Raw genomic sequence first — 49,098 nt, 5'->3', positions numbered from 1 at the left:
GTCGGTGGGGGGGCCTTGGGGGGGGCGGCTTTCAATGGGGGGGCCGCCGGGGCGCGGACTTCCCGCCGCCCCGTAAGGGCCGCGGCGCGGCGGCCCGGACGCCTCCGGGCCGGCCCGGAGGCGTCCGGGCCGCGGCCTGAGGTCAGATCTCGCCCAGGGTGACCTGCGCCGTCTTCTGCGCCCCGTTGCGCAGATACGTCACGGTGACCTTCTGGCCCGGCTTGTCCGAGGCCAGTGCCTCCGACAGGGAGGTGATCGTCGTGACCGGAAGATCACCGAGCTTGGTGATGATGTCGCCGGCCCGCAGCCCCGCCTTGTCCGCGGCGCCGTCCGTCGTCACGCTGACCAGTGCCACTCCGGCCGGCTGGTAGTTCGTGTCGACGACCGTGCGACCGACGACGTTCAGCGCCGCCCGGCCCGAGTCGGTGACCCTGCCGCTCTTGATGATCTGGTCGGCGACCGTCTTCACCATCGACACGGGGATCGCGAACCCGATTCCCGGTGCCGCGGTGTCGCCCATCTGCGGGTCGATCGCCCCCAGGGTCGGGATGCCGATCACCTCGCTGTCGAGGTTGACCAGCGCGCCACCGCTGTTCCCCGGGTTGATCGCCGCCGAGGTCTGCACCATGTTCGCGATCGTCGCGCCCGTGCCGCCGCCCGCGCGGCTTTCGCTGACGGTCCGGCCGAGCGCCGAGACGATGCCCTGGGTGACGCTGGAGGACAGCCCGAGCGGCGAGCCCATCGCCAGCACGATCTGCCCCACCTCGACCTTGTCCGAGTCACCGAACTTCGCGGGTTTCAGCCCCTTCGGCACGGTGTCCAGCTTGATGACGGCCAGATCCTGTTCCGGATAGGAGGCGACCAGCGTGGCGCCCTCCACCTTCTCGCCGGTGGCGACGGTGACCTTGAACGTCTTCTCGTTGCCGACCACATGGGCGTTGGTGACGATGTGGCCCTTGGAGTCGTAGACGATGCCGGAGCCCAGGCTGTTGCCGGCTTCGATCTGCACGACCGACGGCAGCACATTTTTGATCACGGCCTGGTAGTCGCTCTGCAGATCACTGGCGGACTGGGTGGCGGAGGCCGACTTGGTGGGATCGGCGCTCGGTGTATCGGAGCTCGCGTCCGAGCACCCGCTCACCAGGGCGAGCGCACAGACACCCGCGGTCAGAGGCAGCAGCAGACGACGTACACGGCTGCGGGAGTGGGAAGCATCCATGTTCGGATTGTCGCTTTTGGTCTCTTTGGTGGCCTCTTGGGGGCGGCCGACCGGGCACACCGCCGGGGCGGGCGAGCCCGGCACGATCCGCACGAGAGGCCCTGAGGGTTGTCCCGTGCGTAATCCCTGGCGGGCGCGCGACGACAGCTACGGCACTTCGCCGCGTTGTCGGAACTGGCTACGGCACCTCGCCGCGTTGTCGGAACGTCCGAATACTTCCCGTATGCGGATGCTCCCCCGCCTTGCGATGCACCGCATCCGACGCCGCGCGCTGATCCACCACGGACTACGGGACGGCCCTCAGCCCCGCACCCCGCACAGATGCAGCAGCGCGGCCACCCGGCGGTACGGGTCCGTCCGCCCGGCCCGGTCCTCCGCGGCCAGCGCCTGCTCCAGTTCGGCGGCGGCCGGCAGTTCCACGTCGTTGCTGACGTCGTCCGTGAAGACGCGGACCCCGTACCAGGCGTGCAGGGGCGCGGCGATCCCGGCGAGCGTGGCCGTCAGGGCGTCCAGCCGGTCGGCCCGGACCGCGATGCCCAGCCGGTTGGTGTACGTATCCGTGTCGAAGGCGGTCAGCGCGGCGTCCCAGTCCCCGGCGGTGCCGGGTCGCATCGCCAGCGCGTCGGCGTTCCGCACGAGCAGCGAGAGCAGTCCGCCGGGGGCCAGCATCCGCGCCAGTCCGGCCAGCATCGCGTCCGGCTCCCGGACGTACATCAGCACGCCATGGCAGAGCACCACGTCGAAGCTGCCGGGCAGGAAGTGCACCCCGGTGTCCAGGCCGTCGCCCTCGATCAGCCGGACCCGCTCACGGATGCCCGCGGGTTCGCTGCCGAGCGCCTCACGGGCCACCCGCAGCATCTCCGCTTCGGACTCCAGGCCCGTGACGGTGTGACCGGCCCTGGCCAGGCGCAGCGCCTGGGTGCCCTGGCCCATGCCGACGTCCAGGACGCGCAGCCGCTGCCCGACCGGGAAGCGGGCGGCTATCTGCTCGTCGAGCTGCCGCGCGACGAGCTCCTGGCGGACGGTGTTGCGTAGTCCGCCGAGCCCCTTCAACCACCCCGGGGCAGCCCCCGAGAACCCGGTGACCAGGGCGGGGGCGGCGCCGTCCGGCGAGCCGGCGGCAGGACCGCCGACCGAGCCGGAGATGTCCGTGCTCAGGGTCGCTCTCCGCGCTTGACCTGCGGCTTCGGCAGTCGGAGCCGACGCATCTGAAGCGTACGCATCAGCCCGTAGGCAACCGCGCCGCGCTTCGGCGTATTGGGGAAGCGCGCGTTCAGCTGCTTCTTCAGGCGGAACGCGAGACCGATCGAGTCGACGACGATCAGCACGATCACGATGAGCCAGAGCAGCAGGGAGATGTTCTGGATGTTCTGCACCTGGATCACGCTGAGGATCAGAATGATCACGGCGAGCGGCAGGAAGAACTCCGCGATGCAGAAACGTGAGTCCACGTAGTCGCGGACGAAGCGCCGCACCGGGCCCTTGTCGCGAACCGGCAGATAGCGCTCGTCGCCACTGGCGAGCGCCTCACGCTGCTTGGCCAGGTCCACACGGCGCGCTTCGCGCTGCCGCTTCGTGGCCTCCTTGCGGTCGAGCGGCGCACCACTGGAGGCGCGACGGCGCTGCGACTGGGCATCGCTGCGCTTGGGGGTGGGGCGACCTTTGGGGGCCTGCGGGTCGCGGGGCTGCTTGGAGAGGTCCGCCGTCACCTTGCCGGTGGGCGCCTTCTCTTCCTTCGAACGGCTACGGAACACAAGGCCCAAGGGTACGGGTTCGATCGCCGGGACCCCAGGCCGGTCGGGAACGATCCGGCAACGGCCTGCGTCCTCGCCGGTGTCCCCAAGGGTTCCGCACGGACGTCGTCACCGGTTTCCCCGACCATCACCTACTCCCTGGGCCGGAGCGGTGACCGGGCGCAGTCGTCCTTGGGGAGGAGCACATCTGTGCTCGAACAGTGCGGTAATAGAGACAGGGCCCGTACTGTGGGTTCTGTTGGAGTGCTGGAGCTCAGTCCGTCAGAAGGGGGCGCGCGAAGCCCATGAGCGGTGTCATGAAGCGTATGGGGATGATCTTCCGCGCGAAGGCAAACAAGGCCCTTGACCGGGCCGAGGATCCGCGCGAGACCCTCGATTACTCGTACCAGAAGCAGCTGGAGCTGCTTCAGAAGGTGCGCCGCGGGGTCGCCGACGTGGCGACTTCGCGCAAGCGGCTGGAGTTGCAGCTGAATCAGCTGCAGGGGCAGTCGTCCAAGCTGGAGGACCAGGGCCGCAAGGCGCTCGCGCTCGGCCGCGAGGACCTGGCCCGCGAGGCGCTGTCCCGGCGCGCCGCACTCCAGCAGCAGGTCACCGACCTGGAGACGCAGCACAGCACGCTGCAGGGTGAGGAGGAGAAGCTCACTCTCGCGGCCCAGCGGCTTCAGGCCAAGGTCGATGCCTTCCGGACCAAGAAGGAGACCATCAAGGCCACCTACACCGCTGCCCAGGCGCAGACCCGGATCGGCGAGGCATTCTCCGGGATCTCCGAGGAGATGGGCGATGTCGGCCTGGCGATCCAGCGGGCCGAGGACAAGACCCAGCAGCTGCAGGCACGGGCGGGCGCGATCGACGAGCTGCTCGCCTCCGGAGCCCTGGACGACCCGACCGGGACGGCGAAGGACGACATCGCCGCCGAGCTGGACCGGATCTCCGGTGGTACGGATGTGGAGCTGGAGCTGCAGCGCATGAAGGCCGAGCTGGCCGGCGGCTCCACCCAGCAGCAGGCGATCGAGGGCGGCCCGCAGGATGCCGCGCAGCAGCAGTCGTCGCAGTCCCCGCACAGGTTCGACAAGAGTTGAGGCGGCGTCATGATCGTACGGATCATGGGGGAGGGCCAGGTCGCACTGGCCGACAGCCATCTCGCCGAGCTCGATGAGCTCGACGACGAACTGCTCGCCGAGGTGGAGCGCGGCGACGGCCCCGGCTTTCGCTCCACCCTCCACGCGCTCCTCGCCAGGGTGCGCGAACTCGGCACACCCTTGCCGGACGACTCCCTGGAGCCGTCCGGGCTGATCCTGCCGTCGCCCGAGGCGACCCTCGAAGAGGTGCGCGCCATGCTCCGCGACGACGGTCTGATCCCCGGCTGACGCCGGGCGTTCTCCAGCTCCCGCACGAGTCGGTGCCCCGTGTCCGGTCCGCCGGACACGGGGCACGGCTGTGTCCGGTCCGGTGGACCCGGCCGGCGGGACCGCGCTCCGGACACGGGGCGCGGGGCGCGGGTGTGCAGGCCGGACCGCGCTCCGGATGTCCGGGGCATTCCGGGTGTCGCGCACTCCAGGTGCTCCGCCGATCCACGTGCTCCGTGCCGATGCCTCCGTACGACCCGGACGATTCCCGCGCGACACGCCGTAACGTAGCTTGACGTGACCACCCTCGGAACCGGGGTTCAGCGCGTCCGGCACTGGCTGCGCGACCATCCCCTCGCGCTGGACGCGACACTCGCCCTGGCCGTGCTCGTGGCCATGATCATCGGATCGTTCGTCGAGCCGAGCGGACCCGGCGGACCCACCTTCGGCACCCGTACGCCCGAGGCGACCAGTGTGTTCCTGATGGTGCTCGGTGCCGTCGCGCTCATCTGGCGGCGGCGGAGCCCCATGCCGGTGCTCGCGGCCACCGCCGCGCTGACCGTCGTCGAGCTGGTGCGCTTCGACCCGCCGGCCCCGGTGGTGATGAGCACCGTGATCGCGCTGTACACCGTCGCCTCCCGCACCGACCGGCCCACCACCTGGCGGGTGGGCCTGCTGACGATGGCCGCGCTGACGGCCGCCGCGATGCTCTTCGGCACGCCGCCCTGGTACAGCCAGGAGAACTTCGGCGTCTTCGCCTGGACCGGTATGGCCGGGGCCGCGGGGGACGCCGTCCGCTCCAGGCGGGCCTTCGTCGACGCGATCCGGGAGCGTGCCGAACGGGCCGAGCGCACCCGCGACGAGGAGGCCCGGCGCCGGGTCGCCGAGGAGCGGCTGCGGATCGCCCGCGATCTGCACGATGTCGTCGCCCACCACATCGCCCTGGTCAACGTCCAGGCCGGCGTCGCCGCCCACGTCATGGACAAGCGCCCCGACCAGGCCAAGGAGGCGCTGGCCCACGTCCGGGAGGCGAGCCGCTCCGCGCTCAACGAACTGCGGGCCACCGTCGGGCTGTTGCGTCAGTCCGGCGACCCGGAGGCGCCGACCGAACCGGCCCCGGGCCTCGCGGTCCTCGACGAGCTGGTGGACACCGTCCGGCGGGCCGGGCTCCCGGTCGAGGTGGCCTGCACCGACCGGCGGCCCCCGCTGCCCGCGGCCGTCGACCTGGCCGCGTACCGGGTGATCCAGGAGGCGCTGACCAATGTGCGCAAGCACGCGGGCCCCGGGGCGAGGGCCGAGGTGAGTGTCGTACGGGTCGGGGCCACGGCCGAGGTGACCGTGATCGACAACGGTTCGGGCGGGGGCGGACGCAACGGGGACGGCGGCGGTCACGGCCTCCTCGGCATGCGCGAACGCGTCACCGCGCTCGGCGGTTCCCTCACCGCCGGGCCCCGTTACGGCGGTGGGTTCCGGGTCCATGCGATCCTGCCCGTCAAGGCCCGCACGGCAGAGCCGGATGAGCCGGGCGCGGCGGGCCGGACGGGGGAGAACACATGACGCCGCCCATCAAGGTGCTGCTCGTCGACGACCAGGCGCTGCTGCGCAGCGCGTTCCGGGTGCTGGTCGACTCGGAGGCCGACATGGAGGTGGTCGGCGAGGCGGCGGACGGCGCGCAGGCCGTGGCGCTCGCCCGCTCGACCCGGGCCGATGTGGTGCTGATGGACATCCGGATGCCGGGCACGGACGGACTCGCCGCGACCCGCATGATCAGCGCCGATCCGGAACTGGCGGACGTACGGGTCGTCATGCTCACCACCTTCGAGGTGGACGAGTACGTGGTGCAGTCGCTGCGGGCCGGGGCCTCCGGCTTCCTGGGCAAAGGGGCGGAACCGGAGGAACTGCTCAACGCCATCCGTGTCGCCGCGGGCGGCGAGGCGCTGCTCTCGCCCGCCGCGACCAAGGGGCTGATCGCCACCTTCCTCGCCCAGGGCGGCAGTTCGGACGGTGACGGACCGAGCGCCGCGGAGTACTCCGACCGGCTCGCCGCGCTCACCGGCCGCGAACGCGAAGTGCTGGTCCTGGTCGCGGGCGGGCACTCCAACGACGAGATCGCCGAGCGGCTCGTGGTCAGCCCGCTCACCGTGAAGACCCATGTGAACAGGGCGATGGCGAAGCTGGGCGCCCGGGACCGGGCTCAATTGGTGGTAATCGCCTACGAATCGGGCCTGGTGCGCCCTCGGGTGGAGTGACGGGTGGAGATACGGCGTACTCCACCTGCGGTATGCGCGGCATAAGAAAGCGACCCTGGGCCGACGCTTTCGGACCCGTCGGCGGGTGATCGTATAGGTGGGTCGGGTCTGTCCTTCAGCCGCCCGCCCATCTGCCGCGTAAGCCACAGAAGAGAGACCCACCCATGTCCTGGCTGTCCAGATTCAGCCTCGCGCAACGGGCCCTGATCGGACTGATCTCGATCGTCGCGCTCGTATTCGGAGCGATCGCGATCCCGCAGCTCAAGCAGCAGCTGCTGCCCACCATCGAACTCCCGATGGTGTCGGTGCTCGCCCCCTATCAGGGCGCGTCCCCCGATGTGGTCGAGAAGCAGGTCGTCGAACCGCTTGAGAATTCCATCAAGGCCGTCGACGGCGTCACCGGCACCACCTCGACCGCCAGCGAGGGCAACGCCGTCATCATGGCGACCTTCGACTTCGGCAGCGAGGGCACCAAGCAGCTCGTCGCCGACATCCAGCAGGCGGTGAACCGCGCCCGCGTCCAGCTTCCGGACTCCGTGGACCCGCAGGTCGTCGCCGGTTCGACGGACGACATCCCGACCGTCGTCCTCGCCGTCACCTCCGACAAGGACCAGCAGGCCCTCGCCGACCAGCTGGACCGCACGGTCGTACCCGCCCTGGAGAACATCAGCGGCGTCGGCCAGGTCTCCGTCGACGGTGTGCGGGACCTCCAGGTCTCCATCACCCCCGACGACAAGAAGCTCAGCTCCGCCGGTCTGAACGCCGCGACGCTCTCCCAGGCGCTCCAGGCGGGCGGCGCGACCGTCCCCGCCGGCTCCTTCTCCGAGTCGGGCAAGAGCCGTACCGTCCAGGTCGGCGGCGCCTTCACCTCCCTGAAGCAGATCGAGGACCTGCGGGTCACCGGCAAGGACCCGGCGACCGGCGAGCCCGGCAAGCCGGTCCGCGTGGGTGACGTCGCCACGGTGAAGCAGGAGCCGTCCAGCGCGGTCTCCATCACCCGCACCAACGGCAAGCCGAGCCTCGCCGTGATGGCCACGATGGACAAGGACGGCAGCGCCGTCGCCATCTCGGACGCGGTCAAGGAGAAGCTCCCCGACCTCCGCAAGGACCTCGGCACCGGCGCCGAACTGACGGTCGTCTCCGACCAGGGCCCCGCCGTCTCCAAGGCGATCTCCGGTCTGACCACCGAGGGCGCGCTCGGCCTGCTCTTCGCGGTCATCGTGATCCTGGTCTTCCTCGCGTCGCTGCGTTCGACCCTGGTCACCGCGGTCTCCATCCCGCTCTCCGTGGTCCTCGCGCTGATCGTGCTCTGGACCCGTGACCTGTCGCTCAACATGCTCACGCTCGGCGCGCTGACCATCGCGATCGGCCGTGTCGTCGACGACTCGATCGTGGTCCTGGAGAACATCAAGCGCCACCTCGGCTACGGCGAGGAGCGCCAGTCGGCGATCATCACCGCGGTGAAGGAAGTGGCCGGTGCGGTCACCTCCTCGACCCTCACCACGGTCGCCGTCTTCCTGCCGATCGGTCTCGTCGGCGGCATGGTCGGCGAACTGTTCGGCTCGTTCTCGCTGACCGTCACCGCGGCCCTGCTGGCCTCCCTGCTGGTCTCGCTGACCGTCGTCCCCGTCCTGTCGTACTGGTTCCTGCGCGCCCCCGAGGGCAGCACGGAGAACCCGGACGAGGCCCGTCGCAAGGCCGAGGAGAAGGAAGCCCGCAGCCGGCTCCAGCGGCTGTACGTCCCGGTGCTGCGCTTCGCGACCCGGCGCCGTGTCACCAGCATCGTCATCGCCATCGTGGTGCTGTTCGGCACCTTCGGCATGGCCCCGCTGCTGAAGACCAACTTCTTCGACCAGGGCGAGCAGGAGGTCCTCTCCATCAAGCAGGAGCTGGCCCCCGGCACCAGCCTGGCGGCGGCCGACGCGGCGGCCAAGAAGGTCGAGAAGGTCCTCACCGGCGACAAGGGCGTCAAGGACTACCAGGTCACCGTCGGCTCCTCCGGCTTCATGGCGGCCTTCGGCGGCGGTACGGGCTCCAACCAGGCCTCGTACCAGATCACGCTGAAGGACGCGGGCGACTCCGAGGCCGTGCAGAAGCGTCTGGACACGGAGCTCCGCAAGCTCGACGGCATCGGTGACACCACCGTCTCCGCGGGTGGCAGCTTCGGCAGCCAGGACCTCAGCGTCGTGGTCAAGGCCGCCGACGCGGACGTCCTGAAGAAGGCCTCCGAAGAGGTACGGGCCGAGGTGGCCGGGCTCAAGGACGTCACCGACGTCCAGAGCGACCTGGCGCAGAGCGTCCCGCGGATCTCGGTCAAGGCCAACGCCAAGGCCGCGGAGGCCGGTTTCGACCAGACCACGCTCGGCGCGGCCGTCGCCGGAGCGGTGCGCGGCACCCCGTCGGGCAAGGCGATCATGGACGACACCGAGCGCGACGTCGTCATCAAGTCCGCCCACCCGGCGACCACGATGGCCGAGCTGAAGAACCTCTCGCTCGGCCCGGTCAAGCTCGGTCGGATCGCCGATGTCGAACTGGTCCCCGGACCGGTCTCGATGACCCGGATCGACGGCCAGCGCGCCGCGACCATCACCGCCAGGCCCGTCGGTGACAACACCGGCGCGGTCGGCGCCTCGCTTCAGACGAAGATCAACGCTCTGAAGCTCCCGGACGGCGCCACGGCCACCATCGGCGGTGTCTCCGAGGACCAGAGCGACGCGTTCATCAAGCTCGGCCTGGCCATGCTGGCCGCGATCGCGATCGTCTTCATGCTGCTCGTGGCGACCTTCCGGTCGCTGGTCCAGCCGCTGATCCTGCTGGTCTCCATCCCGTTCGCGGCGACCGGAGCGATCGGCCTGCTCGTGGTCACCGGCACCCCGATGGGCGTACCGGCGATGATCGGCATGCTGATGCTGATCGGCATCGTGGTCACCAACGCGATCGTGCTGATCGACCTGATCAACCAGTACCGGACGCAGGGCATGGGCGTCGTCGAGTCGGTCATGGAGGGTGGCCGTCACCGGCTCCGTCCGATCCTGATGACGGCACTCGCGACGATCTTCGCCCTGCTTCCGATGGCGCTCGGCGTCACCGGCGAGGGCGGCTTCATCTCGCAGCCGCTCGCCGTTGTGGTGATCGGCGGCCTGGTCACGTCGACGCTGCTGACCCTGCTGCTCGTGCCGACGCTCTACGCGATGGTGGAGCTCCGCAAGGAGCGCCGCGCGAAGAAGAAGGCGCTCAAGCGCGCCAAGAAGGCCGGCGTGCCGGCCCCGGCCGAGCCGGAGGAGACCTCCTCCGAGGAGCCGGAGCCCGCGACGGCCTGACCCGCCCGGCATGACAAGGGGCCTGTCCCACACGAGTGTGTGGGACAGGCCCCTTCGGGTTCCGCTTGATGTTCGAGCGCTGCTGCTACTTGAGCGAGGAGACGAACGCGCCCCAGGCCGCGGCCTGGACGACGAGCGCGGGTCCGGCGGGGTTCTTGCTGTCGCGTACGGGGACGACGCCGGGGAAGTCGTCGCTGATCTCGACGCATTCGCCCCCGTTCGTGTTGCTGTAGCTGCTGCGGCGCCAGTGGGCGGTGCTCAGCTCGGGGGAGTGGGTCATGGTCGGTAGCCCTCCATCGCGGTCCGGATCAGTTCCGCCGACTCGGCCAGGGGGAGGGAGTTGGCGCGCAGTACCTCGTACTGCCGCCGCCACTTCTTCACCGCGGCCGGATCCTCGTAGAGGTGACCGGCCTGAATGCCCTCCTCGTACGCCACCGAAGTGCCGTCGGGCAGGTTCAGCAGAGTCAGCGCGCCACCCAGCAGCGAGTGTGGACCCGCACCGAACGGCATCACCTGAACCTTACTGTTCGGCGTGTCCGCCTGCTCCAGCAGCGAAGCCAGTTGCTCACCCATGCAGGCAGGGCTGCCCACCTGCCGCCGTAGCACGGCCTCATCGATGATCGCCCACCGGAACGGCGGCTTGTCCGAACGCTGCCGCTCCTGGCGGGACATGCGTGCGGTGACGCGTTCCTCGACCTGTTCGTGGCTCAGGTCCTCCTGGCAGCGGAGCAACCCCCGCGCGTACTCCTCGGTCTGTAACAGCCCCGGCAGCGCCTGCGCGCCGTACTGCTCTATCACCTCGGACCGGAACTCGAAGTCCATGTACCGCTGGTACTGGTCGGGGTGGATCTCGCGCCGGGCGAGCTCGTAGAGCCCATGGAAGTGATCATCCGTCCCGAAGGCCATGTCCAGCCGGCTGGGAATGTCCGGCGGCGGCATCAGGTCGGCCGTCTCGATCCGGGCCAGCGTGCTCTTGCTGGAGTTCACGATGCCCGCGAGCTGCACGAGCGACAGGCCCGCCCGCTCGCGGTGGCGGCGCTGCTCGGAGCCGAAGTAGTGGCGGGCGGACAGATAAGGGGTGAGCGGCTGGGGCTTGAACGTCACGGTGCGTGCCTTTCGGGTGTCCCGTTCCCAAGGCCGGGACAGTGGAGCCCTGTTGGGGCGGAGTTCCCCAGGGCGACGATGGCGGCACACACCGTAACCACCCTCTCGTGCGGAGCACCAGAGGGCCTGCTCCGGAGGTAGCGACCGACATGATGTTCGACGGACAGGGCCGGGCCCTGCGACTGCTCCCGTGGACCAACGAGCGCGGCGGCCCGTGCTGGCTGAGCGCGGCGAACCCGGACAGCCGCCTCTCCCGGATGGCCGACGAGCTGGAAGACGACATGATCGCTTCGGCCGAATACGTACTGGCCGAGGCCCGGGAGCTGTTGGCGGAGACCGTGGTGGGGGAGCAGGAGCTACGGTTCGCGGGCACCCGGCTCGCCGAGTCGCTGGGGGACACCCTGCGGATCGCGGAGAGCCGGGGCGGGCGGCTGGAGAGCGGCGGGAACGCGGGCTGACAGCGGGGCGGTGAGCGTCAGGCGGCCCCGCTGAGAGCCTGGACGATCCGGAGCCATGTCTCGCCGTGCGGGTGGGCGTGCCGGACGCTGAGCGCGAGGATCTCCCTCAGCAGCCGGGCACGGGTCTCCTCGTGTGCGCGGGGGAGGAGCGTGGCCAGCTCGTCCGGTTCGATGCCCTCGACGACCCCCGAGAGCACCATGCCCGCCTGGGCGTGGGTGAGGGAGGACAGCCCGTCGTCGAAGACCTGCCCCTCGATGGCCGCCGCGTGCAGCAGCGCGTTGCCGTCTCCGGCTGCCAACGCCCTTTCCACGTACGCCTGGAGGGCGTCGCGGTCCTCGACGAGGCGGTACGCGGCGTCCAGTCCTTCGGTGCGGGCGACATCGAGGACGGCGGCGTGCGCGAGCGGGGTGGCCTCGGACGGCTGGGCCTGGAGGATGCGGGGGTGGTCCTGGAGGAAGACCCGTGACTCCGCCCAGGTGGCGCAGTCCACCCACTCCGCCAGCTGTTCCGCGAGGATCAGCGGATCGTAGGCGGCGGTCACGCCGTGGACGAGGACGGCCTCGCGGAGCGCGGCGTGCTGCTGTGCGGTGCGGGGGTCCAGGAGTGCCAGCTCTTCGAGGGCCGTCGCTGTCTCCTCGTTGCTCAGCGCTTGGGCGTTCTGGGACCAGAAGTCGCGTGACTGGGGCCAGTTGGCCGCGAACATCCACGAACTGACGAGGTCCAGCGTCTCCGGTGACAGAGCGAGCCAGGCCGGTGCGGGGGCGGAGGTTGCTTCTTCTTCCCACGCGGTGCGTACGGACTCGGTGTCCCTGAAGGCGCGAAGCGCCCGCCGGGCCCGTACGGTCACGACGCCCGCGCCGCCGCTGTCCGGCGCGGAGTCCTCATCGAGGAAGGCCACGAGCGCGCGTACGCCGATCGAGGCCTGAGGATCGGGACAGTCCAGCAGGAAGACACTCCGCTCGACACCGAGGCGGCGGGCGGTTGCGGGGTGGGCGGAGGTGAACTCCTCCACGGCCACGTCGAATTCCCGGATCGCCGAGACACGGTCGTCGGTCCGGACGAGTGCCCGTGCCAGGTTGGCGAGAGCGGAGACCAGGTCGGTTTCGAAGGCGCCGGGGTTCTCCAGCGCCAGGGTCCGGTAGGCGGCAACCGCTTCCTGCGCCGCGCTCACGGCTCCTGTGGCGTCCTGGTTCATCCCCAGGTGCTTGCTGAGATTCTGCAGGGCAAGAGCCAGATCAGGAAGGAAGGCGCTGCTCAGTTCATCGACGAGACCACGCAGGATACGGACGCTCTCCCGGGCCGGCGCCAGGGCTTCCTTCCGGCTGCCGGTGTCGGCGAGGTTCTGTGCCAGGGTGCCGAGTGAGCCCGCGAGAGCGGAGCGGACGGCGGGCTGTCGCTCGGCGAGGTCACGGAGGAGATCGACAGCCTCCTCCGCCGCTCGCAGTCCCGCCGCCGGATCTCCGGCCCTGTTCAGGTGAGCGGCGACGTTGGCGAGTGCCGTGGCCAGGTCCTGCCGGAAGACGGCGGGCTGTTGTGCGGCGAGTGCGCGGCGGATGGAGACGGCTTCCCGACCCGGCGCGAGCGCCCCGGAAACATCGCCCAAGGCGGCGCGATGGTTGCCGAGGTTGTTGAGCGCTGTTGCGAACTCCGGGAGAAAGGCGCTCGCATCCTCGGCGGCCAGGCGTTGGTAGATGCCGGTCCCCTCCTCGGCGTGGACCAGGGCCGTCGCAGGCTCACCTGCGGAGACGAGGTGCATCGCGAGGTTGTTGAGCATCGCGGCGAGGCCCGGGAGGGACGCTGTCGGTCGGCTTTCAGCCAGTTCGCGCTGGATGCGTACGGCCTCGCGCGCGAACAGCACCGCTGCCGCCCGGTCTCCAGCGGCGGCCGTCTTGTTGGCCAAGGAGGTCAGGGACCGGGCGAGATCCGGCTGGAAGACGTCCGGGTGCTGCGAAGCGAGCTTGGCGTACATGCGCGCCGCCTCTCGCGCCGGAGCGAGCGCGCCCTCGCGATCCCCGGTGGCGGAGAACCTGTCCGCCAGGTTGTGGAGGGCGCCTGCCAGCTCCGGCTGAAAGACGGCCGGATGACGCGCAACGAGTTCCCGGCAGATCTCCACAGCCTCCCGCGCGGGCGCGAGGCACCCCGCAAGGTCACCGACCTCCTCGCGGTGCACGGACAGATTGGTCAGGGATCCGGCCAGAGCGGACCGCAGGACGGTGGGCTGGCGTTCGGCCACCTTCCGGTTGGCCCGGACCGCCGCCTCCGCGTGAGTAAGAGCCTCCGCGTGGCTTCCGATGGCCTTGAGGCTGCCGGCCAGATTGGTCAGCGCGTTGGCGAGACCGGCCAGGAACTCATCGGGGTGCGACGCGGCGAGCTCCATGTGGATCTCCACTGCCTCCTGCGCAGGCGGTACGGCGGCCCGGCGTTCCCCGACGGCTGTGAGATTCATCGCCAGGTTGTTCAGCGCGACGGCGAGGCCGGGGCGGAACGTCGCCGGAGTGTGTGCGGCGAGCTGCCGGAAGATGCCGACGGCGTCCCGCGTGAGTGTGAGCGCTCCTTTGTGGTAGCCGATGGCGTGGAGGCGCGGGCCGAGCGTACCGAGGGCGAGAGCCAGGTCGGGGAGGGACGCGCTTTCTCCCGCGTCGGCAAGGCTCAGTTGAAGCACGACCGCTTCGCGCGCCGGCGTCAGCGCCCCTTCACGGTCGCCGATCTCGGCGTATCGGTTGGCGACGTTGATGAGCGTGCGTACCACCGCCGTCTTGAAGGCCCCAGGAGAGGCGTGCTCCAGCGCCTTGTACAGCGCGAGCGCCTCCCGCGCGTGGGCCAGCGCACCGTCCGGATCCCCTTCCGACCCGAGCCGCTGGGAGAAGAGATGCAAGGCCTGGGCCAGAAACGGCACCGCGCCCGCCCCGCCCCGCTCCACCAGCCACCGCAGCATCCCGATTCCCGGTGCACCCGCCCGCGCCGCGTGCTGCGCCAGCCCCCACAGCACGTACGGATCGACCGCCCCCCAGTCGCCGTCCACCGCTCGCCGCTCGACGTGCGCGACCAGCGCGGCCAACGCCACCTCGCCGGCTTCACCACCCCCGGCCCCTCCCGCCCCGCGAGATACGACACGAACTCGCGGTGGTACAGCCGGTACACCGCCTGCCCGTTCTCCGCGTCCTCGACGATGTAGCGGCCATACGAGGACAGCACCCAGCCCACGTCGCTCTCGTCGTACGACACGTCGCGGCCGCCCAGCGCGCCGGCGACCTCCTCCCACACGCCCCCGGCGGGCATCCCGCGCCCGACCGACCACGCCAGCGCGGTCAGCAGATCCCGCGCGGCGGACGGCCGTTCGGTGCCGTCCTCCCGGACCCGTACCGGCCCTGCCCGCAAGTCCTCCTCGAACGCGGCCTCGATGGAATCCGGCAGGCCGGCCGGCCACTGGTCGTCGTGGGCGTCACCCGCCCCCACCAGCAGCGAGCCCGTCACCAATCGGGCGAACAGGAACCCGCCGCCCACCGCCGTGGCACGCGCGGCCACCGCGTCGCCCGCCTCCCGCGCCCGGCCCTCCGGGACACCGGCCGCCTCGCACCGGCGGAACACGTACTCACCGATGTCCTCCTGCGTGTGCGGCTCCCGCTCCAGGTCCGCCGTGGTGACGCCGGTACCGGTCAGACGGGCCAGGGCGTCCGGCAGTGTCTCGTCCCCGAACTTTTCCTCCGCCAGGCGGCTGCGGAACGCGCGGTCGCGGGAACCGAGCAGGACCGGGCTCATCCGGCTGAGCGGGAAGACCAGCTCCTCGATCATGGCGCGGAGGTGCTCGGCGGGTACTTCGTCCAAGCCGTCGAGGACCAGCACCGGCTGCGGGGACAACTCCCGCAGCTCGCCCCGGAAGTCGTCCGCGTTGCGGGGTTCCGGCAGTCCGAGTTGCCGGGCCAGCCCCGAGGCCGCCTGGAGAGGGCTCAGGCCCCGCAGATGCACGGAGGCGAGGGAGCGGTCGGGGCGGAGGCCCGGGTCCGGGTCGTCCTCGCGCAGGCCCCCGTGCGCCTCGGTCTCCTTCCGCTGCACGGGATCGGTGAGCGTCGCGATCCGGCCCAGCACGGCCGACTTGCCGCAGCCCGCCGGGCCGGTCACCAGGAAGAGCCCGGCTTCGTCCGCCTCCAGCCATGCGACGATCCGGTTCAGCACCTCCTTCCGGCCGGTGAAGAACCAGCCCTCCTCGCGGTACCCGGCCCCGCGCGCCGCGAGCACCAGGTGCTCCACCAGCCGGGCGGGGGCCCCGGGTACATGGCGCGGGTTCGGGAAGACCGGCCGCCCGGTGCCGAGGGTGGCGGGAACCGGTGTCTGCCCCTCGCCGCGCCATCGCTCACCCAGCGCGGCCAGCAGGTCCGGGCCGCTGACCAACGCGTTGTGGGCGCTCCACGCCGAGCGGTACTCGGTGGTGGCAGGGCCGGCCCTCAGCACCTCCGCCAACGCGGTGAGCAGCGGGCCGCCGCCGTCCGACGTCTCGTTGCGCCGACAGCTCGCCATGATCCCGAACCACTTGGCGTGGCCGGGCGGCGTGGACATGGCCTCCCAGCGCCGCAGAGCCTTCTCCAGGCCCCGGCTCACCGCGTCTCCCGCGTAGCAGGTGTCGATGATCACCAGGATCTGGTCCGCGCCCGACGCCACCGCGTCATTGACCAGCGTCTCGGCCGAGACGCCCCGCTTGAGGGCGCGTGCGTCACGCATCACCTGCTCGACGTCGAGATCCAGGTCGCAGAGCGCGAGGCGCAGTTCGTCGTCGATCAGCACGCCGTGCCCCGACCAGACGATGATCGCGGGCTTCGCCGCCCCCGTCTCCCACCGGCCCTCGCTCCAGGCGGTGAGGGCCTCGTCGAAGGCCGCCCAGGACGGGTTCCCGCCGCCCACCACCTGCGCCGCGATCCCCAGACCCTCCAGCAGTCCGGCGATCCCCTCCATCTGGGCCACCGCCCCGGTCAGCCGGGGAAAGCTCCGCTTGTCGGCATACTCCTCGCACGCCACGCACAGCGCCGTCCCCACCGGCTCGCGTCCGTCGTCGCCCGCCACGCCCGCCTCACGCACCATCGCCCGCCCCGCCCTCCAGTACCAGCACCAGCGCGGTCATCACGACATGGCCCGCGTTCCCCGTACTCACCCGCACCCGGTGCGGCCCTGCCGGAAGTCCGGCCAGGCGTGCCACGTAACGGCCCCCGCCCAGGTTGTTCAGCGTCCGCACCGGTCCGCCCCCGGCCGCCGCGAGGACGGCCACCCGGTCGTGGCCCCGTATGTCCGGCGGGACCGTGGCCCGCAGCTCGTACACCTCGCCCTCGGTGATCGCGTCCGGGGCGTCCACCACCAGCGGGATGTCGGCGGCCTCCGGGCCCCGGTGGGCCGGCGGGTCCGGGGTGAGCCAGTTGTAGAGGGCCTGGCGCAGCGCCGTGTTGTTCTGGAGCGAGCCGTGCTTCTCCCAGGGGGTGTACGCGGGCCGCCCCGCCGCCCCCACGTGGGCGCTGGAGAGCCGGGGCACGCGGCCGTCGCCGCCCTCGTCGGTCCCGTCGATCGTGAGCAGTCCGGTCAGCCTCTCGCCGTGGACCTCGGCGGTGGTCGGGGTCGGCTGGCGCACCCCGCTGATCGGTACGTACTCCACCCCGTACGCCGCCCCCGCCCCGGACTCCCGCAGCGCCTCGTGGAAGCGGGCGGCGTCCTTGAGCAGTGCCGCGTCGGTCCTGGGCAGGCCGGTCACCTCACGGGCGTATCGCAGCGGCTCGCCCGGCGCGGTGATCAGCGCGGCGTAGTCCGGAACGAGCTGGTGGAGGGACGGAAGGCTGCGGGCGAACGCGGTGAGGCCGATACCGGCCGGGCCCACTCCGTTGACCAGCGAGAGCAGGGCGTCCAGGGAGCCCCGGTACGGGGTTCCGAGCGTGATCACGCGGCGCGTCAGCTCCGCGCCGCCGCACCGCTCCACGTACTGGCGGGTGACCAGGCCGCCCATCGAGTGGCAGATGAAGACGACCCGGGCCTCGGCCCGCTCCGGCGCCGAGGCCCGCCAGCGGCCGAGCTCCTCGTCCACCCGCTCGGCCAGCCGGTCCGCGTTGTAGCGGCAGGAGAGCCGCCAGTCGTAGGCGAAGCCGATCAGGTTGGCGGGGGCGTCGGCCTCCTCTCCCACGCCGCGGCGGCGCAGCGTGAAGTGGTGCTCCAGCCAGTCCAGGAAGCCGTCGTAACCGTCCACGAGCGTCCAGACGCCCGGCAGCCCGTGCAGGTCGCGCATCGGACCGAGCGGGCGCACACCGTCGCCCGGGTGCTCGTCGCCCAGGTCAGGGGGCAGCGCCAGGCCCTTGACGGAACGGCCGAACGTACGGATCCCGCGGAGGAGGGCCGGGCCCGAGAGGCCCCAGACCTCGTGCCCGTCCGCGTCGGCCAGTCGGCTGCCGAGAATGCCCGGGACGACGACCACGAGGTCGTCCACCGGGCTGCGAGAAGTCATGTGGCGCCGTACCCCCGTGAAATGTGCGCTGCGGTGAGTAGCAGCGTAATTACGGTACGGACATCCTGTGTGCCGTATGGGGGAAATCAGCCCGCCGCCACCAGGTCCTGTCCTGCCGATCTTCGTGGACCAGCCTGGGGCGTCTGGTGCGGTGCATCGCAAGGCGGAGGTTCGTCCTCGTACTGGACGTACTCGGGCGACACCGACAACGCGGCGGGGTGCCGCACAGACGCCCCGGGCCCGCGAAGATCGGCAGGACAGGGCCTACCCGCGCGAAAGGCCCCGGAGAAACGCCCGAGGGCGCCCCGGGGCCTTGCGTGGCCGCCGCTACGGCAGCGCCAGCATCCGCTCCAGCGCCAGCTTCGCGTACTTCTCCGTCTCCGGGTCGACCTCGATCCGGTTGACCAGGTTCCCCTCGGCCAGCGACTCCAGCGTCCACACCAGGTGCGGCAGGTCGATGCGGTTCATCGTCGAGCAGAAGCACACCGTCTTGTCGAGGAAGACGATCTCCTTGTCCTCGGCGGCGAAGCGGTTCGCCAGGCGCCGCACCAGGTTCAGCTCGGTGCCGATCGCCCACTTGGAGCCGGCCGGGGCCGCCTCCAGGGCCTTGATGATGTACTCCGTCGAGCCGACGTAGTCCGCCGCCGCCACGACCTCGTGCTTGCACTCCGGGTGCACCAGCACGTTGACGCCCGGTATCCGCTCGCGCACATCGTTGACGGAGTCGACCGAGAAGCGCCCGTGCACCGAGCAGTGCCCGCGCCACAGGATCATCTTGGCGTCGCGCAGCTCCTCGGCGGTCAGACCGCCGTTCGGCTTGTGCGGGTTGTAGAGGACACAGTCCGCCGGCGTCATCCCCATGTCCCGGACCGCGGTGTTCCGGCCCAGGTGCTGGTCGGGCAGGAAGAGCACCTTCTCCCCCTGCTCGAAGGCCCATTCCAGCGCCCGCTTCGCGTTGGAGGAGGTGCAGATCGTGCCGCCGTGCCGCCCGGTGAAGGCCTTGATGTCGGCGGAGGAGTTCATGTACGAGACGGGTACGACCTGTTCGGCGACCCCGGCCTCGGTCAGCACGTCCCAGCACTCGGCGACCTGCTCGGCGGTGGCCATGTCGGCCATGGAGCAGCCGGCCGCCAGGTCCGGCAGCACGACCCTCTGGTCGTCGGTTGTCAGGATGTCGGCGGACTCCGCCATGAAGTGCACGCCGCAGAAGACGATGTACTCGGCCTCCGGGCGCGCCGCCGCGTCCCGGGCGAGCTTGAACGAGTCGCCGGTGACGTCCGCGAACTGGATGACCTCGTCGCGCTGGTAGTGGTGGCCGAGGACGAACACCTTGTCCCCGAGCTTCTCCTTCGCCGCGCGGGCGCGCTCCACCAGGTCCGGGTCGGACGGGGAGGGCAGGTCGCCGGGGCACTCGACGCCACGCTCGCTCTTCGGGTCGGCCTCTCGGCCGAGCAGGAGCAGGGCGAGGGGCGTCGGCTGGACGTCGAGATCCTGGACGGGGTGGGCCGTGGTCACGTCACGTACCCTTTCTTTGAGCCTTTTCGTCTAATTGACGTTATCTATCATATCCGGTTCACGTCACTTTGACGATGGCCATAGTGTCGATGTGACGCATCCCCGTGGGCGTCCGGTGTGCGAGCATGAATGGAACAGGCAAGCGCTCGGCCCGGAATGAATCCGCGGTCCCGACGGTTGCAACGTCGGCAAGCAGTCTCCGTACAACCCGGGAGAGAAGCAGATGTCCGTATCGGACGAGACCACCACCGTGAGCGACGGCATCCTCCTGTCCGACGCCGCCGCAGCCAAGGTCAAGGGCCTGCTGGAGCAGGAAGGCCGTGACGACCTGGCGCTGCGCGTCGCCGTTCAGCCCGGGGGCTGCTCGGGCCTGCGCTACCAGCTCTTCTTCGACGAGCGTTCGCTCGACGGCGATGTCGTGAAGGACTTCGACGGCGTCAAGGTCGTCACCGACCGGATGAGCGCTCCGTACCTGGGTGGTGCCTCGATCGACTTCGTCGACACCATCGAGAAGCAGGGCTTCACGATCGACAACCCCAACGCCACGGGCTCCTGCGCCTGCGGTGACTCCTTCAGCTGAGCCCTGAAGGCGCTCGCGGAACGGCACAGAGGCGGGGGGGGGGGGGCCCGGGGGCGGGCGCCCCCGGGGGGGGGGGGGGGGGGGGGGGGGTGGCGGGGGGGGGGGGGGGGGCCGCCCGCCCCGCCCCCCGCCCCCCCCCCCCCCCGCGCCCGCGCCCCCCCCCCCCCCCCCCCCCCCCCCCCGCCTCTGTGCCGTGTGTACGGGCCCGGACGTCAGCCGCGGGGCACGTCGCCGCCCGACGCGGCGTCGACCACCGTCCGGTCGCCGAGCGGCGCGTCCAGCGTCACCGTGCGGGTCAGCTCCTTGGCGATCATGACGCAGAGCTTCTTCCCGGCCGGCTTCGCCTCCGCCACCGTCACCCGCACCGTCTTCCCGCCCTCGCTCGCACTCGCCGTGTACGTGCTGCAGGCCCCGCCCCAGAACGTTACGGACAGGGTCCGCCCGTCGGCGCTGTACGACAGGATCTGCCGCGAGGTCTTCCCTGCGTCCCCCGGGGCCGGGGCCGTCGCCGACGGCGCTTCCTTCGTCAGATACGCGGGGTCCACGGCGATCTGCGACACGGTCTCACCCGTGCCGCCCGCGGCCGGCCGCACCGAGAAGAGCCAGGACGGTACGAGCGTCTGCCTGCCCGCCACGTACCGCGTCGTCAGGCCGAACACCGCCTTGTCGACCGTCACGGTCGTCGTCGGCAGCTCGGCCCCGGTCCGCGTCTTGCAGTGAACCTCCGGCGATTTCAGGCCGTCCTGCAGCGGTACGGGGGTGGCACACCCACCGATGTCCGCGCGCCCGTCCGTCCGGGACGCCGCCCCGTTCAGCTGCTTCAGCGCCTCGCCCGCGCTGATCACCGGATAGCTGTCGCCCTTCTCCAGGGCCTTCAACTGCCCGCTGCCGCCAACCACTTCACCGTCCGAACCCACCTGGATCCCGGTCGACCAGCCGTAGGTGGGAAGTCCGTCCACCACCGGGTCGGCGTTCACCACCCGTACCGAGCCCATGAGTTGCCGGGTGTCGAGGGCCGCGTCGTCCTGCCCCACCGCCTTCAGGACCGGCGCCGCGACGGCCCTGGCGGCGCCCTCGCCCACCGGGGAGCCGCTGCCGCCCGGGGCCACCTTCGTGCTCGAACAGGCCGAGACACCCTCGCAGTTGTCCGTGCCGCCGGAGCCGTACCGAGCGAAGCTCCAGGTGCCCGGCGCCTGCTTGTTCACCCGGAGGGCCGGGCCGGAGCCGTCCTTGTCGGACCCCACCTTCCAGAACGTGCCCTCCGTCCGCGGGGTGCCCTCAAGGCCGAGCGCCTTCGCCAGCCGGGACACCTGCGCCGCGGAGACGGTGCCCTCGGTGCGCCGCACCGCCGCCGTGCCGGGCCCCTCGGGAAGCTTGCCGGAGGCGCGGTAGACCACTCGGCCGCCGTGCGGATCGGGCTCGCCCGGCGCGATGCCGGCTGCGATGCCCGGCGGGGACCCGTCGGCCGCCGGGCCGCCCGCGTGCTCGTCCAGGGCCAGCGGGGGAGGAGTGCGCTCCCCGTCGGCCGCCGCGCGGCCGCCGCTCCCGCCGTCGCCGTCCGCGGCGGTCGCGGCCCAGTACGCGCCACCGCCCCCGGCCAGCAGTACGGCTGCCGCCACCGAGGCCACGGCGAGCGGCGGGCGCCGCCGGGGGCCGGTCACGTCGTTGTCGGGTCGCTCGGTGCTCACCGGATCGCTCCTTCGCCTGCGTTGCCGTCACAGACCGTCACCGGCCTGCCCTCCGTCCCGCGGGTGGGGACAACGGTGGGACGGGGCACGCGGGCACACGGTTCCCTCAGGGGTGGGGGTCCGCGACCGGTGTGCCGGGCTCAGTCGCCGTACTCGGACATGGCGTCGATCAGCCGCGCGGAGGCCGGAGGCACGGTCACCCCGTGAATCAGGGACGGCGCGACCGGAACGGGGGCGGACTTCGCGGGAGCCACCCAGTGCGGAGCCATGCGTGCGCAGTCACCGCGCAGCTCGGCCAGGCTGATCTCGGACTCGCGTGGAGCGTTGTGGTTCGACATACGCGCACCGTAGACATCACACGCCTTGGGAAGAAAGCCCTACTATCGGGTAGTTTTCCCCCCTTCAGGGCGAGTGCGGGGAACGGGTAGCGTGAACTGTCACGCCGCCCCGGGAACACCGTCACCCGTTCCCCCCGATCTCCACAGGAGCAGTTTCCCCGTGCGAATCGCAGTCACCGGCTCCATCGCCACCGATCACCTCATGACCTTCCCCGGCCGTTTCGCCGACCAACTGGTCGCGGAGCAGCTGCACACGGTCTCGCTGTCCTTCCTGGTCGACAACCTCGATGTGCGCCGGGGCGGTGTCGCCGCCAACATCTGCTTCGGCATGGGCCTGCTGGGCACCAACCCGATCCTGGTCGGTGCCGCGGGTCCCGACTTCGACGAGTACCGCGCCTGGCTCGACCGCCACGGCGTCGACACCGGGTCGGTCCGGATCTCCGAGGTCCTTCACACCGCCCGTTTCGTCTGCACGACGGACGCGGACCACAACCAGATCGGCTCCTTCTACACGGGCGCGATGAGCGAGGCACGGCTCATCGAGCTGAAGTCCGTCGCCGACCGTGTCGGCGGCCTCGACCTCGTCCTGATCGGCGCGGACGACCCAGAAGGGATGCTCCGCCACACCGAGGAGTGCCGCTCCCGCGGCATCCCGTTCGCCGCGGACTTCTCGCAGCAGATCGCGCGGATGGACGGCGACGAGATCCGGATCCTCCTGGACGGCGCCACGTACCTCTTCTCCAACGAGTACGAGAAGGGGCTCATCGAGTCCAAGACGGGCTTGGGCGACGAGGAGATCCTGGTCAAGGTCGGTCACCGGGTCACCACGCTCGGCGCCCGCGGCGTGCGGATCGAGCGGGCCGGTCAGGAGCCGATCGAGGTCGGCTGCCCCGAGGAGGAGATCAAGGCCGACCCGACCGGTGTCGGCGACGCCTTCCGGGCCGGATTCCTCTCCGGTCTCACCTGGGGCGTCGGCCTGGAGCGCGCCGCCCAGGTCGGCTGCATGCTCGCCACCCTGGTCATCGAGACGGTCGGCACCCAGGAGTACACCCTGCGCCGCGCCCACTTCATGGACCGCTTCACCAAGGCGTACGGCCACGACGCCGCCGCCGAGGTCCGCGCGCACCTGGGCTGATCCCGAAGGGGGAGTCTCAGGTCAGCCGGCGGACCACATGGGCCCAGCCGCGGTCCGCCGGCTCCTCGCCCACGTACTCCTGCTCGCGCATCACGCACCAGGCCGGGATGTCCAGCCGCGCCGCCGCGTCGTCGGAGAGCACGGTCACCGTCCCGCCCAGCGGTACGTCCCCGATCACCTTCGCGAGCTCGATCACGGGGATCGGGCAGCGCTTCCCGAGGGCGTCGACCACCAGGGACGCGGACGCGGCGGGGGAGGGGGGAGCCGAAACGGGTGCCCCCATCCTCTCCCGTACCTCTGCCACCACCCCGGGCAGTACGTCCAGGAAGCGGTCGACGTCCTCGCCTGTGGTGCCGGCGGGCAGCGACACCCGTACGTTCCCCTCCGACAGCACCCCCATGGCCCTGAGCACATGGCTCGGTGTCAGTGTGCTGCTGGTGCAGGAGGAACCGGATGATACGGAGAATTCGCACCGGTCCAGTTCATGGAGCAAGGTCTCTCCGTCGACATAGAGACAGGAGAAGGTCACCAGATGCGGCAGCCGCCGCACCGGATCGCCGACCACCTCCACATCGGGCACCAGCTGCGGTACCCGGGCCCTGACGCGGTCCACCAGGGCCCGCAGCCGTACGGACTCGGCCGCCGCCTCCGCCCGCACCGCCCGCAGCGAAGCCGCCGCGGCCACGATCGCCGGAATGTTCTCGAACCCCGCGGCCCGCCCCGACTCGCGCTCGTCGGCCGGTCCCTGAGCCGCGAACCGCACCCCCTTGCGCACCGCCAGCAGCCCGACCCCCGAGGGACCGCCCCACTTGTGCGCGCTCGCCGCCAGCAGCGACCAGCCGTCCGGCACCGGCCCCCAGCCCAGCGACTGAGCGGCGTCCACCAGCAGCGGCACCCCCGCCGCCCGGCAGACCTCCGCGACCTCGGCCACCGGCTGCTCGGTGCCGACCTCGTGATTGGCGGACTGCAGACAGGCCAGCGCGGTGTCCTCGCGCAGCACCTGCGCGTACGCCGCCGCGCTCACCGCACCCGACCGGTCCACCGCGACCTCGGAGACCGATCCGCCCTGGGCCTCATGGGCGGCGGCCGAATGGAGCACCGACGAGTGTTCGACCGCGGAGACGACCAGATGGCGGCCGACACGCCGACGACCCGCGAGGGCCCCGGAAATTCCCGAGTGCACCGCGCGCGTCCCCGAAGGAGTGAACGTGAGCTCGTCCGGGCGGCATCCCACGGCCTCCGCGGCGGCCTCCCTGGCCGCGTCCAGCAACAGCCGGGCCCGGCGTCCCTCCCGGTAGAGCCTGGCCGGGTCGGCCCACCCCTCGTCCAGCGCGGCAAGCAGCGCCTGCCGGGCGACGGGGTGCAGGGGAGCGGAGGAAGCGGCGTCGAAGTAGGGCACACGGCCACGCTAGCCCGCGCCGGGCCGTCGCCCGGCGACGGGCCGCCCGCGCGGCCAGGAGAGGGGGCGTCAGATGGCCGCCGGAGGCCCGTATTCCACCCCTTCGGAGTGTCGGACGGCGCGTTGGGCACCCTCCCCGCGCGACCCCAAATAGCGTCCAGTAGGGTTTGGTCCGCATAAACATCCAAACCCCTGCCCGCGTCAGGGCGGCGACCGACCAGAGAGACGGCCGCGCCGACCGCGCGGGCGAGACTCTCGGGAAGGCGCTACGTGAGTCCCAACGGCTCCGACCGCTCGTCGCGGCGCCCGATGCGGCGGAAGCTGCCGCAGGTGCTGACTGCGGGCCTGGTCCTGGCGACCGCCACCGGTTGCACATACAAGGACTTTCCCCGTCTTGGTATGCCTACCCCGGTAACGGAAGAGGCACCACGGATCCTTTCCCTCTGGCAGGGCTCGTGGGCGGCAGCGCTCGCCACGGGCGTGCTGGTCTGGGGCCTGATCCTGTGGAGCGTCATCTTCCACCGGCGCAGTCGCACCAAGGTCGAGGTTCCTCCGCAGACCAGGTACAACATGCCCATCGAGGCGCTGTACACCGTGGTCCCTCTGATCATCGTCTCGGTGTTGTTCTACTTCACCGCGCGCGATGAATCGAAGCTCCTCACGCTCTCCCCGAAGCCCGCCCACACCATCAACGTGGTCGGCTACCAGTGGAGCTGGGGATTCAATTACATCGAGAACGTGGACGGCTCGACCGCCACGGGCAACAAGATCCCCAAGGAACTCGACGCCATCCCGGACAGGTTCCGGAAGGACTTCCCCAAGGGTGCGGAAGGCGTCTACGACTACGGCATCCCGGGAACGCGGAACCCGCAGACCGGCAACCCGGGTCCGACCCTGTGGCTGCCGAAGGGCGAGAAGGTCCGCTTCATCCTGACTTCGCGTGACGTCGTCCACTCCTTCTGGGTGGTCCCGTTCCTCATGAAGCAGGACGTCTTTCCGGGCCACACCAATGCCTTCGAGGTGACTCCCAACCAGGAGGGCACCTTCTTGGGCAAGTGCGCCGAGCTCTGCGGCGTCGACCACTCCCGGATGCTCTTCAACGTCAAGGTCGTCTCCCCGGAGCGCTACCAGGCGCACCTCAAGGAGCTGGCGAAGAAGGGCCAGACGGGCTACGTGCCGGCCGGCATCGCGCAGACTGACCCGGCCAGGAATGCGGAGACGAACAAACTGTGAGCATCCTCAACGAACCTCAGGGTGCCGCGGCAGCAGACGACTCGTACGAGGACGAGCTGCCGGTCCGGCGCAAGCAGCCGGGAAACGTCGTCATCAAGTGGCTGACCACCACTGACCACAAGACGATCGGCACGATGTACCTGGTCACATCGTTCGCGTTCTTCTGCATCGGCGGTCTGATGGCGCTCTTCATGCGCGCCGAGCTGGCCCGTCCCGGCACGCAGATCATGTCGAACGAGCAGTTCAACCAGGCGTTCACGATGCACGGCACGATCATGCTGCTGATGTTCGCGACGCCGCTGTTCGCCGGGTTCGCGAACTGGATCATGCCGCTGCAGATCGGCGCGCCCGACGTGGCGTTCCCGCGGCTGAACATGTTCGCGTACTGGCTGTACCTCTTCGGCTCGATCATCGCGGTGGCCGGGTTCCTCACCCCGCAGGGTGCGGCCGACTTCGGCTGGTTCGCCTACTCCCCGCTCTCGGACGCGGTCCGTTCGCCGGGTGTCGGCGCCGACATGTGGATCATGGGTCTGGCCTTCTCCGGCTTCGGCACGATCCTCGGTTCGGTCAACTTCATCACCACGATCATCTGCATGCGTGCTCCCGGCATGACGATGTTCCGCATGCCGATCTTCGTCTGGAACGTCCTGCTGACCGGTGTGCTGGTCCTGCTGGCCTTCCCGGTCCTCGCCGCCGCGCTCTTCGCGCTGGAGGCGGACCGCAAGTTCGGTGCGCATGTGTTCGACGCGTCCAATGGCGGCGCATTGCTCTGGCAACACCTCTTCTGGTTCTTCGGCCATCCAGAGGTGTACATCATCGCCTTGCCGTTCTTCGGAATCATTTCCGAAGTGATTCCGGTGTTCAGTCGAAAGCCGATGTTCGGCTATATCGGTCTGATCAGCGCGACGATCGCCATCGCAGGCCTCTCCGTGACCGTGTGGGCGCACCACATGTACGTCACCGGCGGTGTGCTGTTGCCGTTCTTCTCGTTCATGACATTCCTCATCGCGGTACCGACCGGTGTGAAGTTCTTCAACTGGATCGGCACGATGTGGAAGGGATCGTTGTCCTTCGAGACACCGATGCTCTGGGCTGTCGGCTTCCTGATCACCTTCACCTTCGGTGGTCTGACCGGTGTGATCCTGGCGTCGCCCCCGATGGACTTCCACGTCTCGGACTCGTACTTCGTCGTCGCGCACTTCCACTACGTCATCTTCGGCACCGTGGTCTTCGCGATGTTCTCCGGATTCCACTTCTGGTGGCCGAAGTTCACCGGCAAGATGCTGGACGAGCGGCTCGGCAAGATCACGTTCTGGACGCTGTTCGTGGGCTTCCACGGCACGTTCCTGGTGCAGCACTGGCTGGGTGCCGAGGGCATGCCGCGTCGTTACGCGGACTACCTCGCCGCGGACGGCTTCACCGCGCTGAACACGATCTCGACGATCTCCTCGTTCCTGCTCGGTCTGTCGATGCTGCCGTTCTTCTACAACGTGTGGAAGACCGCCAAGTACGGCAAGAAGATCGAGGTCGACGACCCGTGGGGCTACGGCCGTTCGCTGGAATGGGCGACCTCGTGCCCGCCGCCGCGGCACAACTTCCTCACCCTGCCGCGGATCCGTTCCGAATCCCCGGCGTTCGACCTGCACCACCCGGAGATCTCGGCGCTCGAACAGCTGGAGCACCACTCCGAGGATGACAAGGCCCTCGCTGGTGGCAAGGAGGCCGGCAAGTGAATATCCAGGGCAAGATGTTCATCTGGCTGAGCGTCTTCATCCTCGCCATGGCCATCACGTACGGCGTGTGGTCGAAGGAGCCGGCGGGCACCACCGCGCTCGTCCTGGGCTTCGGCCTGAGCGTCATGATCGGCTTCTACCTCGCCTTCACGGCGCGGCGGGTCGACGCCATGGCGCAGGACAACAAGGAAGCCGATGTCGCGGACGAGGCCGGCGAGGTGGGGTTCTTCTCCCCGCACAGCTGGCAGCCGCTCGCGCTGGCGAGCGGCGGCGCCTTGGCCTTCCTGGGCATCGTCTTCGGCTGGTGGCTGCTCTACTTCTCGGCCCCGGTCATCCTGATCGGTCTGTTCGGCTGGGTCTTCGAGTACTACCGCGGTGAGAACCGCACCCAGTGACCTCGCGTCACCGCTCCACCTGACGGGGGGCCTGTACTTCTCCACCAAAAGAGGTACAGGCCCCCCGTTTGCAGTCACATCGCGCGCTGATAGGGATGAATCTTCATAGCGTGGGTTCATGAACCACACGCCGCGCTTCCGCCCCGTAGTGAGCTGCACTCTGCTGGTCGTGACCCTGGTCGCAGGTGTGACCGCGTGCGGGGGGTCCGACGGCCACCCGCTCGCGGCGAAACCGTACGACGCCGTGGACGAGATCTCCGCCAACATCTCCGACGGAGACGAGAAGGTCGACTCCGACAAGCCGCTCGAACTCACCGTCGACGGCGACGACGGCCGGATCACGGACGTCACGGCCGTGGACACGGCAGGACGCCATCTGGCGGGCGAGCTCGACGCCGACGGGAGGCGCTGGCACGCCACCTCCCCGCTCGCCGCCGGCACCCGCTACACGGTCCGGGTCAGCATGGAGGACGGCGACGGCGATCCGGGCAGCCGTACGCTCTCCTTCGGGACCACCTCCGCCAAGAAGTTCCTGAAGGTCGCCTTCGGCCCTCAGGCGGGCACCTACGGCGTCGGACAGCCCATCACGGCGGAACTCAGCGCTCCGATCAAGGACAAGGCGTCCAGGGCCATCGTGGAGCGCGCCCTGCGGGTCCGCTCCACGCCCGCAGTGACCGGCTCCTGGTACTGGGTCGACGACAAGACCCTGCACTACCGCCCCAAGGAGTACTGGCCCGCCAAGGCCACCATCGACGTCACCAGCGGCCTGGCCGGCGCCAAGGTCACCGACGGCCTGTACGGGGCCCCCACGAAGGCACTGAGGCTCACCACGGGCGACCGCATCGAGGCCATCACCGACGCTGCCGCGCACACGATGACGGTCAAGCGCGACGGGAAAGTGATCAACACCATTCCGGTGACCACCGGCAAACCGGGCTTCGCCACCCGAAACGGTGTCAAGGTCGTGCTGAGCAAGGAGTACGCCGTACGCATGCGCGGCGAGACGATCGGCATCTCGCAGAACTCGTCCGACGGGTACGACCTGATGGTCTACTACGCGACGCGCGTGACCTGGAGCGGCGAGTACGTGCACGCGGCTCCCTGGTCCACCGGTTCGCAGGGGTACGCGAACGTCAGCCACGGCTGTACGGGCATGACCACCGGCCTGGCCGAGTGGTTCTACAACACCGTGCGCACGGGCGACATCGTCCAGGTCGTCGGCAGCCAGGGCGAGACGATGACGCCGTTCGACAACGGCTACGGCGACTGGAACCTCTCCTGGGCCAAATGGCTGAAGGGCAGCGCACTGCAGAAGAGCGCCACCCCGGACCGCACGGACACGATCCAGGCGGCGCGACTGCGCCCCGAGGTCTGACCGGCCCCGGGGGTGCGCCGCCCCTCAGCGGTACCGCGGACGGATCCGCGGCGGGCCTCAGAGCCTGTCGGGTGGCCTTCGATCGGACAGCGGACGCGGTCTGGTGCGTGCGTGCCAGGGCGTGACCGCCCGATCAGAGGTCACCCGACAGGCTCTCAGGCGTCCGCGCAGAGCCTGTTGCGCAGCAGGGCGGCCAGGGCGTCCGCGAACTCGACCGGTTCGACCGGCAGGGTCACCGCGGCGTCCGCCCGGCTCCACGTGGCCAGCCAGGCATCCTGCGGGCGCCCGATCAGCAGCAGTACGGGCGGGCAGTGGAAGATCTCGTCCTTGATCTGCCGGCAGACGCCCATACCGCCCGCGGGCGCCGTCTCGCCGTCCAGCACGCAGACATCGATGCCGCCGTTGTCCAGTGCCTCCAGGACGGCGGGCAGGGTGGCGCACTCGAAGAACTCCACCGGCGGCACGTCGGCAGCTGGCCTGCGCCCGGCTGCCAGCCTCACCTGCTCACGGGTGTTGGCGTCGTCGCTGTAGACCAGGACCGTGGCGGTCGGCTGCATTGTTCCTCCGTGACATCTGTGTCTTCGGGGCTTTCCGGGCATGAACCGATGCGCGGATCGTACTCCGCCCGATGGCCTGTCAGCACCGCCCGGGACAGCGGATTCATGGGCCGTTCGGGGAGGGCACACCCTGTTGACACACCGAACGGCACCCCCCGGAGTGAGGGCGGGATAAGGGACCGACATAATGTCGGTCGTGGCGACAGCAACGACAGTAGAAACCGGGCACGCGCACCCGTCGGTCAATCGACCGAACCTCACCAGCGTCGGAACCATCATCTGGTTGAGTTCCGAGCTGATGTTCTTCGCGGCCCTCTTCGCGATGTACTTCACCCTGCGATCGGTGATGGGACCGGACCACTGGAAGGAAATGGCTTCGGCCCTGAACTTCCCGTTCTCCGCGACGAACACCACGATCCTGGTGCTCTCCTCACTCACCTGCCAGCTCGGCGTCTTCGCCGCGGAGCGGGGCGATGTGAAGAAGCTCCGTACCTGGTTCGTGATCACTTTCGTGATGGGTGCGATCTTCATCGGAGGCCAGGTCTTCGAGTACACCGAGCTGGTGAAGAAGGACGGCCTCTCGCTGTCCTCCGACCCGTACGGCTCGGTGTTCTACCTGACGACCGGCTTCCACGGGCTGCACGTGACAGGCGGGCTCATCGCCTTCCTGCTCGTTCTGGGCAGGACGTACGCAGCCAAGAGGTTCACCCACGAACAGGCCACCGCCGCCATCGTCGTGTCCTATTACTGGCACTTCGTCGATGTCGTGTGGATCGGCCTCTTCGCCACGATCTACATGATCAAGTAACCGGGCTCGAACCCGAACCACATCCAGCATCGACGCAGAAGATCCTGACACCGGGGTAATCCGTGAAAAAGCTCTCCGCACGACGACGCCATCCGTTGGCGGCGGTCGTCGTACTACTCCTCGCGCTGGCGGCCACTGGGGGGCTGTACGCCGCGTTTGCGCCCGCGAGTAAGGCGCAGGCCGACGACACCGCCCAGTCCCTTGCCATCGACGAGGGCAAGAAGCTGTACTCCGTCGGTTGCGCCAGCTGCCACGGGACCGGCGGTCAGGGCACCACCGACGGGCCGAGCCTGGTCGGCGTGGGCTCCGCCGCCGTGGACTTCCAGGTCGGTACGGGACGCATGCCGGCGCAGCAGCCGGGTGCCCAGGTACCGAAGAAGAAGGTCATCTACAACCAGGCCGAGATCGACCAGCTCGCGGCATACGTCGCGTCGCTGGGCGCCGGTCCGATCGTTCCGACCAAGAGCCAGGTCAGCCCTGACGGCGCGGACATCGCCAAGGGTGGCGAACTGTTCCGCACCAACTGCGCGCAGTGCCACAACTTCACCGGCCAGGGTGGTGCGCTGACGAACGGCAAGTACGCGCCCAGCCTCGAAGGCGTGAGCCCGAAGCACCTCTACGAGGCCATGCAGACCGGTCCGCAGAGCATGCCGTCCTTCCCGGACACGACGATGCCCGAGCAGCAGAAGCGGGACATCATCGCGTACGTGCAGACCGTGAACGGCGCCCAGACCGAGAACCCGGGCGGTCTCACGCTGGGCGGCCTGGGGCCGGTCAGCGAGGGCCTGTTCGCCTGGATCTTCGGACTCGGCGCACTGATCGCAGTTGCCATTTGGGTCGCGGCCCACACCGCTAAGGCCAAGAAGTCATGAGTAGCCAAGAGATTCCAGACGAGAACCTGCCTGCTGAGCAGGGCACCGCGCACGGCGCGGTAGAGGTCGCGGACGACCCGTTCGCCGACCCGGGGCTGCCGGCCCACAAGCCGCGCATCCAGGACATCGACGAACAGGCCGCGAAGCGCTCCGAGCGCGCCGTCGCGTTCATGTTCACGCTGTCCATGCTGGCGACGGTCGGCTTCATCGCCTCGTACGTCATCTTCCCGGTCGACAAGATCGTGTACATCTGGCCCTTCGGCCATGTGAGCGCGCTCAACTTCTCCCTGGGCCTGACCCTGGGCGTGGCCCTCTTCGCGATCGGCGCGGGTGCCGTCCACTGGGCGCGCACCCTGATGTCCGACGTGGAGGTCGCCGACGACCGGCACGCCATCGAGGCCACGCCCGAGGTCAAGGCGAAGGTTCTCGCCGACTTCGCGGCAGGTGCCGAGGAGTCCGCGTTCGGCCGGCGCAAGCTGATCCGCAACACCATGTTCGGCGCGCTGGCCCTGGTGCCGCTCTCCGGTGTGGTGCTGCTGCGCGACCTCGGTCCGCTGCCGGAGAAGAAGCTCCGCAACACCCTGTGGGCCAAGGGCAAGCAGCTCATCAACATGAACACGATGGAGCCGCTGCGTCCCGAGGACGTCGCCGTCGGTTCGCTGACCTTCGCCATGCCCGAGGGCCTGTCGGAGGAGGCGGAGGACTTCCAGAACCAGATCGCCAAGGCCGCGTTGATGATCATCCGCATCGAGCCGAAGAACATCAAGGACAAGCGCGAGCGCGAGTGGGCCCACGAGGGCATCGTGGCCTTCTCCAAGATCTGCACGCACGTCGGCTGCCCGATCAGCCTGTACGAGCAGCAGACGCACCACGTGCTCTGCCCGTGCCACCAGTCCACCTTCGACCTCTCCGACGGCGCCCGCGTCATCTTCGGTCCGGCCGGTCACGCCCTTCCGCAGCTGCGGATCGGTGTGAACAGCGAGGGCAACCTCGAGGCGCTCGGTGACTTCGAAGAGCCCGTCGGTCCTGCATTCTGGGAGCGCGGATGAGTACTGCGACCACGAACACACCCGGTGCCGCGGCACCGGGCAATCGCAAGGCGCCCGCCGGTGAGCGGGTGGCCGACTGGGCGGACGGCCGGCTCGGGATCTACTCCCTGGCCAAGTCCAACATGCGCAAGATCTTCCCGGACCACTGGTCCTTCATGCTCGGTGAGATCGCCCTCTACAGCTTCATCATCATCATCCTCACGGGTGTGTATCTGACGCTGTTCTTCCACCCGAGCATGAACGAAGTCGTGTACCACGGCTCGTACGAGCCGATGCAGGGCATCCGGATGTCCGAGGCCTACGCCTCGACGCTGGACATCAGCTTCGACGTCCGCGGTGGTCTGCTGGTCCGGCAGATCCACCACTGGGCCGCGCTGATCTTCCTGGCCGGCATGTTCGTGCACATGATGCGCGTGTTCTTCACGGGTGCGTTCCGCAAGCCGCGTGAGATCAACTGGCTGTTCGGCTTCCTGCTGTTCGTGCTGGGTATGTTCACCGGCTTCACCGGCTACTCGCTCCCGGACGACCTGCTCTCCGGTACGGGTGTCCGCTTCACCCAGGGCGCGATCCTGTCGACGCCGATCGTCGGCACGTACATCTCGATGTTCCTGTTCGGCGGAGAGTTCCCCGGTCACGACTTCGTCGCCCGGTTCTACTCGATCCACATCCTGCTGCTGCCGGGCATCATGCTCGGCCTGCTGGTGGCGCACCTGATCCTGGTCTTCTACCACAAGCACACGCAGTTCGCGGGTCCGGGCCGCACCAACAAGAACGTCGTCGGTATGCCGCTGCTGCCGGTGTACATGGCGAAGGCCGGTGGCTTCTTCTTCCTGGTCTTCGGCATCATCGCCATCATCGCGGCCATCGCCTCGATCAACCCGATCTGGGCCATCGGCCCGTATCGCCCGGACCAGGTGTCCACCGGCGCCCAGCCCGACTGGTACATGGGCTTCGCCGAGGGTCTGATCCGAGTGATGCCTGGCTGGGAGATCAACCTCTGGGGTCACACGCTCGTCCTGGGTGTGTTCATCCCGCTGATGGCCTTCGGACTGGTGCTCGCGATCATCGCGGTCTACCCGTTCGTCGAGTCCTGGGTCACCGGGGACAAGCGCGAGCACCACATCCTGGACCGCCCGCGCAACGCTCCGACCCGGACGGCCTTCGGCGTCGCCTGGATCACCGAGTACGTCATCGTCTTCATCGGCGGTGGCAACGACCTGTGGGCCACGCACTTCCACCTGTCGCTGAACGCCATCTCCTGGTTCGTCCGGATCTTCATCTTCGTCGGACCGGTCATCGCGTTCATCGCCACCCGGCGGATCTGCCTCGGCCTCCAGCGGCGCGACAAGGAGAAGGTGCTGCACGGACGCGAGTCCGGCATCATCAAGCGCCTGCCGCACGGTGAGTTCGTCGAGATCCACGAGCCGCTCGGCCCCGAGCAGATGCACACGCTCACCGCGCACGAGCAGTACAAGCCGGTCGAGATCGGCCCGACGGTCGACGAGAACGGTGTCGAGCGCAAGGTGCCCGCTCTGACGAAGCTGCGGGCCAGGCTCAGCAAGGGCTACTACGGCGAGGACAACCAGATCGCCAAGCCCACCGTCGAGGAGTACAAGGAGATCACCAGCGGCCACGGTCACCACTGATCGCCTGAACTGATCGCCACAGCAGGAGCCCCGTCCATCCGATGGACGGGGCTCTTCGCTGTCCGTGGCGCTCGATAGGGTGGGCTTACCCCTTTTTTCGGCTGTGGACCCCAGGAGCGGACCATGAACGTTGTGACCCCGGTCGGCGGCGACAGCGTGGCGGACCGCTCCTGGCCCGGCCTGCTGAACCCCCTGCTGCGCGGCGAGGACCTGACCGCGGACGACACCGCGTGGGCGATGGACCGCATCATGAGCGGCGAGGCGAGCGATGTGCAGATCGCCGGTTTCGCGGTGGCCCTGCGCGCCAAGGGTGAGACGGTCGACGAGGTGTCGGGCCTGGTGCGCGCGATGTACGAGCACGCCCACACCATCCACGTACCCGGTCGTACGGTCGACATCGTCGGCACCGGCGGCGACCTCGCCAAGACGGTCAACATCTCCACGATGTCGGCGATCGTCATCGCGGGCACCGGCGCCAAGGTCGTCAAGCACGGCAACCGGGCCTCCTCGTCGGCGAGCGGTTCCTCCGACGTGCTGGAGAAGCTCGGCGTCAACCTGGAGCTCAGCGCGCAGCGGGTCGTCGAGGTCGCCGAGGAAGCGGGCATCACCCTCTGCTTCGCGGTGAAGTTCCACCCCGCCCTGCGCTATGCGGCCAGGGCCCGCAAGGAGCTCGGTGCCCCGACGACGTTCAACATCCTGGGGCCGCTCACCAACCCGGCGAAGGTGCGCGCCCAGGCCATCGGCGTCGCCGACCTGCGCATGGCGCCCATCGTCGCCGGTGTCCTCGCCGAGCGCGGCAATTCGTCGCTGGTCTTCCGCGGTGACGACGGCCTGGACGAGCTGACGACGACCGCGACCTCGCGGGTCTGGGTGGTCCGGGACGGATCGGTGCGCGAGGAGGCGTTCGACCCGCGCGACGTCGGCCTGGAGCTGGTGCCGCCACAGGCGCTGCTCGGCGCCGACGCCTCGTACAACGCGGATGTGGCCCGCCGGGTGCTGGCCGGCGAGCAAGGGCCCGTACGGGAGGCCGTGCTGCTCAACTCGGCCGCGGCGCTGGTCGCGCTGGACCCGACGGGCGGCACGCTGAACGAGCAGATCGCCGCCGGGATCGAGAAGGCCGCGGAGTCCATCGACTCGGGAGCGGCCCGGCAGGCGCTGGAGCGCTGGGTGGCGGTCAGCAACGCCTGAGCGGACGGCATGTGACGCGGGGCGCGGTCCGGATCCTGGACCGCGCCTTGCGCGTTCTCCCGCGTATGGCAAGATGCTGGACAGGTCATGAGTGACAGCGACTACGGCCCCGGCCCGCTGTCCGGCAACCCTCCGTCCGTGGCGGGGTGCCCCGGGTGAAGACCAGGCCGTAGGCAGCGAGGTCTGCGGCAAGCGCGGGCCCCTCGGCATCTGTGAATGCCAACCCCCGGGGTCCTGGTCCCTAGGGAGTCTCTTGTGAGCACGCGAATGCGATAGGGCTTCTCAGCCCTCCTCCGCACCCCCTTTTCACTTTCCGCTGCGCTGCCGCGTATCCGTCGGCGCATGCAATTCGCCTGCCTGTTACGGGAGTTCGCCATGTCTGTCTTCACCGCTGCCGCCGACCAGTCGCTTTGTACCCCGCTGCCGGTTCTGGGCAAGGATGTAACGGTTCCGCTGGTAACGGGCGGTGAAGTCGCGTATGCCGCTCTCGACTACGCCGCCAGCGCCCCGGCCCTGCAGCGGGTCTGGGACGACGTCGCCGCGTACGCCCCGTACTACGGCAGCGTCCACCGCGGCGCCGGGTATCTCTCGCAGCTCTCCACGGATCTCTTCGAGAACAGCCGCGCGACCGTCGCGGAGTTCCTCGGCTGCCGCGCCGACGACCAGGTGATCTTCACCCGCTCGACCACCGACTCCCTCAATCTGCTGGCCGCCGTCGTGCCCGCCGACTGCGAGGTCTTCGTCTACGAGACCGAGCACCACGCCTCGCTGCTGCCGTGGCGTGACGCCCGGGTGACCTACCTCAACGCTCCGCGCACGCCCGCCCAGGCGGTCGAGACGCTGGAGCGGGCGCTCGCCGACCGTGAGCCCTACGGCCCCGCGCTGGTCTGCGTGACCGGTGCCTCCAACGTCACCGGTGAGCTGTGGCCGGTCAAGGAGCTGGCCGCCGCCGCGCACGCGCACGGCGCCCGGATCGTGCTGGACGCCGCGCAGCTCGCCCCGCACCACCCCGTCGACATCGCCGAGCTGGACGTCGACTGGGTGGCCTTCTCCGGACACAAGCTCTACGCGCCGTTCGGCTCGGGTGTGCTCGCGGGCCGGGCCGACTGGCTGCAGGACGCCGAGCCGTACCTGGCCGGCGGCGGCGCCTCCCGCAAGGTCGCCCGCCGTACCGACGGAGGGGTGGATGTCGAGTGGCACTCCACCGCGGCCCGCCACGAGGCCGGTTCCCCCAACGTCATCGGCGTGTACTCCATCGCCTCCGCCTGCAAGGCGCTCACCGAGGCGGGCTTCGACAAGCTCGTCGCCCGGGAGCAGCACCTCGTCGCCGCGGTCCGGGCCGGTCTCGCCGACGTCCCCGAGGTCAAGGTGCTCTCGCTGTTCGGCGACGACGCCCCGCGGGTCGGCGTGATCTCGTTCGTGGTGGAGGGATGGAACAGCTCGCACTTCGCCGCCGCACTCTCCGCCGAGTACGGCATCGGGGTCCGCGACGGCCTGTTCTGCGCCCATCCGCTGGTCCGCACCCTGCTCGGCAGCGACCCGCAGGAGGTCGGCGAGTGCGGCGCGCCGGAGACCGAGCCGGGCGAGCTCCCCCTGAACGCGATCCGGGTGAGCTTCGGCGCCGGGACGCCGGACGAGCACATCGAGCGCTTCGTCCGCGCGGTCGGGGAACTGGTGCGCAAGGGCGCTCAGTGGAAGTACCGCACCGAGGGCGGCCGCTGCGTCCCGGACCGGGGAGCGGCGCAGCTCTGACGGGTGCGTCACGCTTCGGCGGGGGACGGGCAGCCGAGTGGCCCGTCCCCCGCCGAAGCGTGACGCCGTAACAGGGGGTGTCTAGGCGTCGAGGCCGATGGCGAAGGCGGCCTCCAGGTCATGCTGCGAGTACGTACGGAAGGCCACGTGCGTGTCGGTGGCCTCGACGCCGGGGATCTTGCTGATCCGGCCGGGGATGACGTCCGCCAGGTTGTCGTGCTTGGCCACCCGGACCATGGCGATCAGGTCGTACGTACCGGTGACCGAGAAGACCTCGCTGACGCTGTCCAGCGCGGCGATGGCCTCGGCGATCTCGGGAATCCGGTCCACGCTGGTTTTGATGAGCACGATCGCGGTGATCACGGCTGGCTTTCTCCCTCGGTGGCCGTGGCTGGAGTCTTCACTCTATCCGTACGCCGATAACGTCCCCAGGCGTAGAGGAAGCCGAGGGCGAAGCCGACCACATGGGCCAGATAGGCCACACCGGGCCCTCCGCTGCCCGCGCTCTGGACCGCCAGCCACTGCAGGACGAACCAGAAGATCAGCACGATCCAGGCGGGGAAGCGCAGCGGCAGGAAGAAGAGGAACGGGAACAGGCTGGTGACCCGGGCCCTGGGGAACAGGTACAGGAAGGCCCCGAGCACCGCCGAGATCGCCCCTGACGCGCCGACGAGGGTCTGGTCGGACGTGGCGTGCGCGGCGGCGTAGGCGACCAGGGCGAGATAGCCGCACGCGAGGTAGAAGAAGGTGAACTCGGTACGGCCCATGCGCTCCTCGGCCATCGCCCCGAACACGTAGAGGAAGAGCATGTTGCCCAGCAGATGCAGCCAGCTGCCGTGCACGAAGAGGGCGGTGAGCGGGGTGAGCAGGGCGTGGGTGGAACCGTCCCACAGCTCGCTCGGGATCACGCCCCACCGTTCGAAGTACCCGGCCTGGGCGGCGAGCAGGGCGTCGGCGGTGGCGTAGGAGGAGTCGAAGCCGGAGAGCGGGCTGATCAGGAAGATCAGACAGCACAGGGCGATCAGGGCATAGGTCACCACCGGTCCGCGCGAGGTGACCGTCCGTAGGAGCCCGCTGGTCAACCCGGAGCCCGCAGCCCGCCGATCGATCATGAACAGAGCATGACGCAAGCGGAGGGAACGGGACAGAGCGCCTCGCCGTGTCGGGGTGACGCGGTGAGGCCGTAGGGTTACGGCAGGACATCCGCAGTTCGACGGTGCACCGCGAGATGCTTGAAGCAGGCAGCACGACGAGGCTCGACGAAAGAGGACGCAACGATGACGACGGTTCCCCGGATGACCGACGGGACCCGCTGGCGCTGCACGCTCTGCGGAAATCTCACGCGCTTCGATGTGACCCGCTCCTCCAAGGTTGTCGAATATGTCCATCTCGACCTGGCCGGGGAGTCCACCGTCGAGGAACGCGAGGTGGTCAGTGAGACCATCGAGTCGGTGCGCTGCCGTTGGTGCAACGCGGTGGACCAGATCGAACTGGTGGACAGGCCGGGTGCCGACTCCTGACGGAGCCGTGCGGAACAGACAATTTGGGGTGACGGATGGTGGAGCAGCCCGCTAGCGGCGCAGAGTCGGCCGAGGCGGCCGGCGACGCCGTCGAGGCGCTCGACCGCCCGCTGCCCGAAGGCGTACGGCGACGGGTCGTCGCGCTGGTCGCGGACGCGTTCGGCGGCCTGACGGTCACCGAACTCCCGGCTCAGCTGAGGCAGTACGCCCGCTTCACCCCGACCCGGCGCGCCAAGTTCGCCGGTAACGCCATGGCGGCCGCCCTGGAGGGCGACGCGCTGTTCCGGCAGCGCATCGGCGATCGGCTCAGGGAGGAGCAGCCGGAGCTGACCACGGCGCTGGAGGCCGGTGCGCCGCCCGCCGCCGCCGATCCCGTCGATGTGGCCGCCGCCGCCTATGTGCTGCGCCCGACGGGCTGGGTGAAGCTGGTCGCCGCCGCCGGCGAGGAGGCCCAGCGTGCCGACGCCGAGCGTGCCGACGAGGAGAGCCGCCGCGAACTGGAACGGCTGCGCGAGGAACTCGTCCACGCCCGCTCCCAGACGAAGAGCGAGACCGAGCGGCTCCGCGTCGAGCTGGACGCGGCCCGCAAGGAGGCCGAGTCGCTTCAGCGCAAACTGCGCAGTGCCGTCAACGACGTCAAGCGTGGCGAGGCCGCGTTGCGTCGCAGCCGGGCCGAGAGCGAGACCGTACGGTCCGAGGCGGCCGTCCAGGTCTCCGCGGCGGAGAGCGAGACCCGTCGGCTCAAGGCGCGGCTCGGTGAGGCCGAGGCGTCCGTCGAGGCGGGCCGCAGGGCAGCCAGGGAGGGCCGCTCGGTCGAGGACATGCGGCTGCGGCTGCTGCTGGACACCGTGCTGGACGCGGCCGGCGGGCTCCGTCGCGAACTGGCGCTGCCGCCCTCCTCGATCCGGCCCGCGGACGGGGTCGACGCGGTCGAGCCGGGCAGGATGTCGCCCAAGGACATTGCCGCCAGGGCCCTTTCGGAGACCGATCCGGCTCTGCTCGACCAGTTGCTCGCGCTGCCGCAGGCGCATCTGATCGTGGACGGCTACAACGTCACCAAGACCGGCTATCCGCAGCTGCCGCTGGAGAAGCAGCGGCTGAGGCTGCTGGGTGGTCTCGCGGTGCTCGCGGCGCAGACCGGTGCGGAGATGACCTGTGTCTTCGACGGGGCCGAACTGGCCGCCCCGGTCCTGCTCGCGCCGCCGCGGGGGGTCCGGGTGCTGTTCAGCAAGCCCGGTGTGACCGCCGATGAGCTCATCCGTCAACTGGCCCGCGCCGAACCGCCGGGCCGGCCCGTCGTGGTGGTCTCCACCGATCGCGAAGTGGCCGACGGCGTGGCGAAGGCGGGGGCCAGGCCCGTTGCGTCCGTCTTGCTCCTGAAGCGCCTTTCGCGCGTCTAGCGACGCTTGTCGGAACGCTGCGGAAATCAGGGAACGGACCGTCAAGTCACCGCTACACCCCGTGTGATGTGGGTAAAGAAGTACCTGGTGTGACGAGATTTTTCTGATGAGGATTTGAACTGATCACAAGTTGGTCACTAGGGTCGGGCTTCGAACCTTCGCACGGTTGATCACCCATCCGGGGTGACAGCGAAGGAACCGCCGAGTCCGTGACGTGCACGGAGCCGGGGATCCGAATCCCCCACAGCCCGGTAGGCGGCTCGAGGAAGAAGGAGCTCGCCTTCGTGGCGTCCCACCGTCGTCCCAAGCAGCCGAGCCGCGCCCGTGTGACCGTGCTCACCGCGACCGCCGCCGCGGCCGTGGCCCTGACCTCCCAGGCGGCCCACGCCGACCCGAAGCCCTCCAAGGGCGAGGTCAAGGCGGAGGTCGAGAAGCTCAACCACGAGGCCGGCGCGGCCAACGAGCAGTACTACGGCGCCAAGGAGAAGCAGAAGAAGCTGGAGAAGGAAGTCGGCGCGCTGCAGGACAAGGTGGCCCGCGGCCAGCAGGAGATCAACAATCTGCGCAACGGCCTCGGTTCGCTCGCCGCCGCGCAGTACCGCTCCGGTGGCATCGACCCGTCGGTGCAGCTCTTCCTCTCGTCCAACCCGGACACCTTCCTCGACGAGGCTTCGGCCCTCGACCAGTTGACGGCCAAGCAGACCGAGTCCCTGGAGAAGATCCAGGAGAAGCAGCGGGTCCTCGCGCAGGAGCGCAAGGAGGCCCAGGACAAGCTCGGCGACCTTGCGGACGTACGCAAGACGCTCGGTGAGAAGAAGAAGAAGCTCCAGGGCAAGCTGGCCGAGGCGCAGCGCCTGCTCAACACGCTGACCGAGGCCGAGCGTGCGAAGATGCGCGAGGACAACCAGCGCGCCAGCCGCGCCGCCGGCGACCGGGTCGACCTGGGCAACGAGGTCCCCGCCTCCGCCCGCGGCTCCGCGGCCCTCCAGGCCGCCGGCACCAAGGTGGGCAAGCCGTACGCCTCCGGCCACACCGGCCCCGACTCCTTCGACTGCTCCGGGCTGACCCAGTGGGCCTACGCCCAGGCCAACGTCAGCATCTCCCGGGTCACGTACACCCAGGTCAACGACGGCGCCCATATCGGGCGCGGCGCACTGAAGCCGGGCGACCTGGTCTTCTTCAACAACACCCAGCACGTGGGCCTCTACGCGGGCAACAACACCGTCCTGCACGCCCCGTACCCGGGCGCGTTCGTCCGCTACGAGTCGATGAACACCATGGGCAGCTTCCAGTTCGGCGTGCGCGTCGGCTGACGACGCCCGAACGGGCGAATTCCCGCGCCTGCGCAGACCGTCCGCCCCGCCGGAGACCACAGGTCACCGGCGGGGCGTCGTCGTTTCCGCCACCCTGCCGCCCGGCGCGGCCTTTGGTCGCTCCGTAACCGTCCGACTACTGTCTGCCTGCCGTGCAGCTCCCGGTCGTCGGTCCGCCCACCCCGGGCGGCAGGGGCTGCGCGCGTCTGCGTACAGCGGAAGGGAGTGCGGCGTCCTGTGGTGTCCCATCGCCGTTCCACACAGCCCGGCCTCAACCGGGGTGCCCGGGTCACTGTTCTGTCGGCCGCGGCGGCGACCGCGGCCGCCACGCTCGGGGCGGCCACCGCGAACGCCGACCCGCAGGACGGTCCCGGGGCCGCCAGGGCCACGGTCGACCGGCTGTACGGCGAGGCCGAGCGGGCCACCGAGCAGTACAACGAGGCCGGTGCGAACGTTGACCGGTTGCGCGGCGAGGTGAACCGGGCCCGGGACCGGGCGGCCCGGGGTCAGGAACGCCTCAACCGGATGCGGACGGCGCTCGGTTCGGTGGCGAGTGCGCAGTACCGCTCGGGCGGCCTCGACCCCTCACTCGCCCTGCTGCTCTCCTCCGATCCGGACAGCTACCTTGACCGGGCCGCCACACTGGAGCGCCTGACCGAGCGCCAGGCGACCGAGGTGCGGGAACTCCAGCAGACCCGGCGCCAACTCGTGCAGACCCGCGCGGAGGCCGACCGGGCGCTGGCCGAACTGGAACGGAGCCGGGCGGCCGCCACCCGCCACAAGCGCACCGTCGAACGTAAACTCGCCCAGGCCAAACAGCTGCTGGACGCGCTGCCCCGCGCCGACCGGGCGGCCTTCGAACGCGCCTCGCGCTCCGGGCACGACGACGTGTTTGCGGTGACGGCCGAGCTGCCGGCCGGCTCGGCACGGGCGGCCGTCGCCGTCATGGCGGTCCGCCGGGCACTGGGCCGCCCGTACATCTGGGGTGCCAACGGACCCGCCGGATTCGACTGTTCCGGGCTGATGCAGTGGGCGTACGCCCAAGCCGGGGTCAGCCTGCCGCGCACCTCGCAGGCCCAGCGGTACGCGGGACGCAGGGTGCCGCTCTCCGAGGCCCGCCCCGGCGACCTGGTCGCCTACCGCGCGGACGCCGGCCACATCGGAATGTACGTCGGAAACGGCCAGGTGATCCATGCCCCGTACCCGGGGGCCCCGGTGCGCTACGACCCCGTCGGCATGATGCCCGTCTCCTCGGTCACCCGCATCTGACCCGTACCCTCGACCGGGTGACCGACAGGCGGGGACGTATTGCGGGGCGGCGCACGACGGGAGTGCTGCTCGCCGGGCTGCTGCTCGCCTCCGCCTGCGCGGCCCCCGGTGACGACGGGGCCGCCCCGGAGTCCACCGCCCGAGGCGTCCGCGCCGTCCTGGACCGCCGCGCCGCCGCCGTCCTGCACCACGACACGGACGCCTATCTGGCCGCCGTGGACCCGAGGGCCACCGGGCTGCGCACGGCCCAGCGGCGGGAGCTGGACAACCTCGCGGACGTACCGCTGAGCTCATGGACGTACCTGCTGACCGACGTGAGGGAACAGGGCACCGACCGGGTCACCGCGGACGTCCGGCTGCGTTACCGGATCAAGGGTTACGACGCCGCCCCGGCCTCCGTGGACCGGGTGCTCGACCTGCGACGGGACCGGGCCGACGGCCGCTGGTACATCGTCGGCGACCGGGCGGGAGCGGACGGCGGCGGGCTGCTCTGGCAGCAGGGCGACGTCCGGGTGGTACGCGGACGGCACAGTCTCGTCCTCGGGGTCGGCCGCACGCAGGAGGAGCTGCGCCGGATCGCCCGGACCGCGGACCGCGCGGTGCCCGCCGTCTCCGGCGCGTGGCCGCGGGACTGGGCCGGGCGTGTGCTGGTGCTCGTACCGCACACCGTGGAGGACATGGCGGGGCTGCTGGGGTCGCCGGGGGCGAACTACCGGGGCATCGCGGCCGTCACCACCGGGCGGACCGGTGGTCCGGACCGGGCCCCCGCGGACCGGGTGATCGTCAATCCGCAGGCGTACGGCATGCTCGGCACCCTCGGACAGCGGGTCGTCCTCACCCACGAGATCACCCATGTCGCCACCCGCACCAGCACCTCCGCCGCGACCCCGACCTGGCTCTCCGAGGGTTTCGCCGACTGGGTGGCCTACCGCGCCGAGGGCCGTACGGCCGTACAGGCCGCGCCCGAGCTGGCCGCCGCCGTCCGGCGCGGCGAGCTGCCCGCCGGGCTCCCCACGGACGAGGACTTCGGCTTCGCGGGCGACTCCGCGCGCCTGGCGAAGGCGTACGAGGGCGGCTGGCTGGCCTGCGAGCTGATCGCCGACCACTGGGGCGAGGAGAAGCTGCTCGCGTTCTACCGCGCCGTCGGAGGGCACTCGGGGCGGGACGGGGCGGTGGAGCAGGCCATGCAGGAGGTGCTCGCCACGACCCCGCAGGACTTCACGGCACGGTGGCGGGAGTCCCTGCGCTCCCGGCTCGGCTGAGCGCGACGCACGGTTTCAGGAGCCGACGGGCTCCGCCTCCCGGCCGGTGTCCGGCCGGGAGGACGGTGCCTCGCGGCCGTCGCGCGGAGCCCCGGACACCGTCTGCCGCCACAGCCGTCGGCAGGCGATCAGCGTCGCCGCGACCAGGAGGCCGTTGCGCAGGAACACCAGCGTCACGCCCGTCGTGTCACCGGCCACCACGTGGACGAACCCGAACGGGAACTCCCACTGCGTCAGGCCCGTGGCGAGCAGCACCAGACCGGTCGGCAGCACTATCCGGCTGTCGCGGAAGACCAGGCAGACCGCCGCCAGGCCGACCAGCCACAGCATGTACTGAGGACTGATCACCCGGCTGGTGGTGGTGAACAGCAGCACCGCCGTGAACGCCGCGTCGGCCGGGGTGCTCACCCGGAAGTCGCGGGCCCGCAGCCGCCACACCAGCAGCCAGCCGAACGCGACGACGGACAGACCGAGGGCGAGCGTGCTCACCAGCGGCACATGCGGCCCCAGGAACTCCAGCGAGCCGTAGTGCAGATCCACCCGGCCCTGCCAGCCGAACCGCCGCCACACATGGAAGACCAGCGCCCCGAGCGACTCGACCTCGGTGCCCCGGTCGCGCTGGAAGCCGAGGAAGGCCAGCGCACCGGGCATCGCCAGGGTGCAGACCAGCAGCAGCCCGGCCGCCGTCACCGCCGCGGCCGTCCACGCCCGGCGCGTCCGGGGCCCACGCGGGGTACCGGCCAGGATCAGCACCGGCCACACCTTGAGCAGCGCACCGACGGCGGCCAGTGCCCCCAGCACCCTGGGGTGCCGCACCCCCGCCAGCAGCGCCGCCACCGCCACCGCCGTCACCATCACGTCGTAACGGGCGTACGCGGTCGTACCGAGCAGCGGAACCCCCGCCACCCACACCCAGGCGCCCGCCGCCCGCCGCCCGGTCCGGCGGCCCGCGTACAGCAGCAGCCCCAGCACCAGCCCGTCGCACAGGAATGCGAGGACGAAGAAGGCCGAGGCGTAGTCCAGGAAGGGCAGCAGAGCGGGGGAGAGGACCGCCAGCGCGGCGAGGGGCGGATACTGCCAGGTGACATCGGACCGGGGATACGTACCGCTCTTCAGGACCTCGGACCAGCCGTGGTAGATCACCGAGACGTCACTGGTCACGTCCGGGCCCGGCAGCGCGATCACCTTGGTGACGCAGAGCAGCAGCGCGACCCTGGTGAGGACCCACACCGCGAGAGCGGGCCGCGCGCCGGCCGATCCCGTCATGACCGCCTCATCCGTTCGTCGGTGGGTACTCGTACGAGGGGTCATGATGCCCGCCATGTCGGTGCGCGGGCCATTCCGACCCGAATGCCCGGTACTGTCGGACCGGATGGACAAGACCCTGATCGTGACCAACGACTTCCCGCCCCGCCCCGGTGGCATCCAGGCATTTCTGCACAATATGGCACTGCGCCTGGACCCCGGACAGATCGTCGTATATGCCTCCACCTGGAAGCGTGGCCCCGAAGGCGTCGCCGCCACCGCCGCCTTCGACGCGGAGCAGCCCTTCACCGTCGTCCGCGACCGCGCGACGATGCTGCTGCCGACCCCACGAGTCACCCGGCGCGCGGTGAACCTGCTGCGCATACACGGCTGCGGGTCCGTCTGGTTCGGCGCCGCGGCCCCGCTCGGGCTGATGGCACCGGCGCTGCGCAGGGCCGGCGCCCGTCGGCTGGTCGCCACCACGCACGGACACGAGGCGGGCTGGGCCCAGCTGCCCGCGGCCCGCCAACTGCTGGGCCGGATCGGCGAGACCACGGACACGATCACCTATCTGGGTGAGTACACCCGCTCCCGGATCGCCACCGCGCTCACCCCGGAGGCGGCGAGCCGCATGGTCCAGGTGCCGCCCGGCGTCGACGAGAAGACCTTCCACCCGGACTCCGGCGGGGACCTGATCAGGGCCCGGCTCGGACTCTCGGACCGGCCCGTCGTCGTCTGCGTGTCACGGCTCGTGCCGCGCAAGGGCCAGGACACGCTGATTCTCGCGATGCCCGCGATCCTGGCGCAGGTACCGGACGCGGTGCTGCTGATCGTCGGCGGCGGACCGTACGCCAAGGAGCTCAAGCGGCTGGCCGCCCGGACGGGGGTCGGTGACTCGGTGCGCTTCACCGGGCCGGTGCCGTGGGAGGAGCTGCCCGCCCACTGCGGCGCGGGCGATGTCTTCGCGATGCCGTGCCGCACCCGTCGCGGCGGCCTCGACGTGGAGGGCCTCGGCATCGTCTTCCTGGAGGCGTCCGCGACCGGTCTGCCGGTGGTGGCGGGCGATTCGGGCGGCGCGCCGGACGCCGTGCTCGACGGCGAGACCGGGTGGGTGGTGCGCGGCGGCTCCGTGGAGGAGTCGGCCGACCGGATCGTCACCCTGCTCCGCGACCCGGAGCTGCGGCGGCGGATGGGGGAGCGGGGGCGGGCCTGGGTCGAGGAGAAGTGGCGCTGGGACCTGCTGGCCGAGAGGCTCAAGGCGCTGCTCTGAGGCAGCTCCGGCCGGTTCCGTTCAGGCCCGCCCGAACCGGCCCCGTCCGGTGAGCGGTGGTGTTCCCGTACCGCGGCCGGACAGCGGTGTCGCTGTCCGGCCGGTGGAGGCGGCGGTGTCCCAGCCGCAGCTGCCCCAGCCCATGCGTCCGCCGTCGGCGTCGGCGCCTGCCTGTCCGTCCGGACCGCTGTTGACCGTGCCCCCGTACTTCACGCACTTGCCCGCGGCGCTGCCCCGGATCGGCCGGCCGCGATGGCCGCGGCCTGGGCCGTGGCGGACACCGCCACGAAGGCGGAGACGGCCGTGGTCATGATGGGGCCGGCCCGCTTGAAGGCAACACGCAGGGGAGTCCCCCTGAACGGTGGATCAGTGGTGTGATCCAGACCCTTGCGCCGGCCGATGCGCGACACAAGGTCGTTTTCCGGCCAAGGGATATCGGCTTCGGTGTGCGGCCCGCGGTTGCGGCAACCGGCCGTCAGCCCCGGTAGATCGCCTCGATCTCGTCCGCGAAGTCCTTCGCCACCACATTCCGCTTCAGCTTCAGTGACGGCGTGATGTGGCCCGCCTCCTCGGTGAACTGAGAGGCCAGGACGCGGAACTTGCGCACCGACTCCGCCTTGGACACCGCCGCGTTCCCGTCGTCCACCGCCCGCTGTACCTCGGCGAGCAGCTCCGGGTCCTCGCGCAGCGACGCGGCCGTCGAACCGGCCGGCTTGCCGTGCTCGTCGGCCCAGCGGCCCAGGAACTCCTCGTCCAGCGTGACCAGCGCGCCCACGAACGGCCGGCCGTCACCGACCACCATGCACTCGGCGACCAGGGCGTGCCCGCGGATGCGGTCCTCGATCACCGCCGGAGCGACGTTCTTGCCGCCCGCCGTGACGATGATCTCCTTCTTGCGGCCGGTGATCGCGAGATAGCCGTCCTCGTCGAGCGTGCCGATGTCGCCCGTGTGGAACCAGCCGTCGGCCAGCGCCTCGGCCGTCGCCGTCTCGTTGTTCCAGTAGCCGGTGAACAGGTGCTCGCCGTGCAGCAGCACCTCGCCGTCGTCGGCGATCCGGACGACCGAGCCGGGCAGCGGCTGACCGACCGTACCGATCTTCTGCCGGTCCCACGGGTTGAAGGCGGTGGCCGCGCAGGTCTCGGTGAGGCCGTAGCCCTCCAGGACGGTGAAGCCGATACCGCGGTAGAAGTGGCCGAGCCGCTCGCCCAGCGGTGCGCCGCCGGAGATCGCGTACTCGCCGCGTCCGCCGAGCACGGCCCGCAGCTTGCCGTAGACCAGCCGGTCGAAGAGCTTGTGCTTGAACCTCATGCCCATGGACGGGCCCTGGGGAGTGCTCAGCGCGCGGCTGTAGGCGATCGCCGTGCTCGCGGCCCGGTCGAAGATCCCGCCCTTGCCGTCGGCCTGCGCCTTGGCACGCGCCGCGTTGTAGACCTTCTCGAAGACGCGCGGAACACCGAGGATCAGCGTCGGCCGGAACGAGGCCAGTTCATCGGTGAGGTTCTTGATGTCCGGCACGCAGCCGAGCTTGATCGGGGCCATCACCGAGGCCACCTCGACCAGCCGTCCGAAGACATGCGCGGCGGGCAGGAAGAGCAGCACCGAGCACTCGCCGGTACGGAAGAGGGGCTTCAGCCGTTCCACCACATTGCCGCACTCCGCGAAGAAGCTGCGGTGCGTGAGCACGCAGCCCTTCGGGCGGCCGGTGGTGCCCGAGGTGTAGACGATGGTGGCCGGGTCGTCCGCCTTGGCGCTCACCATCCGCAGGTCCAGGGCCGCGTCCGAGATGTCCTCGCCGATCGCCGACAGGGCGCGGACCGCGTCGTCGTCGATCCGCCAGATGCCCTTCAGGGCCGGCAGATCCGCTTGGACCGAGACCACGGAGGCCTGGTGCGCCTCGGACTCCACGACGCACAGGGTGGTACCGGAGTCACCGAGGATCCACTGGATCTGTTCGGGCGAGCTCGTCTCGTACACCGGCACGGTGACCGCGCCGGCGCTCCAGATCGCGAAGTCGAACAGGACCCACTCGTAGCGCGTACGGGAGAGCAGGGCCACCCGGTCGCCCGCTTCGATCCCCGCAGCCATCAGACCCTTGGCGACGCCTCTGACCTCGGCCAGGAACTGTGCGGCGTCGACATCGGCCCACCCGCCCGCCACCTTGCGGCTCATCACCGCGACGTCCGGATGCTGAGCGGCGTTGCGGCGGATGAGATCCGTCAGGTTGCCGTCCGAGGGGACCTCGTACAGGGCCGGAAGGCTGAACTCGCGCAAGACTGCTGCTCCTCATCGGGCTCCGGTGCCACGGCTCTGTGTGACGCACCGGCTGCGGTCCAAGAATGGCAAGTGCTCAGTGGGGGTGAGCACGACTGGACTGCCCGGACGTTACCCACCAGTACTCGGTTCCCGATAGGGGGTTCTGGCCAGATGTCTTATGCGTCACATACAACCGTGATCCTTGGGCGCACAGTAGTCCACCGCCGTGACGACCCGGAGGTCGTCGCAGGTCCGGCGGCCTCTATCCAGGTGGCCGGCGGAGTCCTAGTAGGGCTTGGTCAGGTTGGTGCGAGTGCTGGTATGTCGCGGTGGCAGGTGGGGCAGGCGCCGGTCCAGGCTGCGAGCAGTAGCTGCAGTT

41 protein-coding genes, 1 pseudogene and 1 riboswitch are annotated in these 49,098 nt (G+C 70.2%); of the genes and pseudogenes, 24 read left to right on the top strand and 18 right to left on the bottom strand.

Annotated features, from left to right (window positions below):
* Window positions 1-142 precede the first annotated feature (142 nt).
* The 3 genes from ACZ68L_RS36125 to ACZ68L_RS36115 form a co-directional block, all read right to left on the bottom strand.
* Window positions 143-1,219, bottom strand: coding sequence for a S1C family serine protease (locus ACZ68L_RS36125; RefSeq protein ID WP_469586000.1), 1,077 nt, complete (start codon window positions 1,217-1,219; stop codon window positions 143-145).
* A 300-nt stretch (window positions 1,220-1,519) separates the two neighbouring features.
* Window positions 1,520-2,272: a class I SAM-dependent methyltransferase gene (locus ACZ68L_RS36120; protein WP_469585997.1), complete on the bottom strand. Its 753-nt coding sequence runs from the start codon at window positions 2,270-2,272 to the stop codon at window positions 1,520-1,522.
* Between the two features lie 101 nt (window positions 2,273-2,373).
* Complete coding sequence (locus ACZ68L_RS36115; protein WP_469585994.1) at window positions 2,374-2,973, bottom strand: DUF3043 domain-containing protein; 600 nt, start codon at window positions 2,971-2,973, stop codon at window positions 2,374-2,376.
* Between the two features lie 296 nt (window positions 2,974-3,269).
* On the opposite strand from ACZ68L_RS36115, the gene ACZ68L_RS36110 reads away from it, so the two are divergent.
* From ACZ68L_RS36110 to ACZ68L_RS36090, 5 genes are all read left to right on the top strand, one after another.
* Window positions 3,270-4,052, top strand: a complete 783-nt coding sequence (locus tag ACZ68L_RS36110) for a PspA/IM30 family protein (RefSeq protein ID WP_114248945.1) — start codon at window positions 3,270-3,272, stop codon at window positions 4,050-4,052.
* Between the two features lie 9 nt (window positions 4,053-4,061).
* Complete coding sequence (gene pspAA, locus ACZ68L_RS36105) at window positions 4,062-4,340, top strand: PspA-associated protein PspAA (protein WP_469585991.1); 279 nt, start codon at window positions 4,062-4,064, stop codon at window positions 4,338-4,340.
* A gap of 276 nt (window positions 4,341-4,616) precedes the next feature.
* Window positions 4,617-5,876 carry a sensor histidine kinase gene (locus tag ACZ68L_RS36100; protein ID WP_469585988.1) on the top strand — a complete coding sequence of 420 codons (1,260 nt, stop codon included), beginning with the start codon at window positions 4,617-4,619 and terminating at the stop codon, window positions 5,874-5,876.
* On the top strand, window positions 5,873-6,568 hold the full coding sequence (locus ACZ68L_RS36095; RefSeq protein ID WP_469585986.1) for a response regulator: 696 nt from the start codon (window positions 5,873-5,875) through the stop codon (window positions 6,566-6,568). Before ACZ68L_RS36100 ends, ACZ68L_RS36095 begins: the two co-directional genes overlap by 4 nt.
* Before the next feature lie 164 nt (window positions 6,569-6,732).
* Window positions 6,733-9,888 carry an efflux RND transporter permease subunit gene (locus ACZ68L_RS36090; protein WP_469585984.1) on the top strand — a complete coding sequence of 1,052 codons (3,156 nt, stop codon included), beginning with the start codon at window positions 6,733-6,735 and terminating at the stop codon, window positions 9,886-9,888.
* A gap of 85 nt (window positions 9,889-9,973) precedes the next feature.
* On the opposite strand, the gene ACZ68L_RS36085 is transcribed toward ACZ68L_RS36090, so the two are convergent.
* Complete coding sequence (locus ACZ68L_RS36085; protein WP_469585982.1) at window positions 9,974-10,168, bottom strand: DUF397 domain-containing protein; 195 nt, start codon at window positions 10,166-10,168, stop codon at window positions 9,974-9,976.
* Window positions 10,165-10,992, bottom strand: coding sequence for a helix-turn-helix domain-containing protein (locus ACZ68L_RS36080; protein WP_469585980.1), 828 nt, complete (start codon window positions 10,990-10,992; stop codon window positions 10,165-10,167). The genes ACZ68L_RS36085 and ACZ68L_RS36080 overlap by 4 nt, the downstream gene beginning before the upstream one ends.
* Before the next feature lie 107 nt (window positions 10,993-11,099).
* Here ACZ68L_RS36080 and ACZ68L_RS36075 point away from each other — a divergent pair, with 107 nt between their 5' ends.
* Window positions 11,100-11,450, top strand: coding sequence for a hypothetical protein (locus ACZ68L_RS36075; RefSeq protein WP_469585977.1), 351 nt, complete (start codon window positions 11,100-11,102; stop codon window positions 11,448-11,450).
* Between the two features lie 17 nt (window positions 11,451-11,467).
* Here the strand turns inward: ACZ68L_RS36075 and ACZ68L_RS36070 are convergent, their stop codons facing one another.
* The 4 genes and pseudogenes from ACZ68L_RS36070 to nadA all read right to left on the bottom strand — a co-directional run bounded on the left by ACZ68L_RS36070 (window position 11,468) and on the right by nadA (window position 19,438).
* Window positions 11,468-14,386 (bottom strand): tetratricopeptide repeat protein, encoded by a 2,919-nt coding sequence (locus tag ACZ68L_RS36070; RefSeq protein ID WP_469585974.1) that lies wholly within the window; start codon window positions 14,384-14,386, stop codon window positions 11,468-11,470.
* Between the two features lie 1,505 nt (window positions 14,387-15,891).
* Window positions 15,892-16,524, bottom strand: a pseudogene (locus ACZ68L_RS36065) (caspase family protein); the annotation flags it as partial.
* Window positions 16,514-17,923, bottom strand: coding sequence for an alpha/beta hydrolase (locus tag ACZ68L_RS36060; RefSeq protein ID WP_469585972.1), 1,410 nt, complete (start codon window positions 17,921-17,923; stop codon window positions 16,514-16,516). The pseudogene ACZ68L_RS36065 and the gene ACZ68L_RS36060, both read right to left, overlap by 11 nt.
* A gap of 327 nt (window positions 17,924-18,250) precedes the next feature.
* Window positions 18,251-19,438 carry a quinolinate synthase NadA gene (gene nadA, locus ACZ68L_RS36055; RefSeq protein WP_469585970.1) on the bottom strand — a complete coding sequence of 396 codons (1,188 nt, stop codon included), beginning with the start codon at window positions 19,436-19,438 and terminating at the stop codon, window positions 18,251-18,253.
* 223 nt (window positions 19,439-19,661) lie between these two features.
* On the opposite strand from nadA, the gene ACZ68L_RS36050 reads away from it, so the two are divergent.
* On the top strand, window positions 19,662-20,018 hold the full coding sequence (locus ACZ68L_RS36050; RefSeq protein WP_030933606.1) for a HesB/IscA family protein: 357 nt from the start codon (window positions 19,662-19,664) through the stop codon (window positions 20,016-20,018).
* Between the two features lie 212 nt (window positions 20,019-20,230).
* Here ACZ68L_RS36050 and ACZ68L_RS36045 read toward each other — a convergent pair whose 3' ends face one another.
* Window positions 20,231-21,706 (bottom strand): hypothetical protein, encoded by a 1,476-nt coding sequence (locus ACZ68L_RS36045; protein ID WP_469585966.1) that lies wholly within the window; start codon window positions 21,704-21,706, stop codon window positions 20,231-20,233.
* A gap of 140 nt (window positions 21,707-21,846) precedes the next feature.
* Entirely contained in the window at window positions 21,847-22,044 is a 198-nt protein-coding gene (locus tag ACZ68L_RS36040; protein ID WP_469585963.1) for a hypothetical protein, read from the bottom strand.
* A 160-nt stretch (window positions 22,045-22,204) separates the two neighbouring features.
* Here ACZ68L_RS36040 and ACZ68L_RS36035 point away from each other — a divergent pair, with 160 nt between their 5' ends.
* Window positions 22,205-23,179 (top strand): carbohydrate kinase family protein, encoded by a 975-nt coding sequence (locus tag ACZ68L_RS36035; protein WP_469585961.1) that lies wholly within the window; start codon window positions 22,205-22,207, stop codon window positions 23,177-23,179.
* Window positions 23,180-23,195: 16 nt separating this feature from the next.
* Here the strand turns inward: ACZ68L_RS36035 and ACZ68L_RS36030 are convergent, their stop codons facing one another.
* On the bottom strand, window positions 23,196-24,578 hold the full coding sequence (locus ACZ68L_RS36030) for an aminotransferase class V-fold PLP-dependent enzyme (RefSeq protein ID WP_469585958.1): 1,383 nt from the start codon (window positions 24,576-24,578) through the stop codon (window positions 23,196-23,198).
* Between the two features lie 270 nt (window positions 24,579-24,848).
* Here ACZ68L_RS36030 and ctaC point away from each other — a divergent pair, with 270 nt between their 5' ends.
* The 4 genes from ctaC (at window position 24,849) to ACZ68L_RS36010 (ending at window position 29,314) form a co-directional block, all read left to right on the top strand.
* The gene (gene ctaC / locus ACZ68L_RS36025) at window positions 24,849-25,811 is read left to right on the top strand and encodes an aa3-type cytochrome oxidase subunit II (RefSeq protein ID WP_469585956.1); all 963 of its coding nucleotides are present in this window, start codon (window positions 24,849-24,851) and stop codon (window positions 25,809-25,811) included.
* Window positions 25,808-27,544: an aa3-type cytochrome oxidase subunit I gene (gene ctaD, locus ACZ68L_RS36020; protein ID WP_361442446.1), complete on the top strand. Its 1,737-nt coding sequence runs from the start codon at window positions 25,808-25,810 to the stop codon at window positions 27,542-27,544. The genes ctaC and ctaD overlap by 4 nt, the downstream gene beginning before the upstream one ends.
* Window positions 27,541-27,939: a cytochrome c oxidase subunit 4 gene (locus tag ACZ68L_RS36015; protein WP_469585953.1), complete on the top strand. Its 399-nt coding sequence runs from the start codon at window positions 27,541-27,543 to the stop codon at window positions 27,937-27,939. Before ctaD ends, ACZ68L_RS36015 begins: the two co-directional genes overlap by 4 nt.
* A 118-nt stretch (window positions 27,940-28,057) precedes the next feature.
* Window positions 28,058-29,314: a L,D-transpeptidase gene (locus ACZ68L_RS36010; RefSeq protein WP_469585951.1), complete on the top strand. Its 1,257-nt coding sequence runs from the start codon at window positions 28,058-28,060 to the stop codon at window positions 29,312-29,314.
* 155 nt (window positions 29,315-29,469) lie between these two features.
* On the opposite strand, the gene ACZ68L_RS36005 is transcribed toward ACZ68L_RS36010, so the two are convergent.
* Window positions 29,470-29,871, bottom strand: coding sequence for a hypothetical protein (locus tag ACZ68L_RS36005; protein WP_469585949.1), 402 nt, complete (start codon window positions 29,869-29,871; stop codon window positions 29,470-29,472).
* Between the two features lie 187 nt (window positions 29,872-30,058).
* Between ACZ68L_RS36005 and ctaE the strand changes: the two genes are divergently transcribed.
* The 6 genes from ctaE (at window position 30,059) to ACZ68L_RS35975 (ending at window position 37,186) form a co-directional block, all read left to right on the top strand.
* On the top strand, window positions 30,059-30,679 hold the full coding sequence (ctaE, locus tag ACZ68L_RS36000) for an aa3-type cytochrome oxidase subunit III (protein WP_093893621.1): 621 nt from the start codon (window positions 30,059-30,061) through the stop codon (window positions 30,677-30,679).
* A 62-nt stretch (window positions 30,680-30,741) separates the two neighbouring features.
* On the top strand, window positions 30,742-31,551 hold the full coding sequence (qcrC, locus tag ACZ68L_RS35995) for a cytochrome bc1 complex diheme cytochrome c subunit (protein WP_469585947.1): 810 nt from the start codon (window positions 30,742-30,744) through the stop codon (window positions 31,549-31,551).
* Window positions 31,548-32,600, top strand: a complete 1,053-nt coding sequence (gene qcrA / locus ACZ68L_RS35990) for a cytochrome bc1 complex Rieske iron-sulfur subunit (protein ID WP_469585944.1) — start codon at window positions 31,548-31,550, stop codon at window positions 32,598-32,600. Before qcrC ends, qcrA begins: the two co-directional genes overlap by 4 nt.
* Entirely contained in the window at window positions 32,597-34,246 is a 1,650-nt protein-coding gene (qcrB, locus tag ACZ68L_RS35985; RefSeq protein ID WP_469585943.1) for a cytochrome bc1 complex cytochrome b subunit, read from the top strand. The genes qcrA and qcrB overlap by 4 nt, the downstream gene beginning before the upstream one ends.
* A 123-nt stretch (window positions 34,247-34,369) precedes the next feature.
* Window positions 34,370-35,434, top strand: coding sequence for an anthranilate phosphoribosyltransferase (gene trpD, locus ACZ68L_RS35980; protein WP_469585939.1), 1,065 nt, complete (start codon window positions 34,370-34,372; stop codon window positions 35,432-35,434).
* 83 nt (window positions 35,435-35,517) lie between these two features.
* Window positions 35,518-35,635: riboswitch (SAM riboswitch) on the top strand.
* A gap of 174 nt (window positions 35,636-35,809) precedes the next feature.
* Window positions 35,810-37,186 carry an aminotransferase class V-fold PLP-dependent enzyme gene (locus ACZ68L_RS35975; protein WP_469585937.1) on the top strand — a complete coding sequence of 459 codons (1,377 nt, stop codon included), beginning with the start codon at window positions 35,810-35,812 and terminating at the stop codon, window positions 37,184-37,186.
* A gap of 81 nt (window positions 37,187-37,267) precedes the next feature.
* On the opposite strand, the gene ACZ68L_RS35970 is transcribed toward ACZ68L_RS35975, so the two are convergent.
* Together ACZ68L_RS35970 and ACZ68L_RS35965 are read right to left on the bottom strand one after the other, a co-directional pair.
* Window positions 37,268-37,549, bottom strand: a complete 282-nt coding sequence (locus ACZ68L_RS35970; RefSeq protein ID WP_469585934.1) for an Lrp/AsnC family transcriptional regulator — start codon at window positions 37,547-37,549, stop codon at window positions 37,268-37,270.
* Window positions 37,546-38,298, bottom strand: coding sequence for a rhomboid family intramembrane serine protease (locus tag ACZ68L_RS35965; RefSeq protein WP_469585932.1), 753 nt, complete (start codon window positions 38,296-38,298; stop codon window positions 37,546-37,548). The genes ACZ68L_RS35970 and ACZ68L_RS35965 overlap by 4 nt, the downstream gene beginning before the upstream one ends.
* Window positions 38,299-38,463: 165 nt before the next feature.
* Between ACZ68L_RS35965 and ACZ68L_RS35960 the strand changes: the two genes are divergently transcribed.
* The 5 genes from ACZ68L_RS35960 to ACZ68L_RS35940 all read left to right on the top strand — a co-directional run bounded on the left by ACZ68L_RS35960 (window position 38,464) and on the right by ACZ68L_RS35940 (window position 43,950).
* A complete protein-coding gene (locus ACZ68L_RS35960) occupies window positions 38,464-38,706 on the top strand; it encodes a hypothetical protein (protein ID WP_469585930.1) in 243 nt (80 codons plus the stop codon).
* A gap of 38 nt (window positions 38,707-38,744) precedes the next feature.
* The gene (locus ACZ68L_RS35955) at window positions 38,745-40,106 is read left to right on the top strand and encodes an NYN domain-containing protein (protein ID WP_469585928.1); all 1,362 of its coding nucleotides are present in this window, start codon (window positions 38,745-38,747) and stop codon (window positions 40,104-40,106) included.
* 284 nt (window positions 40,107-40,390) lie between these two features.
* Complete coding sequence (locus ACZ68L_RS35950) at window positions 40,391-41,419, top strand: C40 family peptidase (RefSeq protein WP_469585925.1); 1,029 nt, start codon at window positions 40,391-40,393, stop codon at window positions 41,417-41,419.
* A gap of 237 nt (window positions 41,420-41,656) precedes the next feature.
* Window positions 41,657-42,688, top strand: a complete 1,032-nt coding sequence (locus ACZ68L_RS35945; protein WP_469585922.1) for a C40 family peptidase — start codon at window positions 41,657-41,659, stop codon at window positions 42,686-42,688.
* A 17-nt stretch (window positions 42,689-42,705) separates the two neighbouring features.
* Window positions 42,706-43,950 (top strand): hypothetical protein, encoded by a 1,245-nt coding sequence (locus ACZ68L_RS35940; protein WP_469585919.1) that lies wholly within the window; start codon window positions 42,706-42,708, stop codon window positions 43,948-43,950.
* 15 nt (window positions 43,951-43,965) lie between these two features.
* On the opposite strand, the gene ACZ68L_RS35935 is transcribed toward ACZ68L_RS35940, so the two are convergent.
* A complete protein-coding gene (locus ACZ68L_RS35935) occupies window positions 43,966-45,216 on the bottom strand; it encodes a glycosyltransferase 87 family protein (protein ID WP_469585916.1) in 1,251 nt (416 codons plus the stop codon).
* A 106-nt stretch (window positions 45,217-45,322) separates the two neighbouring features.
* Here ACZ68L_RS35935 and ACZ68L_RS35930 point away from each other — a divergent pair, with 106 nt between their 5' ends.
* Complete coding sequence (locus tag ACZ68L_RS35930) at window positions 45,323-46,465, top strand: glycosyltransferase family 4 protein (protein WP_469585913.1); 1,143 nt, start codon at window positions 45,323-45,325, stop codon at window positions 46,463-46,465.
* Window positions 46,466-46,486: 21 nt separating this feature from the next.
* On the opposite strand, the gene ACZ68L_RS35925 is transcribed toward ACZ68L_RS35930, so the two are convergent.
* Window positions 46,487-46,678 (bottom strand): hypothetical protein, encoded by a 192-nt coding sequence (locus ACZ68L_RS35925; protein WP_469585911.1) that lies wholly within the window; start codon window positions 46,676-46,678, stop codon window positions 46,487-46,489.
* 262 nt (window positions 46,679-46,940) lie between these two features.
* Window positions 46,941-48,737, bottom strand: a complete 1,797-nt coding sequence (locus ACZ68L_RS35920; protein ID WP_469585908.1) for an AMP-dependent synthetase/ligase — start codon at window positions 48,735-48,737, stop codon at window positions 46,941-46,943.
* Between the last annotated feature and the right edge of the window lie 361 nt (window positions 48,738-49,098).

The sequence above is a fragment of the Streptomyces sp. NPDC104309 genome (genome assembly GCF_055584025.1).
Note: the sequence above shows the minus strand (reverse complement) of the source record. Positions and strands in the feature narration are given on the sequence as shown.

What these genes read in the sequence shown, in the direction of transcription:
- ACZ68L_RS35935 (WP_469585916.1), bottom strand. Translation starts at nt 45,216, where the DNA reads ATGACGGGATCGGCCGGCGCGCGGCCCGCTCTCGCGGTGTGGGTCCTC.
- qcrB (WP_469585943.1), top strand. Translation starts at nt 32,597, where the DNA reads ATGAGTACTGCGACCACGAACACACCCGGTGCCGCGGCACCGGGCAAT.
- ACZ68L_RS36095 (WP_469585986.1), top strand. Translation starts at nt 5,873, where the DNA reads ATGACGCCGCCCATCAAGGTGCTGCTCGTCGACGACCAGGCGCTGCTG.
- ACZ68L_RS35930 (WP_469585913.1), top strand. Translation starts at nt 45,323, where the DNA reads ATGGACAAGACCCTGATCGTGACCAACGACTTCCCGCCCCGCCCCGGT.
- ACZ68L_RS36110 (WP_114248945.1), top strand. Translation starts at nt 3,270, where the DNA reads ATGAAGCGTATGGGGATGATCTTCCGCGCGAAGGCAAACAAGGCCCTT.
- pspAA (WP_469585991.1), top strand. Translation starts at nt 4,062, where the DNA reads ATGATCGTACGGATCATGGGGGAGGGCCAGGTCGCACTGGCCGACAGC.
- ACZ68L_RS36040 (WP_469585963.1), bottom strand. Translation starts at nt 22,044, where the DNA reads ATGTCGAACCACAACGCTCCACGCGAGTCCGAGATCAGCCTGGCCGAG.
- ctaE (WP_093893621.1), top strand. Translation starts at nt 30,059, where the DNA reads ATGTCGGTCGTGGCGACAGCAACGACAGTAGAAACCGGGCACGCGCAC.
- ACZ68L_RS35965 (WP_469585932.1), bottom strand. Translation starts at nt 38,298, where the DNA reads ATGATCGATCGGCGGGCTGCGGGCTCCGGGTTGACCAGCGGGCTCCTA.
- ACZ68L_RS36090 (WP_469585984.1), top strand. Translation starts at nt 6,733, where the DNA reads ATGTCCTGGCTGTCCAGATTCAGCCTCGCGCAACGGGCCCTGATCGGA.
- ACZ68L_RS36085 (WP_469585982.1), bottom strand. Translation starts at nt 10,168, where the DNA reads ATGACCCACTCCCCCGAGCTGAGCACCGCCCACTGGCGCCGCAGCAGC.
- ACZ68L_RS36050 (WP_030933606.1), top strand. Translation starts at nt 19,662, where the DNA reads ATGTCCGTATCGGACGAGACCACCACCGTGAGCGACGGCATCCTCCTG.
- ACZ68L_RS36060 (WP_469585972.1), bottom strand. Translation starts at nt 17,923, where the DNA reads ATGACTTCTCGCAGCCCGGTGGACGACCTCGTGGTCGTCGTCCCGGGC.
- ACZ68L_RS36070 (WP_469585974.1), bottom strand. Translation starts at nt 14,386, where the DNA reads ATGCTGCGGTGGCTGGTGGAGCGGGGCGGGGCGGGCGCGGTGCCGTTT.
- ACZ68L_RS36010 (WP_469585951.1), top strand. Translation starts at nt 28,058, where the DNA reads ATGAACCACACGCCGCGCTTCCGCCCCGTAGTGAGCTGCACTCTGCTG.
- ACZ68L_RS35960 (WP_469585930.1), top strand. Translation starts at nt 38,464, where the DNA reads ATGACGACGGTTCCCCGGATGACCGACGGGACCCGCTGGCGCTGCACG.
- trpD (WP_469585939.1), top strand. Translation starts at nt 34,370, where the DNA reads ATGAACGTTGTGACCCCGGTCGGCGGCGACAGCGTGGCGGACCGCTCC.
- ACZ68L_RS36005 (WP_469585949.1), bottom strand. Translation starts at nt 29,871, where the DNA reads ATGCAGCCGACCGCCACGGTCCTGGTCTACAGCGACGACGCCAACACC.
- qcrA (WP_469585944.1), top strand. Translation starts at nt 31,548, where the DNA reads ATGAGTAGCCAAGAGATTCCAGACGAGAACCTGCCTGCTGAGCAGGGC.
- ACZ68L_RS35975 (WP_469585937.1), top strand. Translation starts at nt 35,810, where the DNA reads ATGTCTGTCTTCACCGCTGCCGCCGACCAGTCGCTTTGTACCCCGCTG.
- ACZ68L_RS36125 (WP_469586000.1), bottom strand. Translation starts at nt 1,219, where the DNA reads ATGGATGCTTCCCACTCCCGCAGCCGTGTACGTCGTCTGCTGCTGCCT.